We start from the raw sequence: 54,729 nt of genomic DNA, 5'->3' as shown, positions 1-54,729 counted from the left end.
CTGGCCACCGCCTGGCTGGCGGAGCAGGGGCTGGCCTGAACCCCAGTAGGGTGGGACGGTGAGCCAGACCGATCCCGCCAGCACTGACCCGGAACTGAAGAAGTACCGCTCCCTCCGGGATGCGCTGCTCTGGGTGGCCGGGATGCTGCTGCTCACCTACCTGTCGTCTGTGTTGACGTTGCCGTGGAAGGCCGTCTCCCTGGCCTTCGCCCTGGCAGGGCTCATCTGGGGTGTGGTGGCGCTCGTGCGCACCGCCCACGTGAAGTCCCCCTGGGTCCTGCGCTTCGCCACGGCGGCCGCGATGGCCGGCTGCGCCATGTTCGGATTCGTGGCCTCGGCGCAGATCATCTTCTGGGACGCCACCGAACAGTTCGAGGAGTGCACCTCCTCCGCGCTGACGGACCGCGCCCTGGAGAACTGCAGCAGCACCTACACGGAACAGCTGGGCGGGACGGCCCTGCCGGGCGCTGGGCCCTCCCTCCGAGGCCAGTAGAAACTAGCGGGCCACGGCTGAGACAAAGGCGCCGCGTCTGCGGACGTCCCGGCCCTGGCGACCGAGGGTTCGTCCAGCCCCTAGGACCGGGGCTCCGGGGCACAGCAGGAACAGGCTCCGTTGCCGCCGTCCGCGTCGCCGCCGTCGGTGGCAACTCCGGCCAGGACAGAGACTGGGGTACAGCAGGCGTCACCGCGCCACGCCTCCAGACCCTCCTTGAGCGCAAACCCGGCGATGACGAGGGCCGCCAGTGGATCTGCCCAGGTCCACCCGAACAGGCTGTTCAAGAGCAAGCCGGCCAGGAGGACCGCGGAGAGGTAGGAACAGATCAGCGTCTGCTTCGAGTCCGCCACGGCCGAGGCGGAGCCGAGCTCACGCCCTGTACGGCGCTCGAACCAGGACAGGGCCGGCATGATGGCCAGGCTGACGGCCGCCAGGACGATGCCCACCGGCGAATGGTCCGGCTCGACCACGCCCAGAAGCGAGCGGACGGCGTCGAAGGACACGAAGGCGGCGAGCCCGAAGAAGGAGACGGCGATCAGCCGCAGGGCCGTCTTCTCGCGGAGATGCGGGTCAGGGCCGGCGAACTGCCAGGCCACGGCAGCAGCGGAGAGGACCTCGACGATCGAGTCGAGTCCGAATCCGATGAGGGCCGAGGAGGAGGCCACGGTGCCCGCAGACAGCGCGATGACGGCCTCGATCACGTTGTAGGTGATGGTCACCGCCACGATCCAGCGGATGCGGCGCTGCAACACCGTCCTCCGCACGATCGACGGGGGTTCGGGCCGGTGCGTGGACAGTGACCCGGGCCAGGGTGCCGGCCGTGGTGCGGAGTTCCCACCCTCCGAGGTCATCGGCACGCGCACCCCTCCGGCGAGCAGCAGCTCGGATCGACCTGCACCACCAGCTCCAGCAGGTCTCCCAGGGCCGAGCCGATGCGGGGATCGGCGAGCCGGTACCAGGCGCTACGGCCCTGCGGAGTGGTCTCGACCAGCCCGCAGCCACGCAGGCAGGCCAGCTGATTGGACATGGACTGCCTGGACACCCCGAGTCGCTCAGCCAGATCCGACGGCCGCGCGGGATTCTCGCGCAGGGCCAGAAGGATGCGGGTGCGGGTCCCGTCCGAGAGGGCGTGCCCCAGTTGGGCCAACGCCGTGGCATGTGCACTGCTCACCACTGTCATGACCAAAATGATACACAATTCAGTGTATCGACACCCGGGCTATCGTCGCCCGGAGGTCCCGCCGGCGTCCGGCTCCTCGCCAACGTCGCCGTCCTCGTCGTCTTCGTCGCCTTCGTGGTCCTCATCGACCCAGCCCTCCGGCACCACGTACTGGTACTTCTCCCAGGCCGGCGAGACGAGGTAGCCGAACATGGCGCCCAACCCCACCAGTCCACCGAGCATCACCGAGGCGAGCCAGGCGGTGGGGCCGAGGCCGGTCAGCCGGCCCACGCCCAGCGAACCGGTGGACAGCCAGAAGGGCAGGATGGCGAGCGCCGCCGTGGCCAGGGCCACGAACACGCCGAGGGCGAGGGTGGACAGGGTCAGTGAGGCCCAGCGCCGGTTGATCTTCAGGGAGAGCCACTCATCAAAGTGGTTCTCGCCGTCCCGCAGCAGCCACCAGCCGGCCAGGAAACCGCCGGCCACGGGCAGGAGCAGGAACAACCAGGACCACGCGGGCTCCAGCCCCACGGGTAGCGCGGTGAGCACGGGGACGGCCGGCTGCGGCCCGACCAGGGTCTGCAGGGGTGCCACCACGGAACCGGTCCCGAGGCTGAATCCGGCGCCGGTGGTCCACGCCAACGTCCACATCGCCAGATTCGGCATGATGCCGAGCTGGGCCACGGTGACGACGGCACCGCCCCAGATCCCGGCGTTCAGTTCCTGGTAGACCTGGGCGATATCCGCCCAGTGCAGGCCGATCTGGACAGCCATCAGGGCCGCGGCGAGCCCGAAGGAGGCGATCAGGCCCACGGACCCGGCTCTGACCACGGACCACACATAGGAGCCGGCCCACCGCGAGTGCTGGGACAGCCGCTCGATCCGGTCGGCCAGGTCCACGCCGATCAGCCGTGCCCAGGAGCCGGCCTCCCGGCGGGCGCCCGCCAGCAGGGCGAGCACCATGACGGCCGTGGGGATCAGCGTCCCCCAGGCGGGGTTGATGGCCACGGCGGCGTTGGGCACCAGCAGCGAGGTACCCAGGCCGACGGCGGCGTAGGCCACCGCGCCCCCGGCGAGCGCCTGCCAGATCTGGTCCCGGTAGGAGGCCCGGGCCAGCCGCCGCCCGGCCCGCCACCCCAGGAAGAACGGCAACAGCACCAGTCCCCACGGCAGGAACCAGAAGGTGGCGGTCAGGAGGGCGTCCGAGGTCGTTCCCGATTCCAGGCTCAGGTGCAACGGCACCCCGTGGATGGCCAGCCAGGCCTGTCCGCCCAGCCCAGCGATGAAGTCGATGCCGGTAGCGGCGAATCCGCCGCCGGACCAGATGACCACGAGCGGGATCAGCACCAGCATCGCGGAGATCACGGCAGCGATGAGTGCCTCGATCGCCCCCTGGATCCACAGGGGCAACGGCAGGGGCTTCAGGGCGCGGCTGGTTCGAGCGTTCATGTCACCGTCCATGGTGCCACCCGCCTGACGGCCGGCACCGGAATCACCCCCGGGTCGGCGCGGCTTACCGAGAGTTCACCGGACCGCCACCTCGGATCCACCGCACCACGGGCCTCCCGTCGGCGGCAGACGGTCATCATGGGACCGTGAGAATCGCTGTGGTCGCAGAATCCTTCCTGCCGCACATGAACGGTGTCACCCACTCCATCCTCCAGGTGCTCCGCCACCTGCGGGAACGGGGCGACGATGTCCTGGTGATCGCCCCGTCCAGTTCATGGATGGAGGATGAGGCCCCGGCCGAGGTGGAGGGGTACCCGGTGCACCGGCTGCCCTCCATCCCGCTGCAGGGGTACACCAACGTCCGGGTGGCCGCCGGGACCGTCAACCGGGTCCGCCGCATCCTCGCGGACTTCGCCCCCGACGTCGTCCACATCGCCTCCCCCTTCGTCCTCGGCTGGCGCGCCGTCCAGGCAGCCCACGCGCTGGGCCTGCCCAGCGTGTGCATCTACCAGACCGAAGTGCCCAACTATGCGGCCCGGTACGGCTTCCCCTGGCTCGAGGAGGTCCTCTGGCAGCAGGTGGAGCGCATCCACGATCTCGCCACACTCACCGTGGCCCCTTCCAGCTTCTGCCTGGACCAGCTGCACGGCCGCGGCATCCAGCGGGTACACCTGTGGCGCCGTGGCGTGGACACCAGCCGGTTCCACCCCGCCAAGCGGGACGAGGGACTGCGCGCCGAGCTCGCCCCGAACGGCGAACGACTCATCGGCTTCGTCGGCCGCCTGGCGGCCGAGAAGCAGGTCGAGGACCTCGCCGTGCTCAACGACCTGCCGGGCACCCGACTGGTGATCGTGGGCTCCGGTCCCCTCAAGGACTCACTCCGGAAGAAGCTGCCCGGCGCACACTTCGCCGGCTTCCAGGGCGGCGAGGACCTGGCCCGCCATGTGGCCTGCTTCGACCTGTTCGTGCATCCCGGGGAGTCCGAGACCTTCTGCCAGACCATCCAGGAGGCCATGGCCTCCGGCGTGCCCGTGGTCGCGGTGGGCCGCGGCGGCCCACTCGACCTCGTGGACGCTTCCCGCACCGGTTGGCTGTACCGACCCGGGGATCTGGACGAACTCCGCGAGCGGGTCCGGGACCTGGCCTACGACGACGTCAAGCGCGGCGCCTTCGCCGAGGCCGCCTTCCGGTCGGTGCAGGGACGGACCTGGCCGGTGCTGTGCGAGCAGCTCGTCGGCTACTACGAGCGCGCCATCCGCGTCCGGCACCGCCAGAACGACGTCTACGTGCGCACCTACCTGAAGCAGAGCTCCGGGTGGGACGGGTGGCTGCTGCCGCGCTGAGCCGGCCGGACACTTTAGGGTGGCCTCATGAGCCCTGCCCCTGCCCTCACCACCGACCTGTCCTCCCCGCGCGCCCTGGCCGGGCGCACCGTCCGGCCCGTCGGTCTGGGCTGCATGAACCTCAACCACGGGTACTCCGGGTTCCTCGCGGACGAGGACGCCGTCACGATGGTCCGCACCGCCCTGGACGCCGGGGTGGACCACTTCGACACGGCCACGCTCTACGGTGCCGGCCACAACGAGGAGGTGGTGGGACGCGCCCTGGGAGCGCGCCGCCAGGACGTCTTCCTCGCCTCCAAGGGTGGGCTGACCGGCGGGCGGGACGGCGGGATCGACGGCCGCCCGGAGACCCTCCGAGGCCAGGTCGAGGATTCCCTGCGCCGCCTGGGCACCGAGTTCATCGACCTCTACTACCTGCACCGGCTCGATCCAGACGTACCGGTGGAGGAGAGCGCCGATGCCCTGGCCGAGATAGTCCGGGCCGGGATGATCGGCGCCTACGGCCTCTCCGAGGTCTCCGGTGCCACCCTGGAGCGGGCCCACGCGGTGCACCCGGTGGCCGCCGTGCAGAACGAGTACTCCCTGTGGACCCGCAACCCGGAGTGGGGGCTGCTGGACGCCTGCCGCCGCACCGGTGCCGCCCTCGTGGCCTTCTCCCCCGTGGGACGCGGGTTCCTCACCGGTACGGTGCAGGACCCCGCGACCCTCCCTCAGGGGGACATGCGGCACCGGATGCCGCGGTTCTCGGCGGAGCACTTCCCGGCCAACCTCGCCCTGCTGGAGCCCTTCCGCGCCGAGGCCGAGCGACTGGGCACCACCATCGCGGCCCTGTCCATCGCCTGGGTGCTGGCCCAGGGACCGGGCGTCCTGGCCATCCCGGGGACGACGTCGACGGCGCACCTGGCGGAGGACCGCTCCGCCGAGCAGGTGGTCCTGACGGCCGAGGACGTGGTCCGGATCGACGCGATCATCAACCATGACACCGTGCACGGACACCGCTATGCCGTGCAGCAGCGGGCGAGCATCGACACGGAGGACGAACCCGCCACCCCGCCAGAAGCCTGATCGGGCCCCGGCCCCGGGGCAACCGCCGGCTATCGCTCGAGGCCGACCGGCCGGCGTCGGGCCCTCGTCACGCTTTCCGCAGGCCGCGTACCTGCCGGTACAGTGGTCCCGGCCGCTCCCTGCCAGGGGATGCCCTCCCATCACAGGGACGCCACCGAGGAAAGCGAGGACGGACATGGAACAGGGTCTGGAAAACCTGCGGAACGAAGTGTTCCGCCGCAACCCCGGCGAAAGCGAATTCCACCAAGCTGTGACCGAGGTGTTCGAAGCCCTCGGTCCCGTGGTCAACCGCCATCCCGAGTACGTCGAATCGGGCATCCTGCGCCGCATGTGCGAGCCCGAGCGCCAGATCATCTTCCGCGTCCCCTGGGTGGACGACAACGGCTCCGTGCAGATCAACCGGGGCTTCCGCGTGGAGTTCAACTCCGCCCTCGGCCCGTACAAGGGCGGACTGCGGTTCCACCCCTCCGTGTACCTGGGCATCATCAAGTTCCTGGGCTTCGAGCAGATCTTCAAGAACGCCCTGACCGGCATGCCGATCGGCGGCGGCAAGGGCGGCTCGGACTTCAACCCGGCCGGCCGGTCCGATGCCGAGATCATGCGCTTCTGCCAGTCCTTCATGACCGAGCTCTACCGCCACATCGGCGAGTACACCGATGTGCCCGCCGGTGACATCGGCGTGGGCTCCCGGGAGATCGGCTACCTGTTCGGCCAGTACAAGCGCATCACCAACCGCTTCGAGTCCGGTGTGCTCACCGGCAAGGGCATGTCCTGGGGCGGTTCGCTCGTCCGCCCGGAGGCCACCGGCTACGGCGCCGTGATGTTCGCGGACCAGATGCTGCGCACGCAGGGCCAGTCCATGGACGGCCAGACCGTGATCGTCTCCGGTTCCGGCAACGTGGCCCTCAACGCCATCGCCAAGTCCCAGCAGCTCGGGGCCACGGCCATCACCGCCTCGGATTCCTCCGGCTACGTGGTGGATGAGGCCGGCATCGATCTGGACCTGCTCCGCGAGATCAAGGAGGTCCAGCGCGGCCGGATCGCCGAGTACGCCGAGCAGCGCGGCGGCAACGCCCGCTTCGTGGCCGACGGCAGCGTGTGGGACGTCCCCGGCACCGTGGCCCTGCCCTCGGCCACCCAGAACGAGCTGGATGACAAGGCGGCGCAGATCCTCATCAAGAACGGCCTGGTCGCCGTGGCGGAGGGCGCCAACATGCCCTCCACCCAGAAGGCCACCGAGCTGTTCATCGAGGCCGGCGTGCTGTTCGGCCCGGGCAAGGCCGCCAACGCCGGCGGCGTGGCCACCTCCGCCCTGGAGATGCAGCAGAACGCCAGCCGGGACACCTGGAGCTTCGAGTACACGCATGACAAGCTCGAGCAGATCATGACCGACCTGCACGACCGCTGCCTCGAGACCGCCGATCGCTACGGCGCCCCGGGCAACTACGTGGTGGGCGCCAACATCGCCGGCTTCGTCAAGGTCGCGGACGCCATGCTGGCCCAGGGCGTCATCTGAGGCCGGTCAGCGCCTCCCGCTGCTTCTGAGTCAGGCGCACGGGACGGCCCGAGACGGAGTCCACGAACACCATGGTGGTTCCCGCGGTGACGCACTCGGTGCCGTCCACGCCGTCCCGGATGGAGTAGGCCACCTCGATCGAGGCACCCTTCGCCGCGGCCACCCACACCCACACCCGCGCCGGGACGGTGCGGTACTCGAGGGGCCGCCGGTAGCGGATCCGGTGCTCGGAGATCAGCGCCTGCACGGTGTCCGGCACCCCGTCCAGCAGGGACACCGGCGCTCCGAGTCCGGCGGCCCCCGTACCCGCCGGCACGCCGAAGGCGTGGATGCGGGCCTCCTCGAGGATGGAGGCGATCCGCACATTGTTCACGTGGCCGTAGGCGTCCATGTCTCCCCAGCGCAGGGCGATGTCCACCCGGACACCGGGGCCGCCGCCGTCGGGCCGTGGTTCGACCGTGCCGGTCAGGGGCTCAGCGTCCATGGCCGGCTTCCGGGGCCACCACGGACAGCTGGGCGGTCATCGGCCAGGCCTGCGGCTGGGCCTCGGACCGGCCGCCGTCCAGGATGCCCAGGTCCTCGAGCTGGCGGGACAGTGTGGCGCCGTCCGGCCCGTAGCACCACGGCACGCCCGGGGTGGTGTCACGGGGGTCGTCGGCACGGCCGCCGGCCAGGACCGCCTGCGAGGGTGTGAGCTGCCGGATCACGATGGCCCGTACCCTGTCCGGATGCCGGCGGGCGAAGTCGGCATAGATCTCCGGGTCATGCTGGCCGTCGTCGCCGATCAGCAGCCACCGCACGCCGGGGTAGTCCCGCGCCAACCGGTCCAGCTGGGAGACCTTGTGCTCCATCCCGGAGCGGAACCAGCGGTCCTCCGTGGGCCCCCAGCTGGTCAGCAGCAGCGGCCCGAAGGGGTAGAGGTTGCGGGAGAGGAAACGGGACAGGGTCTGGGCCACGTTCCACGCGCCAGTGGACAGGTAGATCACCGGGGACGCGGGCTGCGTCTCCAGCAACCGGTGCAGCATCACGGCCATCCCCGGGGTGGGCGTGCGGGCATGCTCATCCAGGACGAAGGAGTTCCAGGCGGCCAGGAAGGGCCGCGGCAGGTACGTGACCACCACGGTGTCATCCACATCCGAGACCACGCCGGTGACCACGTGGTCGTCCACGATGTACACGTCGCTCGTGGCGGGTTCACTGCCGTTGGACTGCAGCGTGACGGTCTGCCAGCCGGGCTCCAGCTCAGCCTCGACGACGGCGTCCACCAGGCCGCCGCGGTCCGCGCGGACGGTGAAGCTCTGGCCGCCGGCGGTGATCTGCACGAGAGCATAGGCCACGGGGGGTGAGGTGAAGTTGTGCCAGCCGCGCATGCCGTCCTCGACCATCTTGGCCAGGCGGCGCCCGTTCTCGAACGCCTCGTCCGGGGCCATCACCACGCGGGAGAGGACCCGGATCCAGCCGGTGGTGCCGTAGCCGGTGAAGGACATGACGGTGGGCATCAGGCCCCGCCGGATGGCGGACTTGCGGCGGAAGGCATGCCACCGGTCCTGGAGCATGGTGGCCACGTGCTCGGTGATGAGGGGTTCCCGTTCTTCCACCAGGGGGGACGGCGGTGCGTCCACGGCAGCAGCGTGCGGTGCGGGAATCCGGTCGGCCATACTCCCAGTATTCACCACGTCACGGGCGGAGCTCACACCGGGTCCCGCGGTGTCCGCTCCCGGCGCACGGCTTGCCCAGCGGACAGACCCGCCGGAAAGACGCAGCGGCAAGATCTGGCGGTCAGGCCCGGCGGATAGGCTGGCCCCATGTCGAGCGCCCTTCCAGCACCCAGCGAACTGCGCCGCATCGCCATCACCGCGGCGGCCGCCTGCGCCCCCCGCCTGGTCCGCGCCTTCCGCTCCACCCCCGCGGACCTCAACCTGACCACCAAGCGCTCCTCTCATGACCTGGTCACCGTGCATGACCGCGCCACCGAGGACGAACTGGTCCGGCTGCTCGGAGAGGCCGTGCCGGGCAGCCGCTTCATCGGCGAGGAGGGGGGCGCCCGGGGCTCCGAGCCCGGGCCTGGCGGTGGCCCGGCCGCCAGCTCCGCCGGGCCCGCGGGCCCAGGCTCAGACTCAGGCCAGGTCTCCGGCTTCCCCGCCGACGTGCACCGTCTCGAGTGGATCGTCGACCCGATCGACGGCACCGCCAACTTCGCCCACGGCTTCGCCATGTTCTCCATCTCCATCGCCGCGGCGGTGGACGGCGAGGTGGTGGCCGGAGTGGTGCTGGACCCGGTGAACGGGCTCGAGTTCTCCGCCGATGAGGCCGGGGCGTACCTCAACGGTGTGCGCTTCGGGGCCGAGGCCGCGTCCGTGGATGCAACCCGCGCTGTGGAGGCCGTACATCTCGCTGATCCTCCCGCCGAGGCTTCCATGAACCTCGTGACCTCGTATCCCTCTGCGGAGGCCCTGGAACTGGACGGCCCCGTGGCCCTGGAACGCTTCGGCCGACTGGTCGACTCCTATGCCACCGTCCGCCGGACCGTCTCCGGTGCCTTGGAGCTGGCCTTCACGGCGATCGGCTGGGCGGACGTGACCCTCGGGGTGGACACCAACCCGTGGGACGTGGGCGTCGGCCAGTTGCTGGTGCGCCGGGCCGGAGGCCAATACCTGGCCCTGTTCTATGACACGGACGGCCCCGAACGCCGCCCCGCCCACCTGGCCCCCTGCTATGTTGCTGTGGCCCCGGGGCGGGTGGCGCCGACGGCGGTCCGGGTGCTGGAGGAGACCGTGGCCGTCCGGCGCACCGCCGGCTACCGGCGATGATGGCCCTCCTGCCCGTTCCCCTCCAGACGCTCCCTTCCTGACGCTCCCCTCCTGACGCTCGAAGAGCTACGGAGAGGGGAGGGAGCGGCGGTCGGCTACTGGCTCGGCGGCTGGCCCCCGCGACCGCCGCTGGGTGGCGCGCCGCCGGGGCCCCCTGCACCGCCGGCGGGTGGCATCCCGCCGGCGGCGGGTTCCGTGGTGGTGTCGATCGGCACGTCGATCGTGACCCTGTAGCCCTTCTGTACCGAACCGATGGTGGTTCCGAGCTGTTGGGCCGCCGAATCGTCGCTGAAGACGTTGTCCGAGGCCAAGGTGATCTGCGCCAGGTTCTCGGCCGAGCCCGCATAGGCCTCCAGGGCGAAGACACCGGAGCTGCTCTCCTCGGTCATGGCGATCTGGGAGGTCAGCACCGCGTTGGTGGCGTCCGTGATGGAGTCCAGGTCTGGGAAGACCTCGAAGTGGATGTGCGGCCAGCGGCCGGTGTAGCAACCGGGAAAGATCGTGGTGAAGGTGACAGTGCCGTCCTCGCCGACCACCTGGACCCCGCGCAGGTAGGTCTCCTCCACCACGGCGTCCGAGTACATGGAGTACTGTCCGGCGGCATCACAGTGCCACACGTAGACGGCGGCACCGGTCATGGGCACATTGCCACCGGCCATGTCGATGATGTTCATGGTCAGGGTCACCGGCACACCCTCGGCGGTGGCGCCGCCGTCTATCGAGGAGGTGATGTCACTGCGTTCCACTCCCGATACCTCCAGGACGTCCGGACCATTGGAGCCATCGCCCGGATAGGGCCCAGCGGTCTCCCCCGGCGTCTCGACCAGGTCGGCCTGAGCTGACGATGCCGAGGAGCTGGCCGCCGGCGATCCGGAGGCTGATCCGGAGGCAGAGGCGGCGGCCGAACCGGTCTGCTCGGAGACCGGGGCACAGGCAGCCAGCAACACGGCCCCCGCGCCCAGACCGAACGCCCCGAGCGCCTTCCGCCGGGAGACCAGGGTGCCCAGATCGAAGGCGAGGCCTTGATCCTCGACGTCCTCCTCCGGCCGGTCCAGCATCCGGCCTTCGAATAGCCTGCTGTTCTCGCGTCGTCTCATCCTGGGGTTCCTTTCGCGTGCGGTTCCGTTCCACTGTCACCCGGCTCCCTATGACGGTGCTGTGACGGCGCTGAGCCACCCCTAGCAGGAACCCTCCCGGCACGGGACAATGAAAGTGCCCGCTGACCGGGATCTCCACGTTCCGCCCACGGTCCCGGCCCGGGCACGGCACCCCGCAGGGGATGAAGGAGGACGGGCCATGATGTTCGAACACCCGGATGACGAGGCGATCCTCGTCCTGGACGAGGACCAGTGCTGGCAGTTGCTGGAGAACACCCGCCACGGGCGGTTGGGCTTGCGGGTGAACGACGAGCTGGACCTGGTGCCGGTGAACTTCAAGGCCGCGGACCGCAAGATCTACTTCCGCACGGCGCCCGGCAACAAGCTGGCCGAGCTGACCATCAACCCCAAGGTCATCTTCGAGGCGGACGGCATCCTCTCGGACCAGGCGTGGTCCGTTCTGTCCCGCGGCACCGCCCGCGTGCTGGAACTGGAGGAAGAGATCGAGTTTGCCGAGTCACTGGCTATTGACCCCTGGGTGCCCACGTATAAGGATTTCTTTGTAGAGGTCACGGTCAACCGGGTCACCGGTCGGCACTTCATCTTCGGTGAGCATCCCGAGCGCTTCGACTAGCAGCCGGACGCACACCACACCATCTGATCCCCGGCAGCTGACGCTTCGCCGGGGATCAGTTGCGTCCGCCGGTGAACTATCCCAGGTGACTCGGCGCCCACATCCTCAACAGGGTCCTGACCACGACGACGGCCGGGCCCGGCCGCTCGAACGCCCGGGTGAGTGCCGGGCCGACCTCCTCCACGGGCACTTCCTCGGCCGGGACCCCGAAGGACCTGGCCAAGGCCACGAAGTCCGGCCGGTACAGTTCCGTGGCCGTGGCCTGGCCGAAGGCCTCTTCCATGTAGTCGCGCAGGATCCCGTAGCCGCCATCGTCCACGATCAGCCAGGTCACGTTGGCTCCGTGCTGTTGCGCCGAGGCCAGCTCGGCGATCGAGTACATGGCCGAGCCGTCCCCGGCGACGGCCAGCACCCCGGGCGCGGCGTCCTCGGCGCCGGCTTCCGGTGCATCGGCCAGGTCGGCCAGTCCCACTGCTCCGCCGATCGCGGCTGGGAAGGCGTAGCCCAGACCGCCGGCACCCTGCGCGGAGTGGAATTCGCCCGACTGTGCGTCCCAGCAGTTCCACCCCCAGTACGCGGCGATCGTCATGTCCCAGTACGTCTGCATCTCTGCGGGGACGGCGGCCCTGATGTCCGCCAGGAACCTCCGCTCGCGGGACAGCTCCTGCCCGTCCAGCCGGGCCTCGACCCTGCGGTTGGTCTCGGCCACCACCTCGGCGGCGCTGCGGCCGTGCCAGTCGGCGCGCACCGGGTCCTCGGCCCCGGGTTGCGCGCCCGGGAACGCGGCCGAGAGCGCGGCGGCGATCGCGGCCAGGGCCTGGCCGGCGTCGGCCCTCACGCCGAGTGTGGGGAAGTTGGATTCGAGAACCCGGGGTTCGGCGTCGACCTGGATGAGCCGGCCGCGAGGTTCGAGGGTGAAGTAGTTGGAGGTGACCTCCCCCAGCGAGGAGCCGACGACGAGCAGCACCTCGGCGTCCTCGAGCAGGTCTGTGACGTGGCGGTCCTCCACCCAGGAGCCGAGGGACAGCCGGTGGTCGTGGGGAAAGGCCGAATTGCCGCCGGGGGTGCAGACCACGGGGGCGTCCAGCAGCTCGGCCACGCGCAGCAGGTGGCGGCGGGCGTCGCCGGTGGAGCGGCGCACTCCTCCCCCGGCGACGATCGCGGTCCGGCGCGAGGTGGCCAGCCACCGCACAGCCTCGTCGATGAGCTCCTGCCGGGGCGGATGGTCGTAGGGCACGGCCAGGGCATCCTCCACGGGCGGGACCATGACCTCGCCGAGCAGCACATCCTGCGGGACCTCCACCCACACGGGCCCCTGCGGCACCGTGATGGCCGCGGCCCAGGCATCCTGGATGGCGGACGGGATCCCGGAGGGGTGGTGCACGCTGAACTGCGTCTTGGTCACGTTCTGGGCCGAGGCCTTCTGGTCATCGAGCTGGTGCAGCATGCCCTTGCGGCGGGCGCCCAGCCCGGAGAGCGGGATCTGGGAGGCGACGACGACCATCGGCACCGCGGTCGCGTACGCCTCCTGCAGCCCGGACAGGGAGGTGAGGGCCCCGGGCCCGGTGGAGAGGAACAGCACCCCGACCTCGCCGGTGGCCCGGGCGTAGCCGTCCGCGGCGAAGGCGGCGTTGTTCTCCACCCGGGAGGAGACGTAGCGCAGCTCCGAGCGGGAGAGGGCGTCGAAGAGTCCGAGCGCGTGCTGGCCGGGGATCCCGAAGACGGTGCGGGCGCCGAGGGCCTGCAGGGTCTCGATCACGAGGTCGCCGCCGTTGCGGCGGGTGCTGTTGTGAGCGGTCATGCCCGTTCCCCCAGCAGGCCGATCAGGTCGTACGCCACATGGGCGGCGGCGATCCCGGTCAGCTCTGCGTGGTCGTAGGCCGGGGACACCTCCACGACGTCGGCGCCCACCACCTCGAGGCCGCGCAGGCCGCGCAGGATCTCCAGCAGCTCCCGGCTGGTCATGCCCCCGGCCTCCGGGGTACCGGTGCCCGGCGCGTGGGCCGGGTCCAGGACGTCGATGTCCACGGAGATGTAGAGGGGACGGCCGCTGATGCGCTCCACCAGGCGGGCCGCCACCGCGTCGGCGCCCTCGCGGTAGACGTCCGCGGAGGTGACGATGCCGAAGCCGAAGCGGGTGTCGTCGTCGAGGTCGGCCTTGCCGTAGAGCGGGCCCCGCGTGCCCACGTGGCACAGGGCCTCGGTGTCCAGCAGGCCCTCCTCGGCGGCACGGCGGAACGGGGTGCCGTGGGTGTAGGCGGCCCCGAAGTACGTGTCCCAGGTGTCCAGGTGCGCGTCGAAGTGCAGCAGGGCCACCGGGGAGCCCGCGCGTTCGGCGGCCGCCCGCAGGAGGGGCAGGGCGATCGTGTGGTCGCCGCCGAGGACCATCAGCGAGGCCCCATCCGCCGTCAACTCCAGCGCGTCGGACTGGATGGAGGCGATGGCTTCGTCCATGTTGAACGGGTTGACCACCAGGTCCCCTGCATCGACCACCTGGGCCTGGGCGAACGGCGAGGTGCCGGTGGCGGGGTTGTAGGGGCGCAGCAGGCGGGAGGACTGGCGGATGTGGCCCGGGCCGAAGCGTGCCCCCGGGCGGTAGGAGACTCCGGAGTCGAAAGGCACCCCGACGACCTTGATATCAGGCCGGTGGCCCGCCGCAACTGCCTCGTCGATCGAGGGCAGCAACGCGAACGTCGGCGCCCCTCCGTACCGGGGCACGAGGGCCGAGTTGATCGGGCCAAGATGCCCGTTGTCCGTGACACGGGGAAGGTCCACCATGGGCCAACAGTAGGGGTCAGAGCACCCAGATCGCCAGAAGTCCCAGCACGGACAGCGCCGCAACCAACAGCATCAACCACAGCACCGCATAAACGTCCGCCTCCACCTGCTCGCGTGCGATGCCCTCGGACTGCAGGCGGTACCGGCGCCGTTGGGTCAGGTGGATCGTCAACGCCGCGCCACCGCACAGGGCCCCTGGGGCCAGTGCCGCCCACCCGACCGTTCCGTACCAGCGCAGGAACATTGCCGCGGCCACGAACAGGGCCAGCAGCGTCCGGTCCCAGCTCATCACGGTGCGTTCGGGCTGGAGCCCGGGGTCCTGGTGCATCTCAGAACCGGTTGAGCAGGAGGAACACCACCAGCACCACGGCCACCACCGCACCGCCGGTAGCCAGGATCGGCACCAGCACCGGCAGCGGGAGAGGCTTGCCGTGCCGCATGGCCCTCTCCACGCGCAGCCACCGAAAACCGGCGGAGGCAGACAGCAGCAAGGCCAGCAGGAGCAGTCCGGTCGCCAGCCACAGGCGGGTCACGTCGTCGAACACGGTGCCGGTGAACGCCTCCACCGCGATGCCGCCGGCCAGCAGCGCCAGGGAGGTGCGGATCCAGGCCAGGAAGGTGCGCTCGTTTGCGAGGGTGAACCGGGGGTCGGGTTCCCGGCCGCCGTCGAGGATCTTCTGTGCCACCGCACCGCGCGCGGGAGGTTCGGAGCGCTCTGGTGTTGCCATGCCCCCAGAGTAGACTGGACGGGCCGGCAATCCGGCACCCACCTGCGCTGACTGGAGCCTCGTTTCCCATGCCCGAAGCATCGTCCTCCCCCCGCCCCGGATCTCGGCCCGGCACGGTTGAGGCGGAGCCGACCCGGGACCAGATCCGGCGGTGGCGCCGCTATCTGGCGGACGAGATCGCCGAGGCGGAGATCTACCGGGTCATCGCCCGGCGCAAGGAGAGCCCGGAGCGGGAGATCCTCTTGGGGCTGGCCACGGCGGAGAAACGCCACGAGGACCACTGGCGGCTGTTGCTCGGTGAGCATGCCCAGAATCCGCCCCGCCCGTCCCCGCACCGGATCCTGCTGCGGTGGCTGGCCAAGGTCTTCGGCTCGGTGTTCATCCTGGCCCTGGCCCAGCGCGCCGAATCCGATTCGCCCTACGCCAAGGACCAGCACGCCACCCCCGCCATGGTGGCGGACGAGGCCATCCACGAGGAGGTCGTCCGCGGGCTGGCCTCCCGGGGACGTGAGCAGCTCGCCGGCAACTTCCGAGCTGCTGTCTTCGGCGCCAATGACGGCCTGGTGTCCAACCTCGCCCTCGTGATGGGCATCGGGGCCACCGGGGTGGCCAACTCGGTGGTGCTGTTCACCGGCATCGCGGGCCTGCTGGCCGGGGCCCTGTCCATGGCCGCCGGCGAGTTCGTGTCCGTGCGGTCCCAGCGTGAATTGCTCGAGGCATCCTCCCCCACCCAGGTGACACTCGAGGCCGCCGAACACCTGGACCTGGACCAGAATGAGCTGGTGCTCGTCTACCGGGCCCGCGGCATGGACGAGGAGGACGCCGTCCACCGCGCCCAGGAACGGCTCGGTTACTTCAGCTGCGACTGCAATCCGTCCTTCTCCGCCCACCCGGACGGCTCCCAGGGTCCGGTGGACTACTCGGACGACCATGAGGCCATCGGCAGCCCGTGGAGTGCCGCCTTCTCCAGCTTCTGCTTCTTCGCCTCCGGCGCCATCATCCCGGTCATCCCCTACCTGTTCGGGATGGGCGGGCTCGGCGCCGTGGCACTGTCCGCGGTGCTCGTGGGCCTGGCTCTGCTGTGCACCGGCGGCGTGGTCGGACTGCTCTCCGGGGCCTCGCCCTTCAAGCGCGGCCTGCGCCAGCTGCTCATCGGCTTCGGCGCCGCCGCCGTCACCTACCTGCTGGGTCTGCTGTTCGGCGCCAACCTCGCGTAGTCCCGCGGTCTGCCGCATTCGCCGCCGCACTGGACGCACTGGCGCTCCGATGTTTGACGTGGGCGCTTCCCGTGCAAGGATGAATGAGAAGGATCTACAAGAAATGGAGGTAGCAACATGCGTGGAAGCAACCTTGTCTGGACCATCGTGGGCATCCTGGTCGCAATCGCCCTGATCATCTGGATCGTCTCGGCTCTCTGAGAGTCAGGCCCCTTCAGTAGACCGACGCCGGCCCCCTCCTTCCAGTGGAAGGAGGGGGCCGGCGTCGTTGGTGTGCTGGAGGGTCAGCCGTTCAGGAGCTGCCGCATCAGGTCAGCGGTCTCGGAGGGGGTCTTGCCCACCTTGACGCCGGCGGCCTCGAGGGCCTCCTTCTTGGCCTGTGCGGTACCGGAGGAACCGGAGACGATGGCGCCGGCGTGGCCCATGGTCTTGCCCTCCGGGGCAGTGAAGCCGGCCACGTAGCCGACGACCGGCTTGGTGACGTTGGCCTTGATGAAGTCGGCCGCACGCTCCTCGGCGTCGCCGCCGATCTCGCCGATCATCACGATGGCCTTGGTCTCCGGGTCCGCCTCGAACGCCGCGAGGGCGTCGATGTGGGTGGTGCCGATGACCGGGTCGCCGCCAATGCCGATGGCAGTGGAGAAGCCCAGGTCACGCAGCTCGTACATCATCTGGTAGGTCAGGGTGCCGGACTTGGAGACCAGTCCGATCGGGCCCTTGGAGGTGATGTTGGCCGGGGTGATGCCGGCCAGCGCCTCGCCGGGGGTGATGACGCCGGGGCAGTTCGGGCCGATGATCGTGGTGGTCGGCTTGCCGTCGGCGTCGGTGCGGGACTCGGCCAGCGCGTAGAAAGCGGCGGTGTCCTGCACCGGGATGCCCTCGGTGATGACCACGAGCAACGGCATCTTGGCCTCAACGGCCTCGACAGCGGCGTCCTTGGCGAACTTCGGCGGCACGAAGGCCACGGAGACATCGGCGCCGGTCTTCTCCATGGCTTCAGCCACGGAACCGAAGACGGGCAGCTCGACCTCGGAGCCGTCCGCACGGTGGTGCGCCACGGTGGTGCCGGCCTTGCGGGCGTTCACGCCACCCACGATGTTGGTGCCGGCCTTGAGCATCAGGGCGGTGTGCTTGGTGCCTTCGCCGCCGGTGATGCCCTGGACGATGACCTTGGAATCCTTGTTCAGGTAGATCGACATGAGTTGAGGGGTCCTTACTTGTCAGCCGGCGCGGTGTTGGCGAGTTCAGCGGCCTTGTCGGCGCCTTCGTCCATGGTGGTGGCGAGCGTCACCAGCGGGTGGTTGGCGTCGGAGAGGATCCGGCGGCCCTCCTCGACGTTGTTGCCGTCCAGGCGCACCACGAGCGGCTTGGTGGCGGCGTCGCCCAGGATCTCGAGGGCCTTGACGATGCCGTGGGCCACCGCGTCACAGGAGGTGATGCCACCGAAGACGTTCACGAACACGGACTTGACCTGCTCATCGTTCAGGATGACGTCCAGGCCGTTGGCCATGACCTCGGCCGAGGCGCCACCGCCGATGTCCAGGAAGTTGGCGGGCTTGACGTTGCCGTGGTTCTCACCGGCGTAGGCGACCACATCCAGCGTGGACATCACGAGGCCGGCGCCGTTGCCGATGATGCCGACCTGGCCATCGAGCTTGACGTAGTTGAGGTCGTTGGCCTTGGCCTTGGCCTCCAGCGGGTCCTCGGTGCGCTTGTCCACCAGTGCTGCATGACCCTCCTGGCGGAACTCGGCGTTCTCGTCCAGGGTGACCTTGCCGTCGAGGGCGACGATGTCACCGGCGCCGGTCTTGACCAGCGGGTTGACCTCCACGAGGGTGGCGTCCTCCTTCTCGAAGACATCCCACAACTTGACCAGGACATCCGCGACCTTGCCGCGCAGCTCCTCGGGGAAGTTGGCCTCGGCCACGATGGTGGCGGCGGTCTCGGCGTCGATGCCGGTCAGCGCGGAGACGGGAACCTTGGCCAGGGCCTCGGGGCGCTCAACGGCGAGCTGTTCGATCTCCATGCCACCCTCGACCGAGCACATGGCCAGGTAGGTGCGGTTGGCGCGGTCCAGCAGCACGGAGAAGTAGTACTCCTCGGCGATGTCGGCGCCCTGGGCGATCATGACCTGGTGCACCGTGTGGCCCTTGATGTCCATGCCCAGGATGTCCTTGGCGTACTGGAATGCCTCATCGGCGGTCTTGGCGACCTTCACGCCGCCGGCCTTACCACGGCCACCGACCTTCACCTGGGCCTTGACGACGGTCACGCCGCCAATCTTCTCAGCGGCCGCCTTGGCCTCTTCCGGAGTCTGCGCCACGATGCCAGCCAGCACGGGAACACCGTGTGCCTCGAACAGATCGCGCGCCTGGTATTCATACAGGTCCACGGGTTGCAGTCCTTCTACGTCGAAAACGGGGACGGTCGGATTCCGCGAGCGGCATCAGGCACACCACAGTGCAGTGACGAAGGGCGTTTCCACCCCTGACATCGACCGAAGCATGTCCGGCACGGCGGAAGCCGGCCGGAAGCCCAGGGATTCCCCGGGCGTTCCATCCCATACCTTAGTCCACGGCAGGCTCGGTCGGTTATTCCACCGGGCGGTCACTCGACCTTGCTCAGCGGGGCGTAGCGCAGCAACAGCCGTTTCTCGGTGCCGTCGAAGCTCACCTTGGCCACGATCTTGTCTCCCTGGCCCTCCAGGCTCAGGACGGTGCCGCGGCCGAAGGTCCCGTGCTCCACGTGATCCCCGGGACTCAGCGAGATCAGCTCCTTCTGCGGCTGCACCCGGGTGCGGGCGGCCCCACGCTGGGGGACCTTCAGTTCCGCGTCCTCCGCATAGCTGCCCGACGCGCGGGCAGGCCGGTTGGACGTCGGCCCACCGGCCCCCCAGTGGGAGCCGGAGAACCGCTGCGGATAGCGAGACTGAGAGCCGGACTGGCCGTACTGACCGTTCTGCCCACCGTGCCCGCCGATGGAGCCGCCACCCCATCCACCGAACGCCCCTCCGGCGAAACCGGCGGGACGCGCGGAGCCCTCCCGCTCCCAGTCCAGCAGGCTCTCGGGGATCTCTCCCAGGAACTGGCTGGGCGGGTTGAACTGATGCTGCCCCCACAGGGACCGGGCCTCCGCACGCGAGACGAACAGGCGTTTCCGCGCCCGGGTCAGGCCCACGTAGGCCAGCCGGCGCTCCTCGGCCAGCTCCTTCTCGTCCGTCATGGACCGTGAGTGCGGGAACACCCCGTGCTCCATGCCGGTCAGGAACACCACCGGGAACTCCAGGCCCTTGGCCGTGTGCAGGGTCATGAGCGTGACCTGGCCGAGCTGTTCGGCCAGTTCCGCCCCCTCCTCGTCCGAGGCGTCCGGCAGCTGGTCGGCATCGGCCACCAGGGCCACCTGTTCAAGGAAGTCTCCCAGCGTCCCGCCGGGGTTGTTCTTCTCGAACTCCCGGACCACGGCCACCAGTTCGCCGAGGTTGTCCGCCCGGGACTCGTCCTGCAGGTCCTCCGAGGAGCGCAGGGCGGTGAGCATGCCGGTCTGCTCCAGCACCGCTTCCAGTACGGTGGCGGCACCCGAGGTGGCGGCCACCTGGGCCAGGTCCTCCATCATCTGGACGAAGCCGTTGACCGCCTTCACCGATCGGCTGGCCATCGCGGGCGCCTGGTCCGCCTGCCGGAGGGCCTCGAAGAAGGTCGACCGGTTGCGCGTCTGCAGTGCCGCCACCGCGCCCTCGGCGCGATCCCCGATCCCGCGCTTGGGTTCGTTGAGGATCCGGCGCAGGTTCACGTCGTCGTCGGGATTCTCCAGCACGCGCAGGTAGGCGAGCGCGTCCTTGATCTCCTTTCGGTCGTAGAACCGCGTGCCGCCGATGACCCGGTACGGGATGCCCTTGGTGACGAGGCGTTCCTCCAGCGAACGGGACTGCGCGTTGGTCCGGTAGAACACGGCGACGTCGGCCGGCCGGATCCCGTCCTCGTCCTGCAGCCGGTCGATGGTGGTGGCGATCCATTCGGCCTCGGCGGACTCGTTCTCGGCCGCGTAGCCGATGATCTTCTCCCCCGCTCCCTCCGCGGTCCACAGGTTCTTGGGCCGGCGCTTCGGGTTCTTGGAGATCACCGCGTTGGCGGCGTCCAGGATGGTCTGTGAGGAGCGGTAGTTCTGCTCGAGCTTGATGGTGGTGGCCTGGCTGTAGTCCTGTTCGAACTCCACGATGTTGCGGATGTCCGCGCCGCGGAACGCGTAGATGGACTGGTCCGAGTCGCCCACCACGGTCAGCTCACCGCCGGCCGTCTCCACTCCTTCCGGCTCGTGGGCCGGACCCGTCAGGAGGCGGACGAGGCGGTACTGGGCGTGATTGGTGTCCTGGTACTCGTCCACCAGCACGTGCCGGAAGCGGCGGCGGTAATTGTCCAGCACGGCGGGGAACGCCTCGAAGATGTTGACCGTCATGCCGATGAGGTCGTCGAAGTCCATGGCGTTGGCCTGGCGCAGCCGTTGGGTGTACTCCAGGTAAACGGTGGACACCGCCTGGGCGAACGGATCCGACTCGGAGACGGTCGAGGAGTGGTCCTCGGCATCCACGAGCTCGTTCTTCAGCGCACTGATCTTGTTGAGCATCGACTTGGGCGTGAACTTCTTGGGGTCCAGGTCATGGGCCTTGACGATCGAGGTGACCAGGCGGAGGGAGTCCGCGGAATCGTAGATCGAGAAGTTGGACTTCAGGCCCACCGAGGCGGCCTCCCGGCGCAGGATGCGCACGCTCGAGGAGTGGAAGGTGGAGATCCACATCTTCTGGGCCGCCGGACCGATCAGGGCGGAGATGCGTTCGCGCATCTCCGCGGCGGCCTTGTTGGTGAAGGTGATCGCCAGGATCTCGTGCGGCCGGGCCCTGCCGGTGGCCAGGGCATAGGCGATGCGGTGGGTCAGTACGCGCGTCTTGCCCGAGCCGGCGCCCGCGACGATCAGCAACGGGCCGCCGGTATGGACCACGGCCTGCTTCTGCTGTTCGTTCAGCCCCTCCAGCAGCTCGTCGGCCGTCGGGGCCCGGTGCGCCGGGGCAGCGGAGGTGAAGGCCTCCGGATCCGCGCCGACTGGCTCGGTGGTGCGGGAGGTGAACAGGCCGGGCAGGGAGGTCTGGAAATTCTGGGGCATGGTGGCGTCCAGTCTACCGAGCGGGCCGGACGCCCGAAGGGGCCGTCCACAGCGCCAATTGCCGCCGATGCTCCTCCGCTGGCGCTTCAGTCGGGGGCTCAGGTGTCCAAGGTCGCATAGACGATGAAGTTGTCCTCCAGCATGCCCGTCTCCTCGTTCAAGCCGTCGCACGTGATCAGCCGGATCTCCGGCCCCTCGGTGTTGCCGTAGACCTCCAGGGTGGGGAAGCCCTCATCCTTACGGAACAGTTCAGTGCGGTAGACGGTGAAGCTGGCGACTGAGCCATCCTGCCGGGTGACCTCGATGGAGTCCCCCACCTCGGTCTGCGGAAGGTCGGCGAAGATCCCCGGACCGCCCTCGATGCCGTTGCGGTGCCCCAGGATGACGGAGGGCCCGACCTCCCCGGGGGTCGGCGAGTGGACGAACCAGCCGGCCGGGGAGCCCAGGTTGTAGGGCGGGACCTCGATCATCCCGTTCTCCTGCAGGCCGAGCTGCATCACCTCGGACTCGACGTTGATCCCCGGCACGGAGATCGTGGTCGGCTCCGAGGCCGGCAGGGTCTCCGGCTCGGGCTCCGGCGGGTCGGTGGTGGCCGTGGAGTCGCTGGCGGCAGCCGAGGGCGACGTCGTCGGCGCCGGTGTCTGCGCTTGCGTCTGCGTCGGTGACACCGTCGCGGAAGGTCCGGCCATAGCGCTGGCCGACGATTCGCCCGGCCCGGCAGATTCCGCACCGGAAGGGCCCTGCGGTGCCGAGCAGGAGGCGATGAGCACCAGGGCGGTCGCCGCGCAGCCCGCCAGGACTGCGCGGCGACCGGTAGTAGGGGACTTCATGGTGTGGACTGCCTCCGGTCGCTCAGGCCCGGCTCGAACGGCGGCTGACCGCCCACGCGCCGCCACCCAGGGCGGCCACGGCGAGGGCACCCACGCCCACGAAGATCCCCGAGGTGTCGGACTGCTGGACCGGCGATCCGGTATCAGCGCCGCCCTCCGGCATCTGGCCCATCTGCGAGACGTTCACCGTGCCGCAGGCGGCCGGCAGGGTGGCAGCCAAGGGAAGGGCCGGGTCGAGTTCACTCGGCTTCTCCTGCGCCTCGGCGCTCAGCTTGGCCGGGTCCACGCCGTGCACCACCACCACGGCGGTGCCGTCCGCCAGGGAAGCAGCGGTGGCGTCATTGAGTTCGAAGGTGCGCTCGTAGTTGTAGGCGGAACCGCCCGGGAACCGCTCGATCGCGAGGGCCGAATCGGCGCTGGTGTCACCCTCGGTGGTCAGGGAGGTGCCGATCTCCCCGTAGAAGGGATGGCCCTCCGGAACGCTGATGGCACCGTCCCCATCGGTGTCGGCCTCCGGAGTGGGGCAGACGCCCTGGCTGGCGATGTGAATGTGCTGGGCGTGGGGGAACGGGCCGTCCATGAAGGTCTCCGCGGCCCCGGAGACGTCGACCGTGACCGTGGCCTCATTGCCGTCCAGCTCGATCATGGCCTGCCCGGTGGTACCGCTGTCATTCAGCGGGTCCAGGGTGGCCTGGCCGGACCAGGCACCCTCGTGGGTGCTGGTCGTGGTGCCGGTGGTGCTCCCCTCACCGCCATGGCCGCTGTGGGCCAGTGCAGGGGACGCCGTCAAGGTCAGGGCACCCAGCGCGATCACGGGGGCCAAGAGCATTTTCTTACGCATGACAATCTCCTCGTTGTTGTTCCGGTACAGGGTGTTCGGAGTCACACTCGGGTCGGATGGGTCGGAGGTGAAGAAACTTTCCTGGAGCAGGGAAAGGGCCTCGGGGCGGGGCTGGAGACCGTGCCACCGGACGGCGGCCGAGACTGGCCACGGACGTCCCGGACAACTGGGATAATCGAGGCTGGAGGTTCACCGTGTCGCAGAAGAAGAACCAGAGGAAGGGCTCCGCCGGCCACCCGGCCGGGGCCAAGACCGGCGCCCAGCGCCAGGCGAAGGGGCAGGACCAGCGTCCGGCCGACGTCGTACCCGTCCGGCACCCCGCGGTGTCCGTGAGCCAGGTGAAGCAGGACCTGCGGACCTCGGGGCAGCAGCAGGGCAGCCCCGGCATGCTCGTCATCGCGCTGATCGGCGCGACGCTGTTCATGTTCTTCTACCTGCACATCATGGTGTTGCCGCAGATGTCCGCGCTGTCCGGCGGGCTGCCGATGCCGGACCACCGCTTCACCTATGACGTGGCGGCCCTCGCGGAGCTCGACGCGGCGATGAACGAGGCCGCGCACGGCCAGTTGAACTGGGTGCACAAGACCGCCGGGGTGATCTTCCCGCTGTTCGTCTTCCTCTGCGTGTCCGCCGTGGCCGCCTGGTGCCTGCCCCGGGGCTGGGGCCGCTGGCTCTCGTACGCCGCCGGCGCCGTCTTCGCCGTGGTGGACATCACGGAGAACATGCTGATCGAGTCGGCGCTGGACGCCGGTGGAGAGGGAGCCGGGCTGGCCTCGGCCTTCACCTCGGTCCGGTGGGTGCTGCTCGTGGTGATCGCCCTCTGGGTGGTGCTGATGATCCTCGGCAAGGTCCGCCGTGCGGTCGCCGAGCGCAAGGCGCAGATCGCGGCAGGGTCGCCGAAGCCACGCTAGCGTGATCGTTGCGTAGGATGTTCTGGTGGACCGGCGCTCCGGGCTGAATGCTCGGCGTCCACGGTCCCTGGCCCCCGTAGCTCAGCAGGATAGAGCGGCCCTCTCCTAAAGGGCAGGTCGCTGGTTCGAATCCAGTCGGGGGCACCACATCACCGCGACGTATCCGTGGAGGGATCGTCGAACTGCGTCCGGTACAGCTCCGCATACCGTCCGCCGGCGGCCAGCAGAGCCTCGTGCGGACCCTCCTCCACCACGCGCCCTTCCTCCACAACGAGGATGCGGTCGGCGGAGCGGATGGTGGAGAGCCGGTGGGCGATCACTACGGCAGTGCGCCCCTGGAGGGCCTCCGCGAGGGCGGCCTGCACGGCCTTCTCCGAGGTGGAGTCCAGGGCCGCGGTGGCCTCGTCCAGCAGCACGACGCGCGGTGCGGCCAGCAGCAGGCGGGCGATGGTCATGCGCTGGCGTTCGCCGCCGGAGAGCCGGTAGCCGCGCTCCCCCACCACGGTGTCCAGGCCGTCCGGAAGGCCCTCCACGACCCCGCGCAGCCGGGCTCGGTCGATCGCGTCCCAGATCTCGGCATCGCCGACCTCGGGCCGGGCCAGGGACAGGTTCCCGCGGATCGTGTCATGGAAGAGGTGCCCGTCCTGGGTAACCATCCCGACCGTCTCCTTCAGGGACGCGAACGTGGTGTCCCTCAGGTCGGTGCCGTTGTAGCGGATGGTGCCGGAGCCGACGTCGTACAGCCGGGCGAGCAGGGACGCGATGGTGGACTTGCCCGCGCCGGAGGTGCCGACCAGGGCATAGGTCTGGCCGGGCTGCACGGTGAAGGAGATGCCGTGCAGGACCTCGGAGCCGCCCCGGCGGTCCAGGACCGCGACGTCCTCAAGGGAGGCCAGGGAGACCTGGTCCGCACTCGGGTAGGCGAAGCGGACGTCCTGCACCTCGAGGGTGATGGGTCCGGCCGGGATGGCCCGCGCCTCGGGCTTCTCGCGGATGAGCGGTTCCAGGTCGAGGACCTCGAAGATCCGGTCGAAGGAGACCAGGGCGCCCATGATCTCCACCCGCGCACTGGCCAGGCCGGTCAGCGGGCCGTACAGGCGGGTCAGCAGCAGGGCGAGGGTGACCACATCGCCGGCGTTGAGCTGGCCCGCCAGGGCCTGCAGACCACCGACGCCGTACACGGCGGCCAGGGCCAGCGCCGAGACCAGCGTCAGTGCGGTCATGAACACGGACTGGCGCACGGAGATCCCCACGCCGGTGTCCCGCACCCGGTCCGCCCGTGAGGCGAACTCGGCCGATTCGCGCTGCGGCTGGCCGAAAAGCTTGACCAGCGTGGCGCCGGGGGCGGAGAAGCGCTCGGTCATCTGGTCGCCCATCGCCGCGTTGCGGTGCGCCTGGCTGCGGCTGAGCTCGGCGATCTTGCCACCCATCACGCGGGCGGGGATGAAGAACAGCGGCAGCAGCACCAGCGAGACGAGCGTGATCTGCCACGAGGTGGTCAGCATGACAATCAGGGTGAGCACCACGGAGACGAAGTTCATCACCACGCCGGACAGGGTCCTCGAGATCGCCGTCTGGGCACCGATCACGTCGTTGTTGAGCCGCGAGACCAGCGCACCGGTCCGGGTCCGCATGAAGAACGCGATCGGCATCTTCTGCACGTGGTCGAACACCGCCGTGCGCAGGTCGTAGATGATCCGCTCACCCAGGTCTGAGGACAGCCAGCGGGTCACCACGGCCAGGACGGCGTCCAGGACAGCCACGGTGGCGATCAGCAGGGCCAGCTGGACGATGCGGTCGGCGTTCCCGCCGCCCACGATCGCGTCCACCACGTCACCGGCCAGGATCGGCGAGGCCACGCCCAGGACCGCCCCGACCACGGAGAGCATCAGGTAAAAGACCAGCTTGCCCTTGTACCGGCGGACGAAGTCCAGGGTGCGCCGGATGGTGCCCGGCTGGAGCCGGCGCCCGCCGGAGGGGTCACCGTGGCTGGCTCGGCGCATGGCCTGCATGGCCGCGCGTTCCATGCTCATGGGGTGGGCCGGTCCAGCAGCCGTTCGATTCCCCTGAGCGACGCGCGGTGGGCCCGGTCGAAGTCGGCCTGGCCCGATCCCTCGGCCAGCCCCGCGGCGTAGCCGGCGATGAAAGCGGTGGCCGCCGCGTCGCCGTCGTTCCCCGACGCGTCCGCGGCGTTCCGGGCGAGGCGCGCCAGCCGGGCGAAGTCCGGGTGGACGCCGTCCAGCTCGAGTGCGGTCATCAGCTCGGCTGGCCACCCGGTGGCCGAGGGCAGGGTGGCTGGCTGTGGCGCGGCGGGCTGGGTCTCGGACACCGCACCAGTCTAGGTCCGGGCGTTCCGCGGATCCGGTGTGGACAGCCTTACCAAAGCTCCAGCCACAGCCGGATCAGGCCACCGCCGCGAGGAAGTCCGTCCACTGCTCGGCGGGCTTCTCCAACTCGCGGATCCTCCATTGGGCGCCGCGCGGGCGGGCCGGGGTGATGCGCAGGGCCCAGCCGATCTGAGCCAGGGTGCGGTCCCCCTTCGCGTTGTTGCAGGCGAGGCAACAGGCCACCAGGTTCTCCCAGGAGTCCTCACCGCCGCGGGACCGGGGGTGGACGTGGTCCACCGTGGTGGCGGTCCGCCCGCAGTAGGCGCAGAGATGACCATCGCGGCGCAGCACCCCGCGGCGAGACACGGGCGTCGAATCGGAGTGCGGGATGCGGACGTACCGGGTGAGCAGGATGACGGCGGGCCGGCGCACGGTGGTGGAGGGTCCGACGACGGGATCCCCGCCATCGGCGAGAACGCTCGCCTTGCCGGTGCCCACCAGCAGGATGGCGCGCCGGTAGCTGACGACGGACAGCGGCTCGTAGCCGGCATTCAGGACCAGAGTGCGCATGGGACGTACCTCGCGGCTTCGTCTGTGCCGCGGGCGCCGGATCGTCCGCCGGGTACCGACCCGGCCATCCGGCGTCTGCGGGGATGAATCGGGTTGACGATCAGACTCAGGATACGCGCCGCCGGGGCACCCTGTGGTTCAGGCACCACCGCTACCGGGCGTGTCGCCGAGAGTGTTCACGGGGCCTTCACGTCCCCTTCACGGCGGAAACGACCGAGGACCCCTCCATGCGGAGGGGTCCTCGTAGCAGTCGTCATTCACCGGCACTCAGGGCCGGGTCATGCAGTCGGTGGTCAGCCGACGTAGGTGTAGTACCCCATCAGCGGGTTCCGGGTCACGGAGTGCTGGAAGGTGCCCACTGAGGGGTTCTGGGCGCCGATCATCTGGCCGTTGCCGACGTAGATGCCGACGTGGCCGCCACCGTTCTGGAACACCAGGTCGCCCGGCTTCGGGTTGGACGTCTGAACGAAGAGCCCGGAGCCACGGATGGCGGACGTCGAGGAGGGAATGTTGATCCCGGCCTGGCGGTAGGCCCAGGACACGAAGCCCGAGCAGTCCCAGCCGGAGGTGGTCTTGCCGCCGTAGACGTACGGCACACCCACGCCGGCGTAGGCAGCACCCACGACGCCGCCCACGCTGGAGCTCTGCGCGGCCGGAGCCGGCTCTGCAGCGGCCTCCTGGGTCGCGGAGGGCTCCTGCGAGGATTCCTGGGAAGAAGAGGAGGCAGAGGAGGTGGACCGTTCGGTCTGCTCGCTCTGCTCGGTGGACTCGCTCTGCTCGGAGGTGGTGGTCCGGGAGGCGGCGGTGTACTCGGGCTCCGGTGCCGGCTCGGGCTCCGGTGCCGGCTTGGACGTGACCGAGGCGCGGTCGAGCTCGACCTTGGCGTCCTTGGCAGCGGCGACGTTGACGGTGGTCACCGCGGCGCGCTCGATGTCCAGGCCCGGGGCCGGGATGCTGGTGGTCTCGCGCACGGCCGGCGCTGCGCCCTGAGCCGGCATGCCGATCGACAGCACGAGCCCGGAGGCGGCGGCCACGACGGCGGCCTGGCGACCGACGGTCCCGGCGTTCGACGAGACGGCCTTGGAGATGGCCTCCAGCGGGTTGGAGTTCGCCGGAACGGCGCGGTGGCGTGCTGCGGAGCTGCGCTTCGACACGTAAATACCTCTCTCACGTGCCTACGGACAGAGCCCGCCCCCGCCATGATTGACGACTGCTGTGTGCATCGTGGTCGCGGGGGGAATGGCAAACCAACGATCTGTCGCTTCGATCAGGACTGTCCGAAGCGCTGGATCCAAGGTATATCAAAAGTTTATAGATGTCACGCTGAGGTCACGGAGCGTGGGGAGAACTCGGAAAATCGGGCTGAAACCCGCGTATTTCCGCGGATTCTTCGATCAATGCCAGATCACGAATCGGTGCAGAAGCTGTAACGCCAGTGCCTTCTTCAACGGGTTCCGGTGATCCGTCGGCGTGATTGCCACACCGGTCCACCGACCGGAATCTTCATTGCTGCGCCGCCGGCCGAGGCCTGGCGCGGCCTGCACCGCCTCACATCATGCCACAACGCCGCTGGTCACCCGCAATTGACCCGTCAGCCACCGTGGTTCAGAGCTGGCGACGCTCCACGATGATGTGAGAGGCGGTCTCCCCGTTCACCTCGAGCGCCACCCCGCCCTCGACAGCCTCCGCGGGCCGGACTGTGACATATCCGTCACTTGCCACGATCTCGATGTCCTGGTTGGGACGGACGCCGGCCAACGCCAGCTCTCCCAACAGCTCAGGGTCCGTCTGGATGGCCTCGGTCAGGCGCACCACGGTATAGCGGCCAGGCTGGCTGGACACGACCGAGAGCCGCTCGCCCCGGTCGAACGGGGATCCGTGACCCGGCGCCGGGACCTGGAGGTGGCCCAGGCCCGGGATCGGGTTCCCGTAGGGCGACTCCGCCGGGTTGTGGAGCAGTTCAAGCAGGCGCAGTTCGACCTGCTCGCTCATGACGTGCTCCCAGCGGCAGGCCTCCTCATGCACATAGGCCCAGTCCAGGCCGATGACGTCGGCCAGCAGGCGTTCGGCGAGGCGGTGCTTGCGCATCACGCCCACGGCCTTCTCGCGGCCGTCCTCGGTCAGTTCCAGGTGCCGGTCGTTGCGGACGTGCACCAGGCCGTCACGTTCCATGCGGGCGACGGTCTGGGACACGGTGGGGCCGGAATGGTCCAGACGTTCGGCGATGCGGGCGCGCAGCGGGACGATGCTCTCCTCCTCGAGCTCGAGGATGGTGCGCAGATACATCTCGGTGGTATCGATCAGGTCCGTCACGGCTGATGTTCCTCTCCAGGTCCCCAACGTTGCGTCGTGTCCGTCACTGCCCACCGACCATGGAGGGCGCGGACACGGGAAGTCCACTATCCATCCTAGTCGTGCGGCCAGGACCGGGGGGCGAGTTCCGCCACGGGCCGAGCAGGGCCCACCCGACACGTGGTGCTCTCGGGCCCCACCGTGCGGGAGAATGGCCTTTCGCGGCCCGGCCGAGACCTACCGACACGTCAGGAGATCCCATGAGCACACCCGAGGTGACCATTCCCCAGAACCTGCTGCCGCAGGATGGACGGTTCGGTGCCGGCCCGTCCAAGGTGCGCGCGGACCAGGTGCAGGCCCTGGTGGCTGCCGGCCCCAAGCTGCTCGGCACCTCCCACCGTCAGGCACCGGTCAAGAACCTGGTCGGCAGCGTCCGTCAGGGCCTGACGCAGCTGTTCTCCGCCCCGGAGGGCTACGAGGTCATCCTCGGCGTGGGCGGTTCCACCGCCTTCTGGGATGCCGCCAGCTTCGGCCTGGTGCGGAGCAGGGCCCAGCATCTCTCCTTCGGTGAGTTCGGCTCCAAGTTCGCCAAGGCCACGGACCAGGCCCCGTTCCTGGAGGCCTCGTCCATCCTGTCCTCCGAGCCGGGCACCCGCCCCGAGCCGCAGGCCGAGGACGGCGTGGACGTCTACGCCTGGCCGCAGAACGAGACGTCGACCGGCGTGGCTGCTCCCGTGCAGCGCGTGTCCGGCGCCGCGGATGACGCCCTGGTGCTCGTGGACGCGACGTCCGCCGCCGGAGGCCTGCCCGTGGACGTGTCCCAGGCCGACGCCTACTACTTCGCCCCGCAGAAGAACTTCGCCTCGGACGGCGGCCTCTGGCTGGCGCTCTTCTCCCCCGCGGCGCTGGCCCGGGTGGAGGAGATCAAGGCCTCCGGTCGCTGGATCCCGGACTTCCTGGACCTGAAGACCGCCGTGGACAACTCGGTCAAGAACCAGACCTACAACACCCCGGCCCTGGCCACCCTGGTGATGCTGGACAACCAGATCCAGTGGATGAACTCCAACGGCGGCCTGGACTTCGCAACGGCCCGCACCGCGGACTCCTCCAACCGGGTCTACACCTGGGCCGAGGGCTCGAGCTTCGCCACCCCGTTCGTCACCCGCCCCGAGGACCGGTCCGCCGTGATCACCACGGTCGACTTCGACGACAGCGTCGACGCCGCCACCGTGGCCACCACCCTGCGTGCCAACGGCGTGGTGGACGTGGAGCCGTACCGCAAGCTCGGCCGCAACCAGCTGCGCATCGCGACCTTCGCCGCCATCGACCCGGACGACGTCACGGCCCTGCTGTCCTGCATCGACCACGTCGTCGAGCGCCTCTCCTGAGCGCCCTGGACCTGAGCCGCACCTGACAGAGAACGACGGCGGCGCACCCACCCGGGTGCGCCGCCGTCGTTGTCCTTCGGGCCGGTTCTGCGGCCCTCAGCCCTGCGGTGCGGAGTCCTCGTCCCGGGGCTCCTCCTGCTGATCCTGCTGGTCTTGCTCGTCCTGCAGCTCGCCCTGGGCGCGGGCCACGGCCTTCTCGGGGTCCTCCCCGGCGGCGATCGCGTCCAGGCGGATCTTCTCCTCCTGGCTCACGCGCTCGGACCACGGCAGCCAGTCGGGGGCCAGGATCGCCGTCGCCCCGGGCAGCAGCCCGGTCTCGCACACGGTGACGACCTTGCTGCGGGGGGCCCGGGACAGGGTGGCGAACCACTCCCAGCCGCCGTAGCCGGACAGGGTCGCGGCAAAGCGATGGGTGACCAGGCGGTCGTCGTCCGCCACGGTGCCCACGTGCTCACCGATGTCCCCGTCCTCGGCCAGGCCCTCCAGCGCCGCCCGGGCCTCATCCACGGCCGCGGCCAGCAGGTCGTCCAGCTTCGGGGTGCGTTTGCGCGGTGCCCGCGTCGGCTTCGGCGGGATCCGCACGGAGCGGCCCGCGGACTGCACAGTCTCGGCGGCAGCAGCGCCGTCAGCACCGGCTGCGAGCGACTCGTCCGTTGGGTCTGCCACGGCGTCCTCAGGGGCGGAGGTCTCAGGCTTCAAGTTCATCGGCCACCTTGCGCAGGGCCATGGCGATCTTCTCCGCCTGGGCCTTCTGCGGGTACTTACCCTTGCGCAGGCTGTTGGAGGCCATGTCCATCCACTTGATGAGGTCCTCGACCACCACGGCCATGTCCTGCGGCTTGCGGCGGGTCGCCCGGACCACGGAGGGACCATCGGTGAGAATGCGGGCGCTCAGGGCCTGGGGGCCGCGGCGGCCCTCGGCCACACCGAACTCCAGACGGGTTCCGGCCCGGACCTCGGTCACGCCCTCGGGCAGTGCGGAGGCGGGCAGGTGGACCTCGTGTCCCTCATCCGTGTGGATGAAGCCGAAGCCCTTGGTCGAATCGTAGAACTTTACTTTGCCGGTCGGCATTCTTGATGTCCTTATCTCTCCTGGGTGCCCCTTCCGGCCCTGTCGGCGTGCCGCCGCAGCCCGGTCGGATCATCGCCCCAGGCCACTTCGGTGGCCGCGGACCCTCGTGGTCCGGCAGGCCCCCGGGCCCTGGCTGCGCCGCCGGCTCGCGGGCTGGTCCTGTCCTCGGACGTCGTGGTCCGGGCGGCCCTGCTCCACTGTGCCGCGGCCCGTGCCGGTCGGAAGGGAAAGTCTGTAACCCCCTCAGGATACCCTCTCACCCTCGGAAATCCCCCGTGGCCTCCCCTCCGAGGACCCCAGCGCGCACCCGGCGTAGACTGGCGGCCATGTCCGCTCGCCCCATCGTCTCCCCCGACACCCGTGTCCACGGCTCCCCCACCACCGCGGCCCCGTCCACCACAGAGACCTCGCCCTGGCTGAGGGCCCTGCTGATCGTGGGCGCCACCCTGACCGCGGTCTCCTTCGCGGCCACGGTGTTGCTGCTGGTCTCCTACTTCCTCAGTGTCACGGCCTGGCCCCTGTTCTACTGGTTCGGCCTCTACGGCCTCCCCCTCGGTTTCGTCCTGATGCTCACCTACGTGGTGGCGAAGGCCGTCCTGAGACGCCGCGCCTGACCCGGCCCCGGTGCGCATGAGGGCCGCCACGCTGACGGACCACCTCTCCGGGTGGCCGGACCATCGCCTGAAGCGGCTGTTCTCGCTGCGCCCGGACCTGTGCCACCCGCCGGTCCCCGACTTCGCCGCCCTCGCGGCCCGCGCCAGTACGCAGATGTCCGTCCTGCGAGCGCTGGACGGCCTGGACCGCGCCCACCTGGACGTTCTCGAAGGCATGGCAGTTCTGGCAGTCCTGGGCAATCCGCCAACCACCGGGCCCGACGCCGGCCCCACCGTCACGCCCTCCCGGCTCGCCTCGTTCCTCACGGACGGCACGGCGCCGTCATTCTCCGGCACAGCCCCTGATGAAGCTCACCTCGCGGCGGTCAGCGCGCTGGTGCACGATCTCGCCGAGGCCGCCCTGGTGGTGGAGCATTCCGCCGGCTGGCGTGTCCCCGTGCCGGTCGCCGCCGCGTTGGGCCCCCACCCGTTGTCCTTCGGGCGGACTGCCGCCGCCCTCGGCTCCGAGATGGTCCTGCCCGCGGACCGTGAGGGCGTGCTGACCCTGCTCGGCAGTGAGGCGGTCCAGGGCGATCTCCTGAGCCGTGCCACCGCGGCACTGGATGCGCTGCAGTCCTCGCCCGTCGCCCGGATCCCCGAGCCGCCGGGCCCCGTCCACGAGGTGCTCCTGCGCACCGGCCTGTTGGTGCCGCTGGGCGCGGACCGGTCCGGTTCCGAGGGGTCCGTGGCCGAACACCCGCTGGAGGCCGGGCTGGCCTGGCGTCGCGGGACCGCCGGCCGCACCGTTCACCCTGACCCGCCGGCTCCGTCCGGACGAGCCGTCAACCCGGCCCTGTCCCGCAACGCCGCCCTGGCAGCCGTCGGCGACCTGTTGCGCGGCGCCGCCGACCTCCTGGAGGCGATGAGCGGCGGGCTGCCGACCCTGCGCTCCGGCGGGGTGGGGGTGCGGGGCCTGAAGCGGCTGGCCGACGCCGCTGCAGGCACCCCCGAGGATGTCTCCTGGCTGCTGGAGCTGCTGGCGTCCGCCGGTCTCGTGATCCTGGACCCGGACACCTCCGTCTGGGTTCCCGCCGCCACGGTCCCGGACTGGCGGCGCAGCGAACGCCAGGTGCAGTGGGAGGCCCTCGTCGCCGGTTGGCTGTCCAGCGGCCGCGCACCGATGCTCGGCCCCGTACCGCCCGGGCCCTCCGGCCTCACCGCGGTCACCCCGGCCACGGTGGGCGCCGCCTCCGGGCGTGCCCTGGCCCCGGACCGCAACCGCCCGGACGCGCCCCGCCTCCGCGCGGCCGTCCTCGAAGCGGCCCTGGAGGTCTCCGATGAGCAGCCGAGCACCCGGTTGGACGAAGCAGTCCCGGACCGGCAGCGGTGGCGCGGACCCCGGCAGCACGCCCGCAGCGCCGCCTTCACCCTCCCCCTGCTGGCGGAGGCCGAACGGCTGGGTCTGGTCGGCGCCGGGGCACTCACCGCCGCCGGGGCGCTCGTGGCGGCAGGGCTGCTCGACGAGGCCGCCGCCGCCGTCGGAACCGCGCTGCCGACCCCGCTCACCAGGGTGCGTCTGCAAGGCGACCTGACCGCCGTGGCCCCGGGCTACCTGGACCCGGAGGTGGCCGGACGGCTGGCGGCGATGGCCGAGGTGGAGGGCGATGGCACCGCCCGGGTCTACCGGTTCTCCGATGCCTCGCTGCACCGGGCGCTGGATGCGGGATCGACCGCCGAGGAGCTCGAGTCCTTCCTCGGGGACCATTCCGAGGACGCGATCCCCCAGTCGCTGCGATACCTGATCCGGGACGTGGCCCGGCGCCACGGCACGCTCACCGTCGGGGCCGCGGGCGCCTGGGTGCGTTCCGACGACGAGGATCTGCTGGACGTCATCGTCGCCGATCCGGCCCTGGCCGCGGCCCGGCTGGAACGGCTGGCACCCACCGTGGTGGTGGCCGGCGTCGGGCCGGCGGTCCTGCACCGGATGCTGACGGAGGCCGGGCACCGGGCCGGGTCCGCCCCGGTCGGAGCCTCCCCCGACGACCGCCCTTCCGGATCCGCACCGCGCACGCACGCCGGGGGCGGCACCTTCCCGGAGCCGGTCCGTGCCGTGCGCTGGTCGCCGTCCGAGGAGGAGCTGGCCGCGCAGATCGCCCGGCTGCGGTCGGCCCCGCAGCCGGCCCCGAGCGGTGCGGGGACCGAGGAGGCGGTGGCCGTGCTGCGCCAGGCCGCGCGCCAGCGGACCGAGGTCGATCTCGTCACCGTGGACCAACGGGGCCAGCGTCAGTCCCGCCGCGTGGTGCCCCTGGCCGTCGCCGGCGGACGCGTCCGCTGCCTCGTTCCGGACCGCGAGGCCGAGACGGTGGTGCCGCTGCACCGGATCGTCTCGGCCACCACGGTGTGATTCACTGGCGCAGTCGATGCCGCACCTGACCGTCAGTATCCCCGCCGTACCGAAGGAGCACCCGTGGCCGATGGTCCCCTGATCGTCCAGTCGGACAAGACCGTGCTGTTGGAGGTGGACCACTCCCAGGCCACCGAGGCTCGGCACGCCCTCGCGTCCTTCGCCGAGCTGGAGCGCGCACCGGAGCACGTGCACACCTACCGGATCACGAACCTGGGCCTGTGGAACGCGCGGGCCGCCGGGGTGGACGCCGAACGCGTGCTGGACGTGCTGCTGACCTACTCCCGGTACCCGGTCCCCCATGCCCTGCTGCTGGACATCGACGACACCATGTCCCGCTACGGCCGGCTGCGCCTGGAGAACGACCCGGTCCACGGCCTCGTGATGCGGACTGACGACTACCCCGTGCTCGAGGAGGTGCTGCACGCGAAGAAGACCGCCGAGATGTTCGGGCCGCGCATCAACGGGGAGACCGTGGTGGTGCACACCGCCAGCCGCGGCCAGCTCAAGCAGCAGCTGCTCAAGCTCGGCTGGCCCGCCGAGGACCTCGCCGGCTACGTGGACGGCACCCCCTATCCCATCGGCCTCACCGAGGTGCCGGACACCGGGGAGGCGCCCGACGCCGGCCCGGCCGGCGCCCAGCCCGCGGAACCCTGGCGATTGCGTCCCTACCAGCGCCTGGCGGTGGAGAACTTCTGGGCCGGCGGGTCCGGCGTCGTGGTCCTGCCGTGTGGCGCTGGCAAGACCCTGGTGGGCGCCGGCGCCATGGCCACGGCGAACGCGACCACGCTGATCCTGGTGACCAACACCGTCTCGGCACGGCAGTGGAAGGCCGAGCTGCTCAAGCGCACCACGCTGACGGAGGCGGAGATCGGCGAGTACTCGGGCTCCGTCAAGGAGGTGCGCCCCGTGACGATCGCCACCTACCAGGTGCTGACCCTGAAGCGCGGCGGCCTCTACCCGCACCTGGAGCTGGTGAACGGGCACGACTGGGGGCTGATCATCTACGACGAGGTGCACCTGCTGCCGGCCCCCATCTTCCGGATGACGGCGGACCTGCAGGCACGGCGCCGGCTCGGGCTCACCGCCACCCTGGTGCGTGAGGACGGGCGGGAGTCCGAGGTGTTCTCCCTCATCGGCCCCAAGCGCTATGACGCCCCGTGGAAGGACATCGAGGCCCAGGGCTACATCGCGCCCGCCGAGTGCATCGAGGTCCGCGTGGACCTGCCGCGGGACGAGCGGATCGCCTACGCGATGGCCGAAGATGCGGACAAGTACCGGCTGTGCTCCTCCTCGGACATCAAGCTGCCGGTGGTGAGGTCCCTGGTGGCCAGGCACCCCGGCGAGCAGGTGCTGGTGATCGGGCAGTACCTGGATCAGCTCGCCGAGCTGGGCGAGCTGCTGGAGGCGCCGGTGCTGACGGGGGCCACCTCCGTGGCCGAACGGCAGCGTCTGTTCGGCGAGTTCCGCGAGGGCCGGATCGGCGTGCTGGTGGTGTCCAAGGTCGCGAACTTCTCGATCGACCTGCCCGAGGCCTCCGTGGCGATCCAGGTCTCCGGGTCCTATGGGTCCCGGCAGGAGGAGGCCCAGCGGCTGGGACGGCTGCTGCGACCCAAGGAGGACGGCAAGTCGGCCCACTTCTACACCGTGGTCTCCCGGGACACCCTGGATCAGGAGTATGCACAGAAGCGCCAGCGGTTCCTGGCCGAGCAGGGCTACTCGTACACGATCCTCGATGCCGGGGACCTGACGCCGAGTTGAGCCGCCCGTCAGGCCACTGCATCCAGCAGTCATTCAGCAAACGTCCAGCGAACGGGTGGACGATGGAGACATGAAGTCAAAGGAACCCGAAGCCAAGCTCCTGGTCGTGGATGACGAGCCGAACATCCGCGAGCTCCTCTCCACCTCCCTGCGGTTCGCCGGATTCGAGGTGGTCGCGGCCGCCAACGGACGTGACGCCCTGGCCGCCGCCGAGAAGGAGCAACCGGACCTGGCCGTGCTGGACGTCATGCTGCCGGACATGGACGGTTTCACCGTGACGCGCAAGCTCCGTGCCGCCGGCCGTCACTTCCCCGTGCTGTTCCTGACCGCCCGTGATGACACGGAGGACAAGGTCACCGGATTGACCGTCGGCGGGGATGACTACGTCACCAAGCCGTTCTCCCTGGACGAGGTGGTGGCCCGCATCCGCGCCGTGCTGCGCCGCACCGCACCGGCCGAGGGAGACGAGGCCATCCTCCGCGTGGACGACCTGGAACTCGATGACGACGCCCATGAGGTCCGCCGCGCCGGCGAGGTCGTGGAGCTCTCCCCCACCGAGTTCAAGCTCCTGCGCTACCTGATGATGAATCCCAACCGGGTGCTGTCCAAGTCGCAGATCCTGGACCATGTCTGGGAGTACGACTTCAACGGAGACGCCTCCATCGTGGAGTCCTACATCTCCTACCTGCGCCGCAAGATCGACCGCGCCGACCTGCCGGACATGATCCAGACCAAGCGCGGCGTCGGCTACCTGCTGCGATCCGCGGACAAGCGCTGATCCGGCCTGTCCCGTCTGGTGGCCGGGGATAGCTGGTCCCGGGGATCCGTATCCTTGAACGCATGCCTGCAACCGTGAACCGCGCCGGGCGCTTCAGGCCGTTCCACGAGCTCGCCCGGCTCTGGAAGACCTCCTCCCTGCGGACGCAGCTGGTGGTCATGACCACCGGCCTGATGCTGCTGGCCGTGATCGTCACCGCCGCCCTGACCGCCTCCCTGTTCCGGCAGGAGCTCGTCCGCCAGATCGACGATGACCTCCATGCCAACCGCAACAACGTCTCGGTCTACCTGACGAGCCTGGGGACGGACACCGGGTACTTCTCCTCACCGCAGTCCATCCTGCGCTTCTACGGTGAGCTGCAGGACAATGCGGGCAACACCACCACCAACTCCTCCTTCACGGGGGCCAACGAGGACCGCCCGGTGGTCCCGTCGCTGACCGCGGACGAGGTTGTGGAACGCAACAACGAGGCCTTCGACGTCTCCGGGACCACGGAGGCCTCCCGCGGCTGGCGGGTGACGATGTACCGGCTGGCCTCCGGTGAGGGTTCGCTGGCCATCGCCCTGCCCCTGGAACCCGTCCACGACTCCGTGGACCGGGTGACCTCCCTCGTGGTCACCATCGGCCTGCTGGCCACCGCCGGCGCCTCGGTCATCGCCTACGCCGTGACCACGCGCGCCTTCAAGCCCCTGTTGCGGGTGGAGCGGACCGCCGCCCAGATCGCCGCCGGGGACCTGTCCCGCCGTGTCGAGATGGGCGCCCCGGACACCGAGGTCGGCCGCCTGTCCCGGTCCCTCAACGCCATGCTCGCCCACATCGAGACGGCCTTCCGGTCCAAGGAGCAGTCCGAGGAGCGCATGCGCCGTTTCATCCAGGATGCCTCGCACGAGTTGCGCACCCCGCTGGTGACGATCCGCGGATTCTCCGAGCTGTACCGCCACGGCGGGATCAGCGATCCGGACGACGTCGGTGCGGCCATGGGCCGGATCGAGGGCGAGGCCAAGCGCATGGGCCAGCTGGTGGAGGACCTCCTCACCCTCGCCCGCCTGGACGAGCAGCGCCCGCTCGAGCACCGGCCGGTGGACCTCATGCTCCTGGCCAACGACGCCGTCCTGGACGCCCGTGTGAACGCCCCGGACCGCGCGATCAGCCTCGAGGGGCTCGACGGCGGCCGCGCCGGTTCCGCGCCCACGCTCGGCGACGAGGGCAAGATCCGCCAGGTGGTCACCAACCTGGTCACCAACGCGCTGCGGTACTCCCCGGCGGGGACCCCGCTGGAGATCGCCGTGGGCACCGTGGACGTGCTCCCCGGATCCGTCCACGCCGACGGCCGGCAGATGCACGGATCCCGCGATTCCGTGATCGAGATCCGGGACCACGGACCGGGCATCGACGAGCAGGATGCCTCCCGCGTCTTCGAGCGCTTCTACCGGGCCGACTCCTCCCGGCAGCGCGAGACCGGTGGCACCGGTCTGGGGCTGGCCATCGTGGCGGCCATCGTGGCTCAGCACGACGGCACCGTCCGGTTGGAGCAGACCCCCGGCGGTGGGGCCACCATGTCGGTGCGGATGCCCTGGGTTGACCCCACGGCGGACGAGGATGGTCTGCCTCAGGATGGAGAAGCCTCCGATGGCGACACGGAGACCGAGGCCCCGGGCGCCCGGGAGGACACCTCGACCGGCCCCCTGGCCATCCCGCCGCGTCCTCCACAGCCGCCCGGTTCCGGCCTGACCTCCACATCCGGGTAGCCGCCGGCCCCACCGGTGCGTGCGCCTGCCTAGCGTGGGACGAGCCGGGACAACACCGTTCCGTGCTGGCCCCCAGCCCCGCAGGAGAGAACATGGCACTCGTCCAGATCGACACCGAAGACCTCATGGCCAAGAGCCAGGCCGTGGAGTCCTCCATCGGCCGCCTCCAGACCGAGGTGAACGCCATGGAGGCGAACCTCCGTCAGCTCCAGGACACCTGGCGCGGCCAGGCCGCCAACAATTTCCAGGCCATCCTCACGGAATGGCGTGCCACCCAGGCCCGGGTGGAGGAGTCCCTCGTGTCCATTCGCGGCGCCATGACCCATGCGGCCCAGCAGTACCTGGACGCCGAGACGGCCAACGCCTCCATGTTCCGCGGCTGACCCTTCTTCCCCTGTCCCTTCCACGTCCCACGTTCCACGCCCCCCGCCTTCAGTCGAGGTCCCACGCCTTCAGTCGAGTTGGTGTGGGTGTGTCGAGGTGAGATACCCACACCCAGTCGACGGAAAACTAGGATGGGCTGCATGACGGTGCTGATCGATCCGGCGCGGTGGCCGGCCCACGGCACCGTGTTCTCCCACTTGGTCTCGGACCGCTCCCTCGAGGAACTGCACGCCTTCGCGTCGGCGGCCGGAATCTCCCGGCGCGCCTTCGACGGTGACCACTATGACGTCCCCGTGGAGCGCTATCCGGAGCTCGTGGCGCGCGGTGCCGAGGAGGTCAGCGGTGCGGATCTGGTCCGCCGGCTCGTGGCCTCCGGGCTGCGCATCCCGGCGGCCCAACGGGCGGGCAAGCTGGACAAGATCCTCACCCAGCGGTTCAATCGGCTGTTCCCCGGGGCCTCTCCCCTGGAGCGGGAACCGGTGGTGGCGGACCTGTTGGCCCGGTGGTCCGAGCCGCACCGGCACTACCACGATCGCTCGCACCTGCTGGCCGTGCTCAGGGCCATCGACGTGCTGGTCAGACACGGCGAGGACTGCGGCCGGTGGACGCGCAGCGTGAAGCTGGCCGCCTGGTTTCACGATGCCGTCTACCGTGGCGACCCGGCCCTGCCGGCGGGGCGGGACGAGGAGGACTCCGCCGTGCTGGCCGAACGGGCCCTGTCCGAGTTGGGCCTGCCGGATCCGGAGATCGAGGAGACGGCACGGCTCGTGCGGATGACCGTGACCCATGATCCGGACCCGGGCGACCGGACGGGGGCGGTGTTCAGCGACGCCGACCTGGAGGTGCTGGGCCGTTCCCGGGGGGACTATGCCCGCTACCTGTCGGCCGTGCGCCAGGACTTCGCGCACGTACCGGACGCTGACTTCGCCACCGGGCGGGCCGGCGTCGTCCAGTCCCTGCTCGCCCTGGACCCCCTGTACCGGACCACCACCGGCACGAGGCTCTGGGAGCGCAATGCCCGGCGGAACCTGTCCGCCGAGCTGCATCCCACCGCGCGGCACTGGACCCGCTGACCCCTCGTTTTCAGTCGAGTTGGCGTGGGTGTTAAACGCCGGAACCCCCACCAACTCGACTGAAAGCGAGAAGGTGGGGGTTCCGTGAGAGCTGGGCGCTCAGTGAACCTCAGGGGTCACTGGATCACATCATGCCACCCATGCCACCCATGCCGCCCATGTCGTCGCCGCCCGGCATGGCCGAAGCCGGCTCGGGCTTGTCGGCCACGACGGCCTCGGTGGTGAGGAACAGACCGGCGATCGAGGCGGCGTTCTGCAGGGCAGAGCGGGTCACCTTGACCGGATCGTTGACGCCGGCGGCCAGCAGGTCCTCGTACTCGCCGGTGGCGGCGTTGAGGCCGTGACCGTCGGGCAGGGAGCGGACCTTGGCAGCCACGACGCCCGGCTCCAGGCCGGCGTTGAAGGCGATCTGCTTCATCGGGGCCTCGATGGCGACCTTGACGATGTTGGCGCCGGTGGCCTCGTCACCCTCCAGGGAGAGCTTGACGAAGGCCTTGGCACCCGCCTGGGTCAGGGCCACGCCGCCGCCGGCGACGATGCCCTCCTCCACCGCTGCCTTGGCGTTGCGCACGGCGTCCTCGATGCGGTGCTTACGCTCCTTGAGCTCGACCTCGGTGGCGGCACCGGCCTTGATGACGGCCACGCCGCCGGCCAGCTTGGCCAGGCGCTCCTGCAGCTTCTCGCGATCGTAGTCCGAGTCGGTGTTCTCCATCTCGGCACGGATCTGGGCCACTCGGCCGGCGATCTGCTCGGCATCGCCGGCACCCTCGACGATGGTGGTCTCGTCCTTGGTGATGACGACCTTGCGGGCGGTGCCCAGGGTCTCGATGCCGGCGTTCTCCAGGGTCAGGCCGACCTCTTCGGAGATGACCTGGCCACCGGTGAGGATGGCGATGTCAGCCAGCATGGCCTTGCGGCGGTCACCGAAGCCCGGGGCCTTGACGGCCACGGACTTGAAGGTGCCCTTGAGCTTGTTGACCACGAGGGTGGCCAGGGCTTCGCCCTCGACGTCCTCGGCGATGATCAGCAGGGACTTGCCGGACTGCATGATCTTCTCGAGAAGGGCAACCATGTCCTTCACGGTGGAGATCTTGGAGTTGACGATGAGGATGTAGGGATCCTCCAGCACCGTCTCCTGGCGCTCGGCGTCGGTGACGAAGTAGCCGGAGAGGTAGCCCTTGTCGAAGCGCATGCCCTCGGTCAGCTCGAGCTCCAGGCCGAAGGTCTGGGACTCCTCGACGGTGACGACGCCTTCCTTGCCGACCTTGTCCAGCGCCTCGGCGATGAGCGAGCCGATCTGGGTGTCAGCGGCGGAGATGGACGCGGTGGCGGCGATCTGCTCCTTGGTCTCGATCGGCTTCGCGGAGGCCACGAGCTCTTCGATGACGGCGGCGACGGCCTTCTCGATGCCGCGCTTCAGGGAGAGCGGGTCAGCTCCGGCCGCGACGTTGCGCAGGCCTTCCTTGACGAGGGCCTGGGCCAGCACGGTGGCGGTGGTGGTGCCGTCACCGGCGACGTCGTCAGTCTTCTTGGCAACTTCCTTGACGAGCTCGGCACCGATCTTCTCGTACGGATCGTCGAGCTCGATCTCCTTGGCGATGGAGACACCGTCATTGGTGATCGTGGGGGCGCCCCACTTCTTCTCCAGCACCACGTTGCGGCCGCGGGGGCCGAGGGTGACCTTGACCGCGTCGGCCAGGGTGTTCAGACCCCGTTCCAGGCCGCGGCGCGCCTCTTCGTCGAATGCAATGGTCTTGGCCATGTGTGCACTGTCCTTTCTGGACCTTGGCGTTGCTTGGCAGTGTTCAACTGACCTGTGCAGTGCCCGCGACGGACGGCCCGGAGCCGGGCCTCACCACGTTCAGGTCTGCTCCGAGGCCACGACCACCCGCATGCCTGCGGGTTTTGGCAGTCACAACCTCAGAGTGCTAAGTCCATATTTAGCACTCGCACCCTCCGAGTGCAAACAGCAGCCGGTCTGTGGGACGGCTTTTCAGCGTGTGGACGAATCAGCCGGCGTAGTCGGAGCTGAGCACCACGGCGACGCCGGGCACGCTGGCCGCGTAGATCAGCGGAAGTCCCAGCTCGGCAGCCACGGCCTGGGCGGTGGTCTCGTTCTGCGAGTAATACACGGCCGAGCCGGACACGGAGAAACCCTGCCAGTTCCCGGAGCCGGCCACGGTGAAGCCGCCGGAGGACAGGGTGCCGGAGACCCGGCCGGCCAGGCCACCGATCGAGGAGGCGTTGTAGACCTCGACGGGCGCGGAGGTGTCCCCGGTGTCCGCGGCCGTTTCAGACTCGGCAGGATCAGACTCGGCCGGATCAGACACGGCGGAGGACGCCTCCCCGGATGCCGTGGTCTCGGACGGTTCGGAGGGCTCAGAGGATTCGAGATCCTCCGGTGAGGACGTCATCTCGCCGGTGGGGCCGGCCTCGGGCCCGGTGGACTCCGCGGAGGCCTCCGCCGTGGCCGATGCGCTGGCGGAGGCACCCGCGTTGGCCGGGTCGGAGGGCAACAGGGAGGGCAGGACCAGGAAGGAGAAGGCTCCCACGGCCAGGGCCAGGGCGGCCGCGACGGAGATTCCCACCAGGCCCGACGAACCGGTCGTCAGGGAGGGGTCGGCCCGGTGGGTTCCCTTGCGGTCCTTGTAGGCGGGGACATCGTCGAATTGATCGTGCGGGTACTGCGTCATTGGCCACCATCACCAGATTCTCGGCTCCACGGCGTGGCTCCCGGGTCTGCGGGGGACGTCATGGAGATGGACACGGCCCGACCACCGGTGCGGTGCTCAGGCCTCCTGCCGCCGGGCACTGCGTGCACGGTGGCGCGTGGTCCGTAGTCTACGCAATCTCTTGACAAGCATGGGCTTGTGCGCCAGCGCCTCCTGACGGTCCAGCAGACCGTTGAGCACCTGGTAGTACGTGGTGGCCGAGAGGGAGAACCGGTCGCGAATGGCCTGGTCCTTCGCCCCGCCGTACTTCCACCACTGGTCCTCGAAGTCCAGGATGTCCCGGTCGCGCTCGGACAATGCGTCCACGGCGGGGTCCACGGCACTCTCAGACGGGGTCGGTGCACCGTCCGGCTCGGCGGCGTTCGCTGCAGTCATGAGGGGTCCTTCCAACGGGGTACTCCACAGTCTACCGGCCGAAACTACACCCGTGTCATTCGTCCCGACCGCTGAGGGGCAGCGCCTGGACGCAGGACGCCGGCCGGACCGGTAGTCTGCCGACGTGGAACTCATCGCCCCCTTGGATCCCGGCTGGGAACACGCCCTGGCCTCGCAGCGCGAGGCCCTGGCCGTCGTCGGGCAGAACATCCAGGCCCGACGCGCGGCCGGAGAGCAGATCCTGCCCGCGCCGGAGAACGTGCTGCGCGCCTTCCGGCAGCCCTTCGAGCAGGTGAAGGTGCTCATCCTGGGGCAGGACCCGTACCCGACGCCGGGACACCCGATCGGGATGAGCTTCGCGGTGGACCGGCACGTGTCCCCGCTGCCGCGCTCACTGGCGAACATCTACCGGGAGCTCTCCAGCGATGTGGGCGTGCCGCCCGCCGCCCACGGGGACCTGACCGCGTGGGCGGACCAGGGCGTCCTGCTGCTCAACCGCGTGCTGACGGTGGCCGCCGGGGAGCCGGCCAGCCACCGCAGGCTCGGCTGGGAGGGCATCACGCAGGCCGCCGTCCAGGCCCTGGCCTCCCGCGGCACACCGCTCGTGGCGATCCTCTGGGGCGCCGATGCGCGGAAGATGGCTCCCGTACTGCAGGAATGTGCGCCACAGGCCAGTCCGGTGGGGATCGTCGAGTCCGCGCACCCCTCGCCGCTGTCCGCCCGCCGCGGGTTCTTCGGTTCGAAGCCCTTCAGCCGGACGAACGAGTTGCTCCAGCAGGCTGGCGCCACCCCGATCGACTGGCGCATCGGCTGAGAGCCGCGGTCAGCGACGGCCGATGCGGCGCCGTTCGTTGGCCTGGAAGGCCGTGGTGAACGGACGGGCGATGGTGTCGCCGAGGACCACGCCCGCCGCGATGGCCATGATGACGACGGCGGCGTTGAAGAGCCCGATGACGCCCTCCATCATCTCCCCCGTGTCCATGGCGATCTTGTACATGGAACGGAAGATGGTCAGCCCCGGCAGCAGGAAGAGGATGCCGGGGACGGCGACCACGAGCTGAGGGGCACCCATGCGCAGGGCCACGTAGCGACCCAGGGCGCCGATCGCCACGGCGGCGATGGCGGGGGTCAACCGGGACCCGACGCCGATGAACTCGGCACCCACATACACGGCAAAGCCGGCCAGGGACACCACGGCGGTGGGCAGCAGCAGGCGCCATTCGGACTGCTCGAAGATGGAGTTCCAGATGGCGGCCGCGAACACCAGGATGCCCAGCAGCCACACGGGGTAGTCCGCGAAGGGCTCCTGGGCCAGGTCGAGCTCGCGGACCCCGAGCATGGAGGCGAACACGGTGGCGGCCACAATCCCGGCGATCAGCGCGGCGAAGACAAGGAAGGCCGAGACGAAACGGCCCGCCGCCGTGACCGGGAAGCCGTTGATGGCATCCTGCACGGCCGAGACGAAGCGCCCCGAGGGCAACAGCAGCATGATCCCGCCGGCCACCACGAGGGACGGCGCGAGGTCCACGTCCAACGTGTACAGCACCAGCGCGATCATCGTGGCGATGAACCCGCCGGCCATGATGGAGAAGAACTCCGGGATCCGGGCCCGGCCCAGCAGGTCCACCACGGTCATCATCAGCATCATGGACAGGAAGGCCACACCGGCGCCCACCACTCCGCCGCCGATGAACACCACGAAGGTGGCGGAGAACAGGCCCGCGGCCACGGTGGTCAGCCACCCCGGGAAGGGTTTGGGCTTGTGCCGGATGTCAGCCAGGGTCTGCTGAGCCTCGTCCCGGTCCATCTCCCCGGCGGCCACCGCGGCGACCAGACGGTGCAGCAGGGCCAGCCCGGCGTAATTCTGCGACCAGGACCGCACCACGCGGTGCAGGGAGTACGGGGTCTTCCCGCTGGGCGCGTAATTCAGGGCGATGGACTGGTTGGTGATGTCCACCTCGGTCTCGTGGACACCGAAGGCCTGGGTCACCACGATGATCGAGGTCTCCACCTCCAGGGCGCCGGCCCCGAAACGGAACATGGTCTCGCCGAGTTTCAGCGCAAAGTCCAGGGTGGTCCGGGCATCGGCGTCCGCGTTGCGGGTGGTGCGCAGGTACGGGTTGGCATAGGGGCTGGTGGCGATCCGGTCCACGATGGACAGCGTCTGGGTCGGCAGCGGCTCCGAGTACATCATCCGCTTGAAGGCGGAGCCGCCCGAGAACCGAAGGCGGCCCTTCGACGGCTTCTTCTCCCGCTCCGGGACGCCGACCGTGCCGGTGGTGCCGGTAGTGCCGATCGGCGCCGTCGCCGGGGTCTCCCCCGTGGTCGGCTCGGAGGGCGCCAGCACGGATTGCGGCACCGGATCAGAGGCCGGCGGTTCCGTCAGCGGGGTGTCGGTCAGGGTCGCATCGCCCGGCGGTCCGTCGGTCGGCCGTGCATCGGTCGGCCCGACGCCGGCGTCCCCGCCGGGCGTGATCGGCCCGCCCACCACGGTGGTGCCGGAATCCGTGCGCACCGGGTCGGCAGTCTCGACCGACTGGGTGGGGGTCGGCGCCATGGGGTGCCCACCGGTCGTGGGGAGCCCGGCGGCCTCGGCCGCCGGTCCGAGCGCGAAGTCGATGGCCGACGTCGGCGCAGGCGCGGTCTCCGGTTCGGCCTCGGGGCCCGTGCCGGCGGTGGCGTCGAGGTAGTCCTCCGGCGAGCGCCGGGAGGGCTTGATGATGGGGATCTGGGCGAGGTCGGCGGGCGGTTCCTGCGCGTGCCGATGACCAGACCGGGTTTCGGGGATCTTCTCCACCGCCGCTCCCTTCCCTGCCGAGCCGCCGCCACATCCTGATCCGGTGGGCGCCGGACAACACTGTACTGCCCTGTGAGATACCGCCCGGTTAACGACTGAAGGGCCCGCTCCGGGCCCTTCAGGATGTGGTGGATCTTACTGGACTCGAACCAGCGACCTCTCGCGTGTGAAGCGAACGCTCTAACCAACTGAGCTAAAGATCCATCATGCCGGGCCAGCACTCTGACGAGGGGCCAACAGCTATGAAAGCCTACCAGAACACGCGGTGAACCAGAAAACGGCGCCTCCGCCGTCCGGGACCGCCCCTAGGATGTCAGTCATGCGCACCAACCCGGCCGAGAGCACTGACACCACTTCGTCCTCCCCCACATCCTCCCCCCGGCCGGCACGGCTCGGTGTCACCCTCGCCCTGGCGGCGGCCACCGTGGTGGCTCTGACGGGTTGCGCCGATGCCATCCGCCATGCCGAGCACGGCGGCTCCTCCGATCCGGCCGCCTCCTCGTCCTCCGCACCGGAGCAGACGGCCGGGACCGAGGCTTCCGGGGTGCAGATCTTCGAGGACTTCGCCTGCCCGCATTGCGCGGCCTTCCATGAGCAGAACGGGGGCCTGATCCACGGCCTGGTGTCCGGTGGCGAGCTGGAGGCTGATTACCGCATCGTGGACTTCCTGGGCCAGGGCGATCCGGAGTCCTGGTCCACGCGGGCCGCCAACGCGTACTACTGCCTGGAGGGTTCGCTGGAAGCGGGCACCGGGAGTGAGGACGAGGCAGCCGGCAACAAGCTGCACGCCTTCCAGTCCTGGCTCTTCGAGCAGGCAACGGCCCAGCCGGACGATGCCACCCTGGTGACCCAGGCCGATGACATCGGCGGAGGCACCGCGTCGGTCGAGCAGTGCGTCACCGAGGACGGTGGAGCCCCACAGATCACCGCCGCCATGTCCGACTTCTCCGACTTCGGGCTCCGCGGCGTCCCCTCGGTCTACTCGACCGCCGACTCGATGCTGTACAACCCCGAGCAGCACGGCGACCTCAAGGCCTGGCTGACAGACCGCTCCGGGCGATGACCTCGGCGCCCTGCACTCCGCGCTGCACGGGGATGCTCCGGGCCACCGCGTAGCCGATCCACATCAGCGCCAACGTGGCCGCGCAGGCTGCCAGCCAGTAGAGCGGGTCGGGCAGGGTCTGCAGGAACGGCCGGAACTTCAGGTAGAAGTAGTTGCCGTCCGTGAGGGCGTTGACTCCCAGCACTACCCCGAAATATGCGAGGAACCAGGCGTAGGACCGCCACAGCCCGCGGACGGTGGGCCGCCATCCGTCGACGATCCCAGCGAGGACCGGCACCAGGATGGTCACGGCATGGCTGACCAGGAAGCTCCACCCCATGAGGTGGTCCATCGGCTGGATCCGCTGCGGGTAGATGAACGTCGCGTACGCGTAGAGACCGAAGTAGAAGCCCACCTCCAGCACCGTGCGCCGCCCTGTGATGAGGTACGCCATCAGGATCAGCGTGGTCACGCGGGAGATGTGCAGTGGCAGGGAGTCGCCCCAGTCCCAGCCGGCCACGAACGTCTGGTAGCTGTACAGGGCCACCTGTTGTACGAGGGCCAGGACCAGGAAGCCCCAGCGCAGCACCGGGGCAAAGTCCCGCACCTGGCGGCGGAACGCCAGCAGCAGGGCCAAGGCTGCCAGCACCATCCCCAGGGCCAGCAGGTGGTCCGCCCCGAACAACGGGATATACGGAGCCCGCGGGTCCAGGAACGAATTCATGTCCCTAGGCTATCCAGCGCGGAGGGCGCAGGACGGCGGTGGAGCCCCCTACCGGATTCGAACCGGTGACCCCCTGTTTACAAGGCCGATTAGCGGCATTGACGAGGGGTAACGCTTCTATACGCTTGGATCCGATTAGACCCGCGCTTTCGCAGAAGTGCACCCGTCCAAGCGGGCTAAAACGTACCCATCCGGATTGGGGCGTCCGGCCCAGTCGGGCGGGATTCCGACGGGTTTTCGGCGGGATCCCCGAACGGGTCGGTCGTCGTGTTGCCGAACCGAGCCGCAGCGGCTAACGTACTTCTCGTCCGATACGAGCGGACGATTATACGAACGAGTAGCACTGTCATTTGGGTTCAACTGATCTGACGCTTTGTCCGTCAGGCCGTAGAAGACACCAGAGACTACCTAGCCCGGTAGCACCAACGATCAACGTTGGAGCTGCTGGGCTTTTTGTCGTCCAGATGCAGCTCCATGAGTCCCCTGGAGTACCAATGGCAACCAACCTCAAGAACCCCCAAGCCCCGAATCTAGCGATCCCAGTGGCCGCGCCATCTCTCGGAATGACCGAGAGGCAATTGCAGGATGCCGTGGCCCGGCGCGAGATTACCTACGTCAAGGTGGGCAGGTTCGTGCGCTTTCGTCAGTCTGACCTGGACGACTACATCGCCCGGAACACCGTAGAGGCGCTCTAGCGGCGAAGGCCACTTGCCTGCTGGCGCAGCGGTTCCCCGGTGTACTCCGATGCCTCTTCCCTCTCCCTGGCCGTCCTCGGAGGGACCCATGGCTTTCGTTTCAGGTACCCGCCGGGAGCACCCTTCTTCATCAGGTCAGTTTCAGGGACGTTTCTGTCGTTAGTCATGACCTCAATTCTCGCGGTCTTCAGCCGCAATCACTACCCCGAACCTCAAGGAGACCAAGTGTCTGAGGAATTTCACCGAACCGGTACGCCCCTGGACGGGCGACAACATCAAGTCCATCTCAACGTCAATACAGCGACGTTCGACGCCCTTACCTATTTGTCGCAGATGACAGGCGAGTCCAAGCGTTCGATCATTCGCCGAGCCCTGGTCCAACACCTCAACGAAGTGGGCTTCCCAGCTCTCGTTACGCCAACCCCAACTCACACCACCCAAAAGAAGGAGACAACGAAATGACCACCATTGACATCGGAGGAACGAAGCTCGGCCCCACGGCCAGCAGCCGGGGCGCGGCAACGAAGCTGTCCCAGCTCGCGCCGTTGCGAGACGTGGAAAAGGCCTTGGACACCCTGAGCCGTGGGCAGGAGATAGCCGCGAAGAAGTCCATCGCCCAACAGGAAACCAAGCAGATCACAGACCAGCTACGGGTCGCGTCCCGCAAGCGCCGCCAGGCAGGAGCCGAACGATGAACAGCGCCGTGACCATCAACCAAGCCATCGACACCGTCCTTAACAATCAGGCCGTGGGTGTGTACGCGCAGACTCCGGATGGCAAGAAGGCAATGCAAGAGACCATCCGTGATCTGAATCGCGCGGTAACGGCCCATGCAGACCGCCAAGCGGCGGATGCCGTAGCTTTCCATGCCGATCTCAACGGGAAGCTCGGTGAGCTCCAGGCGAAGACGGCTCGGATCGCCGAACTCAATGCCGAGTTCGACGGCTCGGCAGTGATGGACGAGGCCAAACTCGACGAATTCTTCGGATTGGAGGCAAGCGTCGAGTACCTCGCCAAACAGGTCTTCCAGATGGAAGGTCGCATCGCCAATATTCTGACCGACCTGGAAGATCCCGTGGGATCGCTATCCCGCCTAGAGGGCAAGTACTCGAGGATCAAGCGTCAGTACCTGGTGCGCTTTCCAGTCCTCTAATCCATCCACCAAGACCAGTGGCCCCGTTCGAGCCTTCTAGCTCGCACGGGGCCACCTCGACCAATGAAAGGTTCCTGGAGACCATGGTCAAAACAAGCGTAGCCCCTGTTGCCACCTATCCGAAAGTTTCGGCTCGCTGGGTGCGCGACAGTTACAAGGACCACGACGGCAACGGCGATCCTCTGTCCAAGCGCTGGCCGGTGCGGTCCCTCACTGAAGTCGAGCGCGCTACGGTCAGGGTGCGCATCGACTGGTCAGTCACCCCGCCCGAGGAGACTCAGCTAGACGTGGCCGGAAACGCTGCTCTGCGACTCCGCGCCCACGAGGTGAGGGGAAGGTTGTTCGGACGGTCGGGGAGCGCTCTAGCGGCCGAACTGTGGGGTGTGTTCTACGGCAACGGCCCGACACCAAAGTATGCCTGGCGCGGTTACGAGATCCTGTGCCACATGGACGCCGACGCGGAGCGACACGGGGTGTCCGTCTGGATCGATGCTGAACCGCTGCCGTTCAACCCTGCCCGCCACAGGGTGATGCGCCTGTCTGAACGCGTGAAGGAGCTGGGCGCATGAGAGCGCTGCACGAAGACTGGCCTGAGACGCCGGACGCCGTGGCCCACGTCCTCGACCGGCTGCCGGACTATCGGCAGACCGGACCAACCCAGTGGACGGCTGTTTGTCCCGCACATAACGACAAGTCGCCGTCGCTGTCCGTGAGCGTCGGGGACAGTCAGCCGGTGGTTCTGTGGTGCCACGCGGGCTGTGAAACCGTCGAAGACATCTTGCCGGCGTTGGAAGCCCTCGGTGTGGATGCCGATGTCCTGCGGGGAAAGCGTGCGGTATTGAACCTGCGAAAGCGAGGTCGTCGTGCTACGTCGCCATTGCGTGCCGTGCCGGATGTGCCAGCCGAGCCGCCAGTCCTGAACGATGTCGGCGACACATGGTTGGACTGGCACGACCGGTTGAAGGATCGGGCCCAAAACCCGGACTCAGTGGAAGCGGACATGCTGGGGTTCCTCACCAGCCAACGAGGACTAACCGAGGAAACGTTGGCCCGGTACAAGATCGGCTTCGACGGCGAACGACTGACCATCCCGATCAAACTACGGGGCAAGCTTCGCAACGTCCGCCGCTACAAGCCCGGCTCCAGCAAGAGCAAGATGATCTCGTGGAAGGGCTACAGCTCGTCCATGCTGTATCCGGCGCAGGTCCTGCAGGAGGCCCCCGGGACAGTCCCGGTGCTGTTCTGTGAAGGCGAATGGGACGCCCTGCTGGCCAATCAGCAGAGCGAGGGTCAGTACGTCGCCGTTACGGGGACCGGCGGGGCGTCCGTGCCACCCAAGGATCTGTCTGCTCTGAACGGGCGGCGGGTGTTCATCGCCTACGACGCGGACGCTGCCGGAGCTAAAGGGGCGGCCAAGCTGGCGGACCGTCTGCGGTCCGCCGGGGCGACGCCGCATGTGCTCGACCTGACGGCGTTGGGGTTGGAATCTGGTTCGGGTGAAGACATCACGGACTACTTCACCCGGTACGGCGGCACTGCCGGACGCTTGACAGAGGAAACGGACCGGGTGGGGCAGGAGGCCCCGGCTGACGGTAGGGACGCGGTGCTGGAGGCTGTCGAGGCGCTGTTCCTTGCCGGTGACGACCAGCGTCTGGACTATGTCGAGGACGGTCTGTCAGACGGGCAGGTGCTCGCGCTGGACCCGCCCCAGTTTGTCATCGATGGCTGGGTGCCGCAGGGCTTCTATTCGGTGCTCTATGGCGAACCCGGGGCGAAGAAGACCTTCGCACTGTTGGACATGGCCAAGTCGATACGCCGGGGCACGAAGTGGCAGGGCCAGCCGGTCCAGCACGGGGCCGTCCTGTTCTTCCAGGGCGAGGGCCTGCAACAGCTCACACCCCGCATCCAGGCATGGGACAGATTCAACACCGACGGCTCCGACACCCCGGGGCTGTACTTCGGCCGCAACATTGACCTCACGCTTCCGCGCGGTGCAGCGGGCGTGGTGCGAACGGTTGAGCGCTTTCAGCGAGAGCAGCAGTGCAAAGTCGTGGCCGTCGTGATTGATCCGTTGGTGGAGTTCATGACCGGCGAGGAAAACGGCGAGGGCATGGAACTGGTCACCCGTGGCCTACGGGCCGTGGCCCAGTACCTGGACATAGCCGTCATCGTCGGCCACCACACCAACGCCGCAGGAGGTCGTGCCCGGGGTGGCGACTGGCTGCGGATGCGCGCCGGGGCACATATCCGAGCCGAACCCCTCAACGGCGGTCAGACAGGTTTGGTCCAGGAAAAGCAGAAGAACGCCGAGAAGCTGGCGTTGGTGCTGGACCCGGTGTTGGTGGGCGACTCGTTGGTGCTGCAGAAGTCCGCAGGCATGACGGCGGTGCAATACGCGGCACAGAAGGAGGCCACGGAAGGCACCGAGCGCGCGCACGCCAAGGCCAAGCTCTCGACCGTGCAGGGGTCGGTCAAGCGCCGAAGGGCCGAGGAACTGTTGGTCGCGTACGTGCGTGAGCACCCCGGGGCTACCCAGAACAAGATTCTGGGCGGTACCACCGGCAACAACATCGGTAAGCCGATTCTCGAATCTGTACTGGCCGATCTGTGCGGTAAGGATGGTCCGCTGAGGGTGGAGCGGCGCGGAGCGTCCCGGAACTCTCCACAGAATTTCTGGGTTCGGGAATGAGCACGGAAAGTAACCCCGGGTTACCCCCGGGTCACGGGTCAGTTGTCGAAAAGTGAGGTGACCCCCGACCCCTACGAAGTAGGTCGGGGCGGGGTCACTCACTCGACCCACCCCGGGTCACCTGAGGAGGAAGAGAAGTGCACATGACAAGAAGTGGAGAAGGACTGATGGAACTGAAGACCGAAGGAGCGTCCAGGTGTAAGGCGCGCAGGACGAATGGGGAACCGTGCAGGAACTATCCGATCAAGGGCGCCACTGTCTGTCGCAAGCACGGCGGTGGAGCTCCACAGGTGCGCAAGAAGGCGGCAGAGCGGATCGCAGAAGCGGCCGACAACGCCGCTGAGCTGCTGGTGCTGTTCATGCAGGACTCGAAGAACGACATCAAGGTCCGAGTGCAGATTGCGCAGGACTTGTTGAACCGGGCTGGCTACGCCGGGAAGAACGCGGTGGATCTGAAGGTGTCGGTCTTCGACCAAGCCGTTTCTTCAGGCGAATTCCTTGTGGACCTCGGTGAAACTGACGAACGGCCCGCCGTGGAAGAGGCACCACCCGCGCCCACGCCATCGCCGGTACGACTCCGCAAGCGTCGGAGATGATCGTGGACCACCGGGACCTGGCGGTGGCTGCGCTCGCCGAAGTACTGATCGCAGCCGACAGCGAAGCGATCTGGACGCGTGCAGTGTTCGCCGCATATCCAGACGCCAACGGCTCGCGGCTGGCGCACATGCTCAGGTGGGCACCGGTGTCGACCAAACGACACATCGGCGTGACCCTTGCGGACGATGTCCTGACGCGCTCGCCCGACGGGTTCTTGGCGTTGGCGGGTGAAGCGCTCGCAGTCGCGAGCCAATACACCCACCCTGTCTGGGCAGAACTGGCCGCTCCTGGGATAAACCAGTCCGAGCCGGGCAACGGGCCATCAGCCCCTTGACAGGCCATTAGAAGCCATGTAGTGATCTGCGTCACTTTAGAGTACGGTTCCTCGTCAGGCGGAAGGCGCAACCGGACGATTCCGCCTCTGACTAGGAGAAATGCCATGACCCAAGACAACTTTGTCGTCTACTGCACGCACCCTAATGACGGGCGCGGCGAGTACAGCGAGGAAATCGACGTGAAGGCCAGCACGGCCACGGAAGCCAAGAAGAAGGCGCAGGAGACCCTCGACGCGGATTACGAACCCGGCATGCGAGCAGTGCGCACCAAGCGCGTCCCGGCTGGCTTCTGGCACTGAGAGAGGAACCCACGATGCAGGAATCGACATTGCGGTCCATCACGGACACCGCGCCGATCCACTTTTGGCACGGCTACGGCGACCTCATCGCCATCGAGCTGGAAGACGGCAGCAAACAGATGTACCACCGCGAGGACATCCGCGCCGTCCTACAGGCAGTGCTGGCATGGTGAACGCACGCAAGCGCGCCCTGGGCTACGTACGCGTCAGCACCGAGGAGCAGGAGGAATCCGGGCTGGGCGTCGCCGCGCAAGTCCGCCAGCTCAGCGAGGAAGCCGCGCGGCGGGACTGGGACCTAGAAATCCTGATGGACCTAGGCCGATCGGGCAAGTACATCAACCCCGAGCTACGCCGAGCGCTGGACCTACTGCGCTCGGGCCGGGCAGACATTCTCACGGTCACCAAGATGGACCGCATGGCGCGCTCAATGAAGAACGCCGCCGACATCATGGAGACCGCACAGGCGCAGGGCTGGAACCTCGTGATGCTGGACGTGGCCATCGACCTCTCCACGCCAGCGGGCGAGGCCATGGCCAACATGCTCGCCACATTCGCCCAGTTCGAGCGGCGCATGATCTCCCAGCGCACCAAGGAAGCGCTCGCGGCTCGCAAGCGCGACGGTAAGCACAACGGGCGACGCACAGCGATACCGGCTGCACTGCTGAACCGCATCTGCGAGCGGCGCGACGCGGGAGAGTCCTTCAACCAGATTGCCCGAGACCTGACCGCCGACGGCTACCTGTCCCCCACAGGTCTGGCCACCTGGCAGGAGTCCACCGTGCGCCGCGCGTACACCTCTGCCCGGGCGGAATTTTTCAAGTCAAGCGGTACCACGGTGTGTTAGGCGGCCTTTAGGCTGCGGCTTTTTCGGTG

The 54,729-nt window shown here is 69.0% G+C and carries 57 protein-coding genes and 2 tRNA genes (1 of these 59 only partly in view); 31 read left to right on the top strand and 28 right to left on the bottom strand.

From position 1 onward, the window contains the following. A protein-coding gene (locus ACFFIO_RS07385) for an ABC transporter substrate-binding protein (protein ID WP_378040946.1) crosses the window boundary here: on the top strand, positions 1–39 show its final stretch. It extends 927 nt beyond the left edge of the window; only the last 39 of its 966 coding nucleotides appear in the window; its start codon lies beyond the left edge, outside the window; the stop codon is at positions 37–39. A 19-nt stretch (positions 40–58) separates the two neighbouring features. After that, positions 59–493, top strand: a complete 435-nt coding sequence (locus tag ACFFIO_RS07380; RefSeq protein ID WP_378040945.1) for a hypothetical protein — start codon at positions 59–61, stop codon at positions 491–493. A gap of 80 nt (positions 494–573) precedes the next feature. Here ACFFIO_RS07380 and ACFFIO_RS07375 read toward each other — a convergent pair whose 3' ends face one another. Genes ACFFIO_RS07375 through ACFFIO_RS07365 form a run of 3 tightly spaced genes read right to left on the bottom strand, consistent with a single transcriptional unit; the run spans position 574 to position 3,104 of the window. Continuing rightward, positions 574–1,347 carry a cation diffusion facilitator family transporter gene (locus ACFFIO_RS07375; protein WP_378041082.1) on the bottom strand — a complete coding sequence of 258 codons (774 nt, stop codon included), beginning with the start codon at positions 1,345–1,347 and terminating at the stop codon, positions 574–576. Beyond that, positions 1,344–1,676, bottom strand: a complete 333-nt coding sequence (locus ACFFIO_RS07370; protein ID WP_378040944.1) for an ArsR/SmtB family transcription factor — start codon at positions 1,674–1,676, stop codon at positions 1,344–1,346. Before ACFFIO_RS07370 ends, ACFFIO_RS07375 begins: the two co-directional genes overlap by 4 nt. Positions 1,677–1,715: 39 nt before the next feature. Further along, positions 1,716–3,104 (bottom strand): cell division protein PerM, encoded by a 1,389-nt coding sequence (locus ACFFIO_RS07365; protein ID WP_378040943.1) that lies wholly within the window; start codon positions 3,102–3,104, stop codon positions 1,716–1,718. A gap of 146 nt (positions 3,105–3,250) precedes the next feature. Here ACFFIO_RS07365 and ACFFIO_RS07360 point away from each other — a divergent pair, with 146 nt between their 5' ends. The 3 genes from ACFFIO_RS07360 to gdhA all read left to right on the top strand — a co-directional run bounded on the left by ACFFIO_RS07360 (position 3,251) and on the right by gdhA (position 7,028). Next, positions 3,251–4,447, top strand: coding sequence for a glycosyltransferase family 4 protein (locus ACFFIO_RS07360; RefSeq protein ID WP_378040942.1), 1,197 nt, complete (start codon positions 3,251–3,253; stop codon positions 4,445–4,447). A 27-nt stretch (positions 4,448–4,474) separates the two neighbouring features. After that, positions 4,475–5,512 carry an aldo/keto reductase gene (locus ACFFIO_RS07355; RefSeq protein WP_378040941.1) on the top strand — a complete coding sequence of 346 codons (1,038 nt, stop codon included), beginning with the start codon at positions 4,475–4,477 and terminating at the stop codon, positions 5,510–5,512. A gap of 175 nt (positions 5,513–5,687) precedes the next feature. After that, positions 5,688–7,028 carry an NADP-specific glutamate dehydrogenase gene (gdhA, locus tag ACFFIO_RS07350; protein WP_378040940.1) on the top strand — a complete coding sequence of 447 codons (1,341 nt, stop codon included), beginning with the start codon at positions 5,688–5,690 and terminating at the stop codon, positions 7,026–7,028. Here gdhA and ACFFIO_RS07345 read toward each other — a convergent pair. Both ACFFIO_RS07345 and ACFFIO_RS07340 read right to left on the bottom strand, forming a co-directional pair. Next, the gene (locus tag ACFFIO_RS07345) at positions 7,021–7,512 is read right to left on the bottom strand and encodes an acyl-CoA thioesterase (RefSeq protein ID WP_378040939.1); all 492 of its coding nucleotides are present in this window, start codon (positions 7,510–7,512) and stop codon (positions 7,021–7,023) included. The two genes, gdhA and ACFFIO_RS07345, sit on opposite strands and share 8 nt — an antisense overlap. Further along, positions 7,502–8,686: an App1 family protein phosphatidate phosphatase gene (locus ACFFIO_RS07340; RefSeq protein ID WP_378040938.1), complete on the bottom strand. Its 1,185-nt coding sequence runs from the start codon at positions 8,684–8,686 to the stop codon at positions 7,502–7,504. The genes ACFFIO_RS07345 and ACFFIO_RS07340 overlap by 11 nt, the downstream gene beginning before the upstream one ends. 147 nt (positions 8,687–8,833) lie before the next feature. On the opposite strand from ACFFIO_RS07340, the gene ACFFIO_RS07335 reads away from it, so the two are divergent. Next, positions 8,834–9,838, top strand: coding sequence for an inositol monophosphatase family protein (locus ACFFIO_RS07335; RefSeq protein WP_378040937.1), 1,005 nt, complete (start codon positions 8,834–8,836; stop codon positions 9,836–9,838). A gap of 95 nt (positions 9,839–9,933) precedes the next feature. On the opposite strand, the gene ACFFIO_RS07330 is transcribed toward ACFFIO_RS07335, so the two are convergent. After that, positions 9,934–10,935 carry an intradiol ring-cleavage dioxygenase gene (locus tag ACFFIO_RS07330; protein WP_378040936.1) on the bottom strand — a complete coding sequence of 334 codons (1,002 nt, stop codon included), beginning with the start codon at positions 10,933–10,935 and terminating at the stop codon, positions 9,934–9,936. 199 nt (positions 10,936–11,134) lie between these two features. Here ACFFIO_RS07330 and ACFFIO_RS07325 point away from each other — a divergent pair, with 199 nt between their 5' ends. Next, on the top strand, positions 11,135–11,569 hold the full coding sequence (locus tag ACFFIO_RS07325; protein ID WP_378040935.1) for a pyridoxamine 5'-phosphate oxidase family protein: 435 nt from the start codon (positions 11,135–11,137) through the stop codon (positions 11,567–11,569). Between the two features lie 76 nt (positions 11,570–11,645). On the opposite strand, the gene ACFFIO_RS07320 is transcribed toward ACFFIO_RS07325, so the two are convergent. From ACFFIO_RS07320 to ACFFIO_RS07305, 4 genes are read right to left on the bottom strand one after another with little or no spacing between them, the layout of a single operon-like run. Beyond that, on the bottom strand, positions 11,646–13,370 hold the full coding sequence (locus ACFFIO_RS07320) for a thiamine pyrophosphate-binding protein (RefSeq protein WP_378040934.1): 1,725 nt from the start codon (positions 13,368–13,370) through the stop codon (positions 11,646–11,648). Further along, positions 13,367–14,347 (bottom strand): agmatinase, encoded by a 981-nt coding sequence (gene speB / locus ACFFIO_RS07315; protein ID WP_378040933.1) that lies wholly within the window; start codon positions 14,345–14,347, stop codon positions 13,367–13,369. The genes ACFFIO_RS07320 and speB overlap by 4 nt, the downstream gene beginning before the upstream one ends. A gap of 16 nt (positions 14,348–14,363) precedes the next feature. Then, the gene (locus ACFFIO_RS07310) at positions 14,364–14,675 is read right to left on the bottom strand and encodes a DUF202 domain-containing protein (RefSeq protein ID WP_378040932.1); all 312 of its coding nucleotides are present in this window, start codon (positions 14,673–14,675) and stop codon (positions 14,364–14,366) included. Position 14,676: 1 nt separating this feature from the next. After that, on the bottom strand, positions 14,677–15,075 hold the full coding sequence (locus ACFFIO_RS07305) for a YidH family protein (protein WP_378040931.1): 399 nt from the start codon (positions 15,073–15,075) through the stop codon (positions 14,677–14,679). A gap of 68 nt (positions 15,076–15,143) precedes the next feature. Between ACFFIO_RS07305 and ACFFIO_RS07300 the strand changes: the two genes are divergently transcribed. After that, a complete protein-coding gene (locus tag ACFFIO_RS07300; RefSeq protein ID WP_378040930.1) occupies positions 15,144–16,292 on the top strand; it encodes a VIT1/CCC1 transporter family protein in 1,149 nt (382 codons plus the stop codon). Positions 16,293–16,576: 284 nt separating this feature from the next. On the opposite strand, the gene sucD is transcribed toward ACFFIO_RS07300, so the two are convergent. The 5 genes from sucD to ACFFIO_RS07275 all read right to left on the bottom strand — a co-directional run bounded on the left by sucD (position 16,577) and on the right by ACFFIO_RS07275 (position 23,117). Next, entirely contained in the window at positions 16,577–17,491 is a 915-nt protein-coding gene (gene sucD / locus ACFFIO_RS07295; protein ID WP_378040929.1) for a succinate--CoA ligase subunit alpha, read from the bottom strand. A gap of 14 nt (positions 17,492–17,505) precedes the next feature. Next, positions 17,506–18,684, bottom strand: a complete 1,179-nt coding sequence (sucC, locus tag ACFFIO_RS07290; protein ID WP_378040928.1) for an ADP-forming succinate--CoA ligase subunit beta — start codon at positions 18,682–18,684, stop codon at positions 17,506–17,508. 215 nt (positions 18,685–18,899) lie between these two features. After that, complete coding sequence (gene pcrA / locus ACFFIO_RS07285; protein ID WP_378040927.1) at positions 18,900–21,446, bottom strand: DNA helicase PcrA; 2,547 nt, start codon at positions 21,444–21,446, stop codon at positions 18,900–18,902. Positions 21,447–21,544: 98 nt separating this feature from the next. Continuing rightward, the gene (locus ACFFIO_RS07280; protein ID WP_378040926.1) at positions 21,545–22,276 is read right to left on the bottom strand and encodes a sortase domain-containing protein; all 732 of its coding nucleotides are present in this window, start codon (positions 22,274–22,276) and stop codon (positions 21,545–21,547) included. A 22-nt stretch (positions 22,277–22,298) separates the two neighbouring features. Continuing rightward, positions 22,299–23,117 carry a hypothetical protein gene (locus ACFFIO_RS07275; protein WP_378040925.1) on the bottom strand — a complete coding sequence of 273 codons (819 nt, stop codon included), beginning with the start codon at positions 23,115–23,117 and terminating at the stop codon, positions 22,299–22,301. A gap of 194 nt (positions 23,118–23,311) precedes the next feature. Here ACFFIO_RS07275 and ACFFIO_RS07270 point away from each other — a divergent pair, with 194 nt between their 5' ends. Further along, positions 23,312–24,028: a hypothetical protein gene (locus tag ACFFIO_RS07270; RefSeq protein ID WP_378040924.1), complete on the top strand. Its 717-nt coding sequence runs from the start codon at positions 23,312–23,314 to the stop codon at positions 24,026–24,028. A 70-nt stretch (positions 24,029–24,098) separates the two neighbouring features. Beyond that, positions 24,099–24,175: transfer RNA gene (locus ACFFIO_RS07265), tRNA-Arg, on the top strand. Between the two features lie 2 nt (positions 24,176–24,177). Here the strand turns inward: ACFFIO_RS07265 and ACFFIO_RS07260 are convergent. From ACFFIO_RS07260 to ACFFIO_RS07240, 5 genes are all read right to left on the bottom strand, one after another. Next, complete coding sequence (locus tag ACFFIO_RS07260) at positions 24,178–26,061, bottom strand: ABC transporter ATP-binding protein (RefSeq protein ID WP_378040923.1); 1,884 nt, start codon at positions 26,059–26,061, stop codon at positions 24,178–24,180. Continuing rightward, positions 26,058–26,357 (bottom strand): DUF6457 domain-containing protein, encoded by a 300-nt coding sequence (locus tag ACFFIO_RS07255; RefSeq protein WP_378040922.1) that lies wholly within the window; start codon positions 26,355–26,357, stop codon positions 26,058–26,060. The genes ACFFIO_RS07260 and ACFFIO_RS07255 overlap by 4 nt, the downstream gene beginning before the upstream one ends. 73 nt (positions 26,358–26,430) lie before the next feature. Further along, the gene (locus tag ACFFIO_RS07250) at positions 26,431–26,925 is read right to left on the bottom strand and encodes an HNH endonuclease (RefSeq protein ID WP_378040921.1); all 495 of its coding nucleotides are present in this window, start codon (positions 26,923–26,925) and stop codon (positions 26,431–26,433) included. Positions 26,926–27,218: 293 nt separating this feature from the next. Further along, positions 27,219–28,079, bottom strand: coding sequence for a C40 family peptidase (locus ACFFIO_RS07245; RefSeq protein ID WP_378040920.1), 861 nt, complete (start codon positions 28,077–28,079; stop codon positions 27,219–27,221). Positions 28,080–28,530: 451 nt separating this feature from the next. Beyond that, positions 28,531–29,238 carry an iron-dependent transcriptional repressor DtxR gene (locus ACFFIO_RS07240; protein ID WP_188804035.1) on the bottom strand — a complete coding sequence of 236 codons (708 nt, stop codon included), beginning with the start codon at positions 29,236–29,238 and terminating at the stop codon, positions 28,531–28,533. Positions 29,239–29,477: 239 nt separating this feature from the next. On the opposite strand from ACFFIO_RS07240, the gene serC reads away from it, so the two are divergent. Beyond that, positions 29,478–30,605: a phosphoserine transaminase gene (gene serC, locus ACFFIO_RS07235; RefSeq protein WP_378040919.1), complete on the top strand. Its 1,128-nt coding sequence runs from the start codon at positions 29,478–29,480 to the stop codon at positions 30,603–30,605. A gap of 96 nt (positions 30,606–30,701) precedes the next feature. Here the strand turns inward: serC and ACFFIO_RS07230 are convergent, their stop codons facing one another. Together ACFFIO_RS07230 and ACFFIO_RS07225 are read right to left on the bottom strand one after the other, a co-directional pair. Then, positions 30,702–31,310, bottom strand: a complete 609-nt coding sequence (locus ACFFIO_RS07230; protein ID WP_378040918.1) for a DUF3027 domain-containing protein — start codon at positions 31,308–31,310, stop codon at positions 30,702–30,704. Next, positions 31,294–31,677 carry a cold-shock protein gene (locus ACFFIO_RS07225; protein ID WP_378040917.1) on the bottom strand — a complete coding sequence of 128 codons (384 nt, stop codon included), beginning with the start codon at positions 31,675–31,677 and terminating at the stop codon, positions 31,294–31,296. The genes ACFFIO_RS07230 and ACFFIO_RS07225 overlap by 17 nt, the downstream gene beginning before the upstream one ends. Before the next feature lie 326 nt (positions 31,678–32,003). On the opposite strand from ACFFIO_RS07225, the gene ACFFIO_RS07220 reads away from it, so the two are divergent. The 7 genes from ACFFIO_RS07220 to ACFFIO_RS07190 all read left to right on the top strand — a co-directional run bounded on the left by ACFFIO_RS07220 (position 32,004) and on the right by ACFFIO_RS07190 (position 40,418). Beyond that, positions 32,004–32,291 carry a hypothetical protein gene (locus tag ACFFIO_RS07220; RefSeq protein ID WP_378040916.1) on the top strand — a complete coding sequence of 96 codons (288 nt, stop codon included), beginning with the start codon at positions 32,004–32,006 and terminating at the stop codon, positions 32,289–32,291. Positions 32,292–32,307: 16 nt separating this feature from the next. Continuing rightward, on the top strand, positions 32,308–34,674 hold the full coding sequence (locus tag ACFFIO_RS07215) for a helicase-associated domain-containing protein (RefSeq protein WP_378040915.1): 2,367 nt from the start codon (positions 32,308–32,310) through the stop codon (positions 34,672–34,674). Positions 34,675–34,737: 63 nt separating this feature from the next. Continuing rightward, positions 34,738–36,435, top strand: coding sequence for a DNA repair helicase XPB (locus ACFFIO_RS07210; RefSeq protein WP_378040914.1), 1,698 nt, complete (start codon positions 34,738–34,740; stop codon positions 36,433–36,435). A 70-nt stretch (positions 36,436–36,505) separates the two neighbouring features. Further along, positions 36,506–37,213: a response regulator transcription factor gene (locus ACFFIO_RS07205; protein WP_115932984.1), complete on the top strand. Its 708-nt coding sequence runs from the start codon at positions 36,506–36,508 to the stop codon at positions 37,211–37,213. Between the two features lie 62 nt (positions 37,214–37,275). Then, a complete protein-coding gene (locus ACFFIO_RS07200; protein WP_378040913.1) occupies positions 37,276–38,961 on the top strand; it encodes a sensor histidine kinase in 1,686 nt (561 codons plus the stop codon). A gap of 92 nt (positions 38,962–39,053) precedes the next feature. Beyond that, the gene (locus tag ACFFIO_RS07195; protein ID WP_115932983.1) at positions 39,054–39,344 is read left to right on the top strand and encodes a WXG100 family type VII secretion target; all 291 of its coding nucleotides are present in this window, start codon (positions 39,054–39,056) and stop codon (positions 39,342–39,344) included. 141 nt (positions 39,345–39,485) lie between these two features. After that, positions 39,486–40,418, top strand: a complete 933-nt coding sequence (locus ACFFIO_RS07190; protein ID WP_378040912.1) for a DUF4031 domain-containing protein — start codon at positions 39,486–39,488, stop codon at positions 40,416–40,418. 124 nt (positions 40,419–40,542) lie between these two features. Here ACFFIO_RS07190 and groL read toward each other — a convergent pair whose 3' ends face one another. The 3 genes from groL to ACFFIO_RS07175 all read right to left on the bottom strand — a co-directional run bounded on the left by groL (position 40,543) and on the right by ACFFIO_RS07175 (position 43,525). After that, complete coding sequence (groL, locus tag ACFFIO_RS07185) at positions 40,543–42,180, bottom strand: chaperonin GroEL (RefSeq protein WP_115932982.1); 1,638 nt, start codon at positions 42,178–42,180, stop codon at positions 40,543–40,545. Between the two features lie 247 nt (positions 42,181–42,427). Beyond that, a complete protein-coding gene (locus ACFFIO_RS07180) occupies positions 42,428–43,111 on the bottom strand; it encodes a LytR C-terminal domain-containing protein (RefSeq protein WP_378040911.1) in 684 nt (227 codons plus the stop codon). Positions 43,112–43,207: 96 nt separating this feature from the next. Continuing rightward, on the bottom strand, positions 43,208–43,525 hold the full coding sequence (locus ACFFIO_RS07175) for a DUF3263 domain-containing protein (protein ID WP_378040910.1): 318 nt from the start codon (positions 43,523–43,525) through the stop codon (positions 43,208–43,210). A gap of 124 nt (positions 43,526–43,649) precedes the next feature. On the opposite strand from ACFFIO_RS07175, the gene ACFFIO_RS07170 reads away from it, so the two are divergent. Then, entirely contained in the window at positions 43,650–44,339 is a 690-nt protein-coding gene (locus ACFFIO_RS07170; RefSeq protein ID WP_378040909.1) for a uracil-DNA glycosylase, read from the top strand. Positions 44,340–44,348: 9 nt separating this feature from the next. Here the strand turns inward: ACFFIO_RS07170 and ACFFIO_RS07165 are convergent, their stop codons facing one another. Then, positions 44,349–46,322: a threonine/serine exporter family protein gene (locus tag ACFFIO_RS07165; RefSeq protein WP_378040908.1), complete on the bottom strand. Its 1,974-nt coding sequence runs from the start codon at positions 46,320–46,322 to the stop codon at positions 44,349–44,351. Positions 46,323–46,448: 126 nt separating this feature from the next. Beyond that, a tRNA-Val gene (locus tag ACFFIO_RS07160) sits at positions 46,449–46,525 on the bottom strand. A gap of 116 nt (positions 46,526–46,641) precedes the next feature. Between ACFFIO_RS07160 and ACFFIO_RS07155 the strand changes: the two genes are divergently transcribed. Beyond that, a complete protein-coding gene (locus ACFFIO_RS07155) occupies positions 46,642–47,385 on the top strand; it encodes a DsbA family protein (protein WP_378040907.1) in 744 nt (247 codons plus the stop codon). Here the strand turns inward: ACFFIO_RS07155 and ACFFIO_RS07150 are convergent. Then, positions 47,351–48,088 (bottom strand): TMEM164-related integral membrane acyltransferase, encoded by a 738-nt coding sequence (locus ACFFIO_RS07150; RefSeq protein WP_378040906.1) that lies wholly within the window; start codon positions 48,086–48,088, stop codon positions 47,351–47,353. The two genes, ACFFIO_RS07155 and ACFFIO_RS07150, sit on opposite strands and share 35 nt — an antisense overlap. Positions 48,089–48,651: 563 nt before the next feature. On the opposite strand from ACFFIO_RS07150, the gene ACFFIO_RS07145 reads away from it, so the two are divergent. The 11 genes from ACFFIO_RS07145 to ACFFIO_RS07095 all read left to right on the top strand — a co-directional run bounded on the left by ACFFIO_RS07145 (position 48,652) and on the right by ACFFIO_RS07095 (position 54,700). Next, positions 48,652–48,783 carry a helix-turn-helix domain-containing protein gene (locus ACFFIO_RS07145; protein WP_378040905.1) on the top strand — a complete coding sequence of 44 codons (132 nt, stop codon included), beginning with the start codon at positions 48,652–48,654 and terminating at the stop codon, positions 48,781–48,783. A gap of 225 nt (positions 48,784–49,008) precedes the next feature. Next, entirely contained in the window at positions 49,009–49,245 is a 237-nt protein-coding gene (locus ACFFIO_RS07140) for a hypothetical protein (protein ID WP_378040904.1), read from the top strand. Beyond that, positions 49,242–49,478: a hypothetical protein gene (locus ACFFIO_RS07135; protein ID WP_378040903.1), complete on the top strand. Its 237-nt coding sequence runs from the start codon at positions 49,242–49,244 to the stop codon at positions 49,476–49,478. The genes ACFFIO_RS07140 and ACFFIO_RS07135 overlap by 4 nt, the downstream gene beginning before the upstream one ends. Beyond that, positions 49,475–49,936 carry a hypothetical protein gene (locus ACFFIO_RS07130; RefSeq protein ID WP_378040902.1) on the top strand — a complete coding sequence of 154 codons (462 nt, stop codon included), beginning with the start codon at positions 49,475–49,477 and terminating at the stop codon, positions 49,934–49,936. Before ACFFIO_RS07135 ends, ACFFIO_RS07130 begins: the two co-directional genes overlap by 4 nt. An 83-nt stretch (positions 49,937–50,019) precedes the next feature. Next, positions 50,020–50,505 (top strand): hypothetical protein, encoded by a 486-nt coding sequence (locus ACFFIO_RS07125; RefSeq protein ID WP_378040901.1) that lies wholly within the window; start codon positions 50,020–50,022, stop codon positions 50,503–50,505. Then, positions 50,502–52,625 carry an AAA family ATPase gene (locus ACFFIO_RS07120; protein WP_378040900.1) on the top strand — a complete coding sequence of 708 codons (2,124 nt, stop codon included), beginning with the start codon at positions 50,502–50,504 and terminating at the stop codon, positions 52,623–52,625. The genes ACFFIO_RS07125 and ACFFIO_RS07120 overlap by 4 nt, the downstream gene beginning before the upstream one ends. 290 nt (positions 52,626–52,915) lie before the next feature. Then, positions 52,916–53,221 carry a hypothetical protein gene (locus tag ACFFIO_RS07115; protein ID WP_378040899.1) on the top strand — a complete coding sequence of 102 codons (306 nt, stop codon included), beginning with the start codon at positions 52,916–52,918 and terminating at the stop codon, positions 53,219–53,221. After that, positions 53,218–53,556, top strand: a complete 339-nt coding sequence (locus tag ACFFIO_RS07110; RefSeq protein ID WP_378040898.1) for a hypothetical protein — start codon at positions 53,218–53,220, stop codon at positions 53,554–53,556. Before ACFFIO_RS07115 ends, ACFFIO_RS07110 begins: the two co-directional genes overlap by 4 nt. Positions 53,557–53,661: 105 nt before the next feature. Next, a complete protein-coding gene (locus tag ACFFIO_RS07105) occupies positions 53,662–53,856 on the top strand; it encodes a hypothetical protein (protein ID WP_378040897.1) in 195 nt (64 codons plus the stop codon). Between the two features lie 14 nt (positions 53,857–53,870). Then, positions 53,871–54,029 (top strand): hypothetical protein, encoded by a 159-nt coding sequence (locus tag ACFFIO_RS07100; RefSeq protein ID WP_378040896.1) that lies wholly within the window; start codon positions 53,871–53,873, stop codon positions 54,027–54,029. Then, positions 54,023–54,700: a recombinase family protein gene (locus ACFFIO_RS07095; RefSeq protein ID WP_378040895.1), complete on the top strand. Its 678-nt coding sequence runs from the start codon at positions 54,023–54,025 to the stop codon at positions 54,698–54,700. Before ACFFIO_RS07100 ends, ACFFIO_RS07095 begins: the two co-directional genes overlap by 7 nt. Positions 54,701–54,729: the final 29 nt, after the last annotated feature.

It is taken from the genome of Citricoccus parietis, assembly GCF_042433045.1.
GTDB lineage: Bacteria > Actinomycetota > Actinomycetes > Actinomycetales > Micrococcaceae > Citricoccus > Citricoccus parietis.
This window is presented reverse-complemented; position numbering and strand designations above follow the sequence as displayed.

Excerpts from the sequence above, each read along its gene's own strand:
- ACFFIO_RS07375 (WP_378041082.1), bottom strand. The coding sequence starts at position 1,347 with ATGACCTCGGAGGGTGGGAACTCCGCACCACGGCCGGCACCCTGGCCC.
- ACFFIO_RS07370 (WP_378040944.1), bottom strand. The coding sequence starts at position 1,676 with ATGACAGTGGTGAGCAGTGCACATGCCACGGCGTTGGCCCAACTGGGG.
- ACFFIO_RS07365 (WP_378040943.1), bottom strand. The coding sequence starts at position 3,104 with ATGAACGCTCGAACCAGCCGCGCCCTGAAGCCCCTGCCGTTGCCCCTG.
- ACFFIO_RS07355 (WP_378040941.1), top strand. The coding sequence starts at position 4,475 with ATGAGCCCTGCCCCTGCCCTCACCACCGACCTGTCCTCCCCGCGCGCC.
- gdhA (WP_378040940.1), top strand. The coding sequence starts at position 5,688 with ATGGAACAGGGTCTGGAAAACCTGCGGAACGAAGTGTTCCGCCGCAAC.
- ACFFIO_RS07345 (WP_378040939.1), bottom strand. The coding sequence starts at position 7,512 with ATGGACGCTGAGCCCCTGACCGGCACGGTCGAACCACGGCCCGACGGC.
- ACFFIO_RS07340 (WP_378040938.1), bottom strand. The coding sequence starts at position 8,686 with ATGGCCGACCGGATTCCCGCACCGCACGCTGCTGCCGTGGACGCACCG.
- ACFFIO_RS07335 (WP_378040937.1), top strand. The coding sequence starts at position 8,834 with ATGTCGAGCGCCCTTCCAGCACCCAGCGAACTGCGCCGCATCGCCATC.
- ACFFIO_RS07330 (WP_378040936.1), bottom strand. The coding sequence starts at position 10,935 with ATGAGACGACGCGAGAACAGCAGGCTATTCGAAGGCCGGATGCTGGAC.
- ACFFIO_RS07325 (WP_378040935.1), top strand. The coding sequence starts at position 11,135 with ATGATGTTCGAACACCCGGATGACGAGGCGATCCTCGTCCTGGACGAG.
- ACFFIO_RS07320 (WP_378040934.1), bottom strand. The coding sequence starts at position 13,370 with ATGACCGCTCACAACAGCACCCGCCGCAACGGCGGCGACCTCGTGATC.
- speB (WP_378040933.1), bottom strand. The coding sequence starts at position 14,347 with ATGGTGGACCTTCCCCGTGTCACGGACAACGGGCATCTTGGCCCGATC.
- ACFFIO_RS07310 (WP_378040932.1), bottom strand. The coding sequence starts at position 14,675 with ATGCACCAGGACCCCGGGCTCCAGCCCGAACGCACCGTGATGAGCTGG.
- ACFFIO_RS07305 (WP_378040931.1), bottom strand. The coding sequence starts at position 15,075 with ATGGCAACACCAGAGCGCTCCGAACCTCCCGCGCGCGGTGCGGTGGCA.
- ACFFIO_RS07300 (WP_378040930.1), top strand. The coding sequence starts at position 15,144 with ATGCCCGAAGCATCGTCCTCCCCCCGCCCCGGATCTCGGCCCGGCACG.
- sucD (WP_378040929.1), bottom strand. The coding sequence starts at position 17,491 with ATGTCGATCTACCTGAACAAGGATTCCAAGGTCATCGTCCAGGGCATC.
- pcrA (WP_378040927.1), bottom strand. The coding sequence starts at position 21,446 with ATGCCCCAGAATTTCCAGACCTCCCTGCCCGGCCTGTTCACCTCCCGC.
- ACFFIO_RS07280 (WP_378040926.1), bottom strand. The coding sequence starts at position 22,276 with ATGAAGTCCCCTACTACCGGTCGCCGCGCAGTCCTGGCGGGCTGCGCG.
- ACFFIO_RS07275 (WP_378040925.1), bottom strand. The coding sequence starts at position 23,117 with ATGCGTAAGAAAATGCTCTTGGCCCCCGTGATCGCGCTGGGTGCCCTG.
- ACFFIO_RS07260 (WP_378040923.1), bottom strand. The coding sequence starts at position 26,061 with ATGAGCATGGAACGCGCGGCCATGCAGGCCATGCGCCGAGCCAGCCAC.
- ACFFIO_RS07250 (WP_378040921.1), bottom strand. The coding sequence starts at position 26,925 with ATGCGCACTCTGGTCCTGAATGCCGGCTACGAGCCGCTGTCCGTCGTC.
- serC (WP_378040919.1), top strand. The coding sequence starts at position 29,478 with ATGAGCACACCCGAGGTGACCATTCCCCAGAACCTGCTGCCGCAGGAT.
- ACFFIO_RS07230 (WP_378040918.1), bottom strand. The coding sequence starts at position 31,310 with ATGAACTTGAAGCCTGAGACCTCCGCCCCTGAGGACGCCGTGGCAGAC.
- ACFFIO_RS07225 (WP_378040917.1), bottom strand. The coding sequence starts at position 31,677 with ATGCCGACCGGCAAAGTAAAGTTCTACGATTCGACCAAGGGCTTCGGC.
- ACFFIO_RS07220 (WP_378040916.1), top strand. The coding sequence starts at position 32,004 with ATGTCCGCTCGCCCCATCGTCTCCCCCGACACCCGTGTCCACGGCTCC.
- ACFFIO_RS07215 (WP_378040915.1), top strand. The coding sequence starts at position 32,308 with ATGAGGGCCGCCACGCTGACGGACCACCTCTCCGGGTGGCCGGACCAT.
- ACFFIO_RS07205 (WP_115932984.1), top strand. The coding sequence starts at position 36,506 with ATGAAGTCAAAGGAACCCGAAGCCAAGCTCCTGGTCGTGGATGACGAG.
- ACFFIO_RS07200 (WP_378040913.1), top strand. The coding sequence starts at position 37,276 with ATGCCTGCAACCGTGAACCGCGCCGGGCGCTTCAGGCCGTTCCACGAG.
- ACFFIO_RS07195 (WP_115932983.1), top strand. The coding sequence starts at position 39,054 with ATGGCACTCGTCCAGATCGACACCGAAGACCTCATGGCCAAGAGCCAG.
- ACFFIO_RS07190 (WP_378040912.1), top strand. The coding sequence starts at position 39,486 with ATGACGGTGCTGATCGATCCGGCGCGGTGGCCGGCCCACGGCACCGTG.
- groL (WP_115932982.1), bottom strand. The coding sequence starts at position 42,180 with ATGGCCAAGACCATTGCATTCGACGAAGAGGCGCGCCGCGGCCTGGAA.
- ACFFIO_RS07180 (WP_378040911.1), bottom strand. The coding sequence starts at position 43,111 with ATGACGCAGTACCCGCACGATCAATTCGACGATGTCCCCGCCTACAAG.
- ACFFIO_RS07175 (WP_378040910.1), bottom strand. The coding sequence starts at position 43,525 with ATGACTGCAGCGAACGCCGCCGAGCCGGACGGTGCACCGACCCCGTCT.
- ACFFIO_RS07155 (WP_378040907.1), top strand. The coding sequence starts at position 46,642 with ATGCGCACCAACCCGGCCGAGAGCACTGACACCACTTCGTCCTCCCCC.
- ACFFIO_RS07150 (WP_378040906.1), bottom strand. The coding sequence starts at position 48,088 with ATGAATTCGTTCCTGGACCCGCGGGCTCCGTATATCCCGTTGTTCGGG.
- ACFFIO_RS07145 (WP_378040905.1), top strand. The coding sequence starts at position 48,652 with ATGACCGAGAGGCAATTGCAGGATGCCGTGGCCCGGCGCGAGATTACC.
- ACFFIO_RS07135 (WP_378040903.1), top strand. The coding sequence starts at position 49,242 with ATGACCACCATTGACATCGGAGGAACGAAGCTCGGCCCCACGGCCAGC.
- ACFFIO_RS07130 (WP_378040902.1), top strand. The coding sequence starts at position 49,475 with ATGAACAGCGCCGTGACCATCAACCAAGCCATCGACACCGTCCTTAAC.
- ACFFIO_RS07125 (WP_378040901.1), top strand. The coding sequence starts at position 50,020 with ATGGTCAAAACAAGCGTAGCCCCTGTTGCCACCTATCCGAAAGTTTCG.
- ACFFIO_RS07120 (WP_378040900.1), top strand. The coding sequence starts at position 50,502 with ATGAGAGCGCTGCACGAAGACTGGCCTGAGACGCCGGACGCCGTGGCC.
- ACFFIO_RS07110 (WP_378040898.1), top strand. The coding sequence starts at position 53,218 with ATGATCGTGGACCACCGGGACCTGGCGGTGGCTGCGCTCGCCGAAGTA.
- ACFFIO_RS07105 (WP_378040897.1), top strand. The coding sequence starts at position 53,662 with ATGACCCAAGACAACTTTGTCGTCTACTGCACGCACCCTAATGACGGG.
- ACFFIO_RS07100 (WP_378040896.1), top strand. The coding sequence starts at position 53,871 with ATGCAGGAATCGACATTGCGGTCCATCACGGACACCGCGCCGATCCAC.
- ACFFIO_RS07095 (WP_378040895.1), top strand. The coding sequence starts at position 54,023 with ATGGTGAACGCACGCAAGCGCGCCCTGGGCTACGTACGCGTCAGCACC.